The sequence below is a fragment of the Arthrobacter sp. UYEF3 genome (assembly GCF_040546245.1).
In the GTDB taxonomy this organism is placed as follows: domain Bacteria; phylum Actinomycetota; class Actinomycetes; order Actinomycetales; family Micrococcaceae; genus Arthrobacter.
The window spans coordinates 1-57,671 of sequence record NZ_JBEPNK010000006.1 but is presented as its reverse complement, the minus strand read 5'-3'; the positions used below and the strand labels follow the sequence as shown (position 1 = coordinate 57,671).

Below are 57,671 nucleotides of genomic sequence, written 5' to 3'. Positions count from 1 at the left end.
ATCGCATTGAGGGGACCGGGACGCCGGGCAACGTCGTGAGGCTTTCGGGCGACGCGACCGGTTCGGCCACTGTGGCGCCCGATGGTCGCTGGAATGTTTCTATCGGCAACCCGCCGGTGTACGGCAAGATCTCCGTTTCAGCTGTTCAGACGGCGCCCGGCCATGTGGACGGTCCGCCAGGCGCGGTGGAATTCAAGGTGGTACCCCCGGTGCCGGTCGAAACCAGCATCACCGACGGGCTGCAGCTGAGCCAGGACGCACTCCCGGCAACAATTTCTGGGTCCGGCGTGGACGGCGCCGAAGTCACCGTGCTGATCGATGAGCTGCCGGTTGGCGTCGCACGAGCGGGCGGCGGATCCGGAGTCGGGGCGAGAGCCGTGGTCCCGTCCTTGGTTCCGCACGTGCTGGTGGCGGGCGGCCGCTGGAGTGTCCCCTTCCCGGCCGGACTGACCGTCGGGACGCATACCTTGGCTGTCTCGCAGTCGGTGGATGGCATCGCGTCAGCACCGGTCATGGCAAGATTTTCCATCAGCGCCGCCGCTGCCGCCGCGGCCGCCCCTCCGGCGATCGAGCCGACCGTCCCGCCGGCGCCCGCGGTGGCCCTGAACCAGCCTGGCAGCCCTGCCGGGCTGGCCTACACCGGCGCCGGCGGTCTCCTCCCCGCAGCGGGACTCGGCGCCGGGGCTTTGCTGCTCGGTGCGGCCGTCATCGCGGTCGGACGCCGCCGGAAGGTGCGTTAAGGGCTGCTGTTTTAGCCCTTCCGGTCCAGCAGCAGGTTAGTGATCCGCAGCGTGCACAGTCGCTCGCCGGCCTCATTCGTGATCAGCACCTCGTGGGTGGTTACCGTTCCGCCGAGGTGGATCGGGGTAGCGGTGACGGTCACCAGCCCTTCGCGGGCGGACTTGTGGTGCGTGGCCGAGACGTCCACCCCCACCGCGGTCTTGCCCAGCGTGCTGGCATGGAGCACCGAAGCCCAGGAACCGACTGCCTCTCCCACGGCCAGGGAGGCACCGCCGTGCAGGAGGCCGAATGACTGCCGGTTGCCTTCCACCGGCATCGTCGCCACGACGCGTTCTACCGATTCCTCAACGATCTTCACTCCCATCTTCTCGTCCAGCTCGCCGAGGGTGATCTTCCACAGTTCGGTACCGCGGGGCTCGGGCGTCATAGCGTCTCCTCGTTGGGGGTCTGGCCCATCACGGACCGGTCGGTCCTGCTGCTACTAGTGTGCCCCAGAGCGCAGTCATGTACTGTAGATATATTACCGAACGGACGGTCAGTAATGCGCTGGCCGTGTTGATCTTGCCCCGCGTTGGAAGGACCCGTCAACGATGACCACCACTGCAACAGCTCCGGAACCCTCAGTCGACACCGTCGAGATCGTCCCCAGTTTCATCCGGAATTCCTGGTGGACGCCGGACGCCGCCTCCGCCTCCAGTGCGGCCTCAGTCCTGGATGCCAGCACCGGTGAACTCCTGGCCCGGGTGAGCACCGAGGGACTGGACCTCGCCGCCGTCGTCGATTACGGCCGCACCACCGGCCAGGCGGAACTGGGCAAGCTGACCTTCCACCAGCGCGCCCTCAAGCTGAAGGAGCTGGCGCAGTACCTCAACGGCCGCCGCGACGAGTTTTACGCTATCTCCGCGCAGACCGGGGCCACCAGGATCGACTCGATGGTCGACATCGACGGCGGCATCGGCGTGCTGTTCACTTTCGGCTCCAAGGGCCGGCGCGAGCTGCCCAATTCCCAGGTGGTGGTGGACGGCCCCATGGAGGTGCTGTCCAAAGACGGCTCCTTCGCAGGCGAGCATATCTACACCCGGATCCCCGGTGTCGCCGTGCAGATCAATGCGTTCAACTTCCCGGTCTGGGGAATGCTGGAGAAGCTCGCCCCTGCCTTCATCGCCGGCGTCCCGACCATCGTCAAGCCCGCCACCCCCACCGGCTACGTCGCTGCGGCAGTAGTGAAGGCGATCGACGAATCCGGCATCCTGCCCGAAGGGTCGCTGCAGCTCGTCTCCGGCTCTGCCCGGACGCTGCTGGACCACCTCGACTACCGCGACCTCGTCGCCTTTACCGGTTCCGCGTCCACCGCCAACACGCTCAAGTCCCACCCCAACGTGGTCCGGGGCGGCGTGCGCTTCACCTCCGAGACCGACTCCCTCAATGCCGCGATCCTGGGCCCAGACGCCGTCAAGGGCACCCCGGAATTTGATGCCTTCATCAAGTCCCTGGTCACCGAGATGACCTCGAAAGCCGGCCAGAAGTGCACCTCGATCCGCCGCGCGATCGTGCCGCAGGACCTGGTCTCCGACGTCGTCGCAGCCGTGGGTGAGCGGATCACCGAGCGCATTGTCGTCGGCGACCCCCGCGCCGAGGGCGTCAATATGGGCGCCCTCGCGTCGCTGGAGCAGCTTGCCGACGTGCGCGCTGCGGTCCAGTCCATGCTCGACGCCGGCGGCGAGCTCGCCTACGGCACCCTCGACTCGCCGAAGGTCACCAGCGCGAACGGGAGCATCGGCGTCGTCGACGGCGGCGCGTTCATGTCCCCGTTGCTGCTGAGCTGGGCCGACCCGGAGGCCGAGGAAGTCCACTCACTCGAAGCCTTCGGCCCGGTCTCCTCGGTGATCGGCTACACGGACCTGGCCGACGCCGTCCGTCTCGCCGCCCGCGGCGGCGGCTCGCTGGTTGCCTCGGTCTGCACCAACGACCCCGCGGTGGCGCGTGAGCTCGTCACCGGCATCGCAGCCCACCACGGCCGCGTCCTCATGCTCAACCGCGAGGACGCCCGCAGCTCCACCGGCCACGGCTCCCCGGTCCCGCACCTGGTCCACGGCGGCCCCGGCCGCGCCGGCGGCGGCGAGGAGCTCGGTGGCATCCGCTCGGTCATGCACCACATGCAGCGCACCGCCATCCAGGGTTCGCCCAACATGCTCACCGCGGTCACCGGCGTCTGGCACACCGGCGCGGACCGCAACTTCACCCTCGAGACCGAGGGCCAGCACCCGTTCCGGAAGCATCTGAGCGCCCTGCACATCGGCGACGCCATCCGCTCGGGGCTGCGTGAGGTCTCGCTGGAGGAGATCACCAAGTTCGCCAACTCCACCGGCGACACCTTCTACGCCCACACCAACCAGGAAGCCGCCGCGGCGAACCCGTTCTTTCCGGGAATCGTGGCCCACGGCTACCTGCTCCTCGCATGGGGCGCCGGGCTTTTCGTGGAGCCCGCGCCGGGCCCGGTCCTGGCGAACTACGGCCTGGAGAACCTGCGCTTCATCACGCCCGTGGCGGCCGGCGACTCAATCCGGGTCACCCTGACCGCCAAGAAGATCACCCCGCGCGAGACCGATGAGTACGGCGAGGTGGCTTGGGACGCCGTCCTGACCAACCAGGACGACGCCATCGTGGCCACCTACGACGTCCTGACCCTGGTGGAAAAGTAACCCCTCCCCGACCTTCCCTGAGGTGTGGCGGGATTCTTCCGGACGCTCCTTCACACCGTGAGGGAGCGTCCGTGATGTTGCTGCAATAGCCGAGGACCGTCACGTGTTTTGAGGGCGTATTCGGCTGGCTCTTTCCGCCCGCTTCCGGCGTAAAATTCTCCTTGTAGGAGGTGGCGAAATGACACTTGTCCTTAACAAAGCCACTACAGTCCTTCCAGTCGATGATGCGGCGCGTGCCCGGCATTTCTACGCGGACACGCTGGGTCTCCCGCACCGTGGCGTGGCAGAGGACGGAAGCGAAATGTTCGGCTCAGACGGTGGCCCCATGCTGCAGCTGATGCCAGTCAAGGATGGAATGCATTCAGAGCACACCACCCTGAGTTTCGAAGTCAGCGAGATTGAACGCACTGTCAAGGAGATGGAAGCCAAGGGCGTGACGTTCCAGGACTACGATCTCCCGGATCTCAAGACCGAGAACCACATTTGTGCAACGGATTCCGAAAAGTGTGCCTGGTTCATGGACACCGAGCATAATATTCTCTGCGTGCACGAGAACATCACCACGGCAGCCGACTACCAGCTCTAAGCGGCAGTCCGGGCATCATGCCGGAACAGCACCCCGGACAGCCGGGGTGCTGTTTTTTTGACTGGCCTCGGCCTCGGCCTCAGCGCTGCGACGCCGACGTCGGCCGTGCGGGGCGACATTGGCACGGACATGCCGGAAGCAGGCGTCGAACAGCACGCGGCGAGCGTCAAAGTGCCCCCGGATCCCTCAAATCGCTCGGACGGGACCACGGTGGGATGGGACAAGCCTGGAGCAAGCCTTTAGCAGTCAGGTCCGCCCGTTCGTTGAAGAAGCTGACCAGGCCGTGGATTTGGGCAGCATCCCGGAACCGTCGGGCGTAGCTCCACGCGAGATTTTGGCCGCTCGCCGCGCCGGGGTATGCCAGTAGCTAGCGGCGCCCATGTACGCGCACACGTTTCCGCTTGGGGCGGCGCTCCCCCCTCGGATCTTCGGGACATGCCCATTGCTGGCTCTGACGAGTGGACGTAGCACCATCATGCTCAGCGGTTGGTTCCAGCGGAGGGCATGTCCGTTGGGCAGTGGGGCGTCCGGACGGACATGCCCAATCCAGCCGCCGGGAACGGGACATGCTCACGGGACCCACGGGGCGCAGAAGTTTCCCTCGGACCAGCCGGGAGCGTGGCGCCCCCGGCCCGGACGAACTAACTAGCTGGGGACGTGCAGGCCGTTGAACGCCATGGTGATGACATCGTCGGCGAGCTTTTCGGGGGAGAGGGAGCCGCCGGGCCTGTACCACTCGACGATCGAGTTGATGGTACCGAAGAGCAGCCGGGTTACGGTGCGGGGATCGATGTCCTGGCGGAGCGAGCCTTCATCGCGGGCCGCGGAAATCAGGTCCGCCACCTTGTGGTCGAAGGTACGCCGACGCTCCAGGGCGTTCCGCTCGACCTCAGTGTTGCCGCGCAGCCGGAGCAGCAGCGTAACAAACGGTAGCCGCTCCACCAGCACCGCAATGGTCTCGCGGAGCACAAACTCCAGCCGGGCGTCCGCGGATCCGGACGCGGCCTGCGGCTGTTCCAGGATGGCTTCGAGCCCGCCGAGCGCGTGGTCGAGGGCGAGCTTCAGGAGATCGCCTTTGGAGGGCACATGGTGGTAAATCGCGGACTTGGAGATGCCCAGATTTTCGGCGAGGATGCCCATCGACGTGGCGTCGTAGCCGTGCCGGTTGAAGACGTCGACGGCGATCAGCAGGACCGACTGCTGGTCATAGCCGGGGCGGCCTCGCTTGGCGGTGGTTCCTGTACTGGGCATACTCGCTAGTTTCTCATGTACGGAGGCTAGGCCGGCGTTGCCCTTGAATTACGCCGGCCGGGCCCCAGGTCGGGTGCAAACGCAGGGGCGGGTCAGGCCTTGGGACGCAAGTCGTAGATCCGGCGCAGCTTGCCGTTGGAGCGTTCCAGCGACCCCGGTTCGACGACGTTGACGGCGCAGGAGGACCCGACGTGGATCTTGATCTGTTCCTTCAGGACCCTCGCAGCCGACGCGACGCCCTCGACCGTGACGGACTCGCGGCGCTCGATCTTCACGGTCAGCTGGTCCATCCGCTGGCCCTCGGGGCGGGTGAGCTCCAGCTGGAAGTGCGGGCTCAGCTCCGGGATCCGCAGCGCGATTTCTTCGATCTGCGAGGGGAACAGGTTCACACCTCGGAGGATGATCATGTCGTCGCTGCGGCCGGTGATGCGGCCCATGCGGCGGTGCGCGGGACGGGCGGTTCCGGGCAGCAGCCGGGTGAGGTCCTTCGTGCGGTACCGGATAATCGGCAGGGCTTCCTTGGTGAGCGAGGTGAACACCAGCTCGCCGGGCTCGCCGTCGCCGAGGACCACGGACGGGTCGAAGGCGTCGATGATCTCGGGGCGGAAGTGGTCCTCCCAGATGTGGCTGCCGTCCTGGGTTTCCACGGCCTCGCCGGCCACGCCGGGGCCCATGACCTCGGACAGGCCGTAGATGTCGCACGCCTTGATGTTCATGGTGACTTCGAGCTCGTGCCGCATTTCCTCGGTCCACGGCTCGGCGCCGAGCACCGCGTACTTCAGCGAGGTCGAGGCCGGGTCGATGCCCTGCTTCATCATGGCGTCCGCGATGGTCAGCAGGTAGGTCGGGGTGGCCAGGATGGCGTCCGGCTTGAAGTCCTGGATCAGGGTGATCTGGCGTTCGGTCTGACCGCCGGAGATCGGGATGACCGTGCAGCCCAGCGCTTCGGCGCCGGCGTGGGCGCCCATGCCCCCGGTGAACAGGCCGTAGCCGTAGGCGTTGTGGACCTTCATGCCGGGCCGGACGCCGGAGGCGCGGAGCGAGCGCGCCACGAGCTTGGCCCAGTCGGCGAGGTCCTTCTTGGTGTAGCCCACCACTGTGGCGCGGCCGGTGGTGCCGGAGCTGGCGTGGATCCTGGCCACCTCCTGCTGCGGGACCGCGAACATGCCGAAGGGATACTCGAGCCGGAGGTCCTCCTTGGTGGTGAACGGGAACTTGCCCAGGTCCGAGAGCTCCCGGAGGTCGGTGGGGTGCACGCCCGCCTCGTCGAATTTGCGCTTGTACAGTGGCACGCGGTCATAGGCGTACGCCAGGGTGTGCTGCAGGCGGCTGAGCTGCAGGGCCTCGAGCTCGTCGCGGGAAATGGTTTCTTCGCGGTCCAGGACGGCGCCACTGGTGGCGAGGGCAGATTCAGCGGTGGGGGTGGTCATCAGGGTCCTAAGTTTCTATTTCTTGGAGATGGTGCGGCTGCGGCCGCGGAACTCGGCGACGAGTTCGCCCGGAAGGACATCGGCGGGGAGACCGCCCGGGAGTGTGGCGGCCGTCAGCGCCCCGGCGGTGGAGGCCTCCGGGGTGGCGGCGTGGGGGGCCGCGGCGTAGATCTGGATGTCGTAGAGGCCGCTGCGGCCCGTGCTGGCGCGGCGGTTGGCGACGGCGGTCAAGATCTGGCCGCGGAAGGCTGGCTTGATGAAGTTGATGTCGACGCCGGAGGCGATGGTGATGTTGCCTTCCTCGCCTGGCCCCGGGCTGGCAGGGTTGCAGGCCAAGGCGAAGGCGGTGTCGCCGAAGGCGAAGATCATTCCCCCGTGGGCCATGCCGAAGCCGTTGAGCATTTCCTGACGGAGCGCCATCCGGATGGTGGCGTGACCGTCGTCGAGCGCCAGGACCTCAATGCCCATCCACTCGGAGGCATAGTCGTCTTTCAGGACCGGGTGGGTGTCACCGGAAATTGTCACTTCAGCCATGCGTCGTTGCCTCCAGCTTTATTTACCGAATGTTCATTAGGTAATCCCATTCGGGTGCCTGCTGTCAAGGGCTGTAAGTATGCTGGGACACATGGCCAAAGGAATATATGTCAGTGCGACGACGCCCGGCTCCGGTAAGTCGCTCATTGCGCTGGGCCTCGCGGACACGCTGCACCGGCACGCGGACCGGATTGGCTTTTTCAGGCCAGTGGTCCACGGCCGCGTCGGCGCGGACCCGATGGTGGCGCTGATAAAGTCCCGCTTTGACCTCGACGACGAACGCTGCCGCAGCGGGCTGACCTTCGCCGAGGTCCGCGGCCTGCTCGCCGAGGGGAAGCGAGAGGAGATCGACTCCCGGTGCGTCGAGATTTTCGCGGAGATGGCCCGGCACTGCGACGTGATCATCATCGAAGGCACCGACCTCACCGGCCAGGACGCTGCCGTCGAATTCGACCTCAACGCCCGGCTCGCCAACAACCTGGCGGCTCCGATGGTCGCCGTCGTCGGGGCCAAGGGCCGCACTGTGGCCGAGACCGCGGACGCCGTCGAGGTCGCCCGCAAGGAACTCCTCGCCGAGCGGTGCAGCCTGCTGGCGATCATGGTCAACCGCGCCGCTCCGGAGGACCTGGCGGCTATCGCCGCGGCGGTCCGTCCGGGCGCCTCGGGCCGGCCGGTGTACGTCTTCCCTGAACTGGAGGACATCGCGCGGCCCACCACCGGGGAAGTGGCCGCCGCCCTGGGACTCGGCCAGGTCGCCGGCACGCCGGACCTGGAACGCGACGTGCGCTCGGTCAAAGTGGCGGCCATGAACGTCGCCAACTTCCTGCACGTGCTCGACGACGGCGCACTGGTGATCGTGCCCGGCGACCGGGCGGACGTGCTGGTGGCCTGCCTGGCCTCATCCTTCTCGCCTGACTTCGCGGTGCCGTCGGCGCTCATCCTGACCGGCGGCCTGGCCCCGGACCCCACCGTCTACTCGTTGCTGGCGCAGGCCCCGTTCCCGATCTTCGCCGCCCCCGACGACACCTACGTGACCGCCAAACGGGTCTCCGAGGTGCGCAGCGAAATCTGGTCCGGCCACCGCCGCAAAGTGGCGTCCGCGCTGGGCCTGTGGGCCAAACGGGTGGACGAGGCGGAACTGCTCGAACGGCTGCACCTGCCGAGGCCGGAACGGATGACGCCGCTGCGCTTCCTGCACGACCTGATCGAACGGGCCCGCGCGCAGCGCCGCCACATTGTCCTGCCCGAGGGCACCGACGTCCGGATTCTGCGGGCCGCTGAGATCCTGCACCGCCGCGACGTCTGCGAGCTCACCGTGCTGGGCCGTGAGACCGACGTCCGCGAGCTTGCGGCCACGCAGGGAATCGACCTCAGCGGCATCAACGTTGTGGATCCTGTGACCTCCGAGCTGCGCCAGGGCTTTGCGCAGAAGTACGCGGAGCTGCGCGCTCACAAGGGTGTCGATCTTGCGAAGGCGCTCGAAGTGATGCAGGACGAAAGCTACTTCGGCACCATGATGGTTCAGCTCGGCGTGGTGGACGGCATGGTCTCCGGCGCAGCGCACACCACGGCGCACACCATCCGGCCGGCGCTTGAGTTTGTGAAGACCCGCGAGGGCGTCAAGATAGTTTCCTCGGTGTTCCTGATGCTGATGCCGGACCGGGTGCTGGTCTATGGAGACTGCGCGGTCAACCCGGAGCCCAACGTTGAACAGCTCGCGGACATCGCCCTGGCCTCGGCCGAAACGGCAGCCCAGTTCGGCGTCGAGCCCAGGGTCGCGATGCTGTCCTACTCCACCGGCGGCTCCGGGTCCGGCGAGGCCGTTGACGCGGTCCGGCAGGCCACCGAACTGGTCCGCCGTCGCCGCCCCGGCCTCGCGGTGGCGGGCCCCATCCAGTACGACGCCGCCGTCGACGCCGCCATCGGCGAGTCCAAGATGCCCGGCTCGATTGTGGCCGGCCAGGCGACGGTGTTCATCTTCCCGGACCTGAACACCGGCAACAACACCTATAAGGCGGTCCAGCAGTCCTCCGGCGCTGTCGCCGTCGGACCGGTGCTGCAGGGTCTCCGCAAACCGGTCAACGACCTGTCCCGCGGCTGCACGGTGGACGACATCCTGAACACCGTGGCCATCACCGCGATCCAGGCCCAGTCGGTTCAGAACGACCCGGTCCGCAGCGACCCGGTCCGGAGCGGGCCGGCCACCGCCGGGGCCATTGAACAGTCCGCGGTACAGTCCGCGGTACAGCCTGTCGAAGCCAAGGCTTAGGAGGCCGTCATGCTGGTGCTCGTGATCAACTCGGGCTCGTCCTCGCTGAAGTACCAGGTCCGCGACGTCGAAGCGGGCAGCGTTCTCACGGAGGGGCTGGTCGAGAAGATCGGGATGGGTAACGGCGGGGACGGCGACGGCCGGATCGAGGGCCCCCGCGACCACGCTGAGGCTCTGGAACAGGTGGCCGGTGCGATCCACGAGGCGCTGGGCGGCCGGACCCTCGACGCCGTCGGCCACCGTGTGGTGCACGGCGGCGAGCGGTTCGCCGAACCGGTGCTGGTCAACAACGAGATCACCCGTGCCATCGAGCGGCTGAACCCGCTGGCGCCGCTGCATAATCCCGCCAACGTGCTCGGGATCCGTGCGATCGCCGAGAAGTGGCCGGAGCTGCCGCAGGTGGCCGTCTTCGATACCGCTTTCCACCGCACCCTGCCCGAGCACGCCTGGCGTTATGCCGTGCCGGACGAGCTCTACACGAACCATGGCATCCGCCGCTACGGCTTCCACGGCACCTCGCATGAGTACGTGGCGCACCGGGCCGCGGCGCTTCTGGATGTGCCGGTGGAAGAGTTCGACGCCGTGATAGCCCACCTCGGCAACGGTGCCTCCGTCACAGCCATCCGCGGCGGCGAGTCGGTGGACACCTCGATGGGCTTCACCCCGCTCGAGGGCCTCGTGATGGGCACCCGCTCCGGTGACCTGGACCCCTCGATCCTGGTCTTCCTGGCCCGGGCCGGCTGGTCCGCGGAGGACCTCGATTCCATGCTCCACCGCCAGTCCGGGCTTAAGGGCCTCGCCGGCAACAACGACATGCGCTCCGTCGTCGAGGCGGCCGACGCCGGGGATACCAGGTCCGCCATGGCGCTGGCCGTGGCCTCCTACCGGCTGGCGAAATACATCGGCGCCTATCACGTGGCCGTCGGCGGGGCGAAGGCCCTTGTCTTCACGGCCGGCATCGGCGAAAACTCACACCAGTTCCGCAGCCTCGTCGCGGAACGGCTGGGGGCGCTCGGCGTGGAGCTCGACGCCGGACTGAACCGTGAACGGTCCAAGGAACCGCGGGTGATCTCGACGACGGGGTCTGCCCTGCCGGTGCTGGTGGTCCCAACCGACGAGGAGCGCGCCATCGCGGAGGCGACCGCCGCCGTCGTCGCCCGGTCATCGGTTGCCCCCTAGCCCCAAGTGACTCGCAGCAGGGGCCGTTTTGAGCGTCCAAAACGGCCTCAACTGCGAGTCAGTTGGGTGCGGGGTAGCGTTGGGGGCATGACGGAACCCACGCCCCTTCCTCCGCTGCCCCTCCGCACCCAGCGGTTGGTGCTGCGCCGCTTCGAAGCCGCCGACCTTGACGCCTTCCACGCCTACCACTCACTGCCCGAAACCGCCCGGTTCCTGCCCAGGGAGGCGAAGAACTACACCCAGTCCATGGAGTCCGTGGGAAAGTATGCGAACTTCGTATTCGAGAAGGAAGGCGACTGGGTGGCGCTGGCCATCGAGGCCGCGGACTCGCCCGGGCTGCTCGGCGAAGTGGTGCTCAAGTGGGCGCCCGGCCGGGGCCAGGCTGAAGTGGGCTGGAGCCTGGCCCCGGAAGCCCGCGGAAATGGGTACGCGGCGGAAGCTGCCCTCGAGATGCTGCGGCTCGGCTTCGAGGAGCTCGATTTCCACCGGATCGACGCCAAACTGGACGCGCTCAACACCGCCTCCGCGGCACTATGCGAGCGCCTCGGCATGCGGCTGGAATCGACCCAGGTGGACAAATGGCATTACAAGGGCCAGTGGGCCACCGAAGTGGTCTACGCGATCCTCGCCGAGGAATGGAAGGCCCGGTCGGAGGCCAAGGACCCGAAGGTTTGACGAAGCTGGCCGCTATGGCGGGTGCCGGAGACGCCATCTTCGACGAGCGGCGCGCCCGGGCGAACGGGCGTCGTGGCCTGATCGCACGTCCTCGATTCGCCAAAGCTGGCCGCTATGGAAAGTGGCATAGCGGCCATCTTTGGCGAACGGGCGTCCTCACGCCGTGCTCCACGGAGCGCACCGGCCCGACGACGGCCTACGGCGCCGCCGGGGCAGTGGCCGTAGGAGCAGCCGACGTCGGCCCAGGGACCGGCGTGGTGGCGGTTCCCGGGGAGACCGTCGGCTGCGATTCCGGCGGTGCGGTGCCGGTAGACGTTGGGGCCGGGGCAGCGGGGGCAGGACCCGGGGGAACGGTCGCAGCCGTCCGGCCAGGAGCTGGCTGCGGCGCAGAGTCCGTCGCACCGGGGGTTGCAGTTGGGCTCGCACCCGGTGACGCCGACGCCGGCGAGCTACCCGGAGTGGTGGGAGGCGTGCTGTGCCCCCTCGGCGAAGCGCTAGGATCCGTTCGGACAAGCTCCAGGATCTGTTCCTTGAAGCCCTCCAGTTTGCCCTGGATCTCCGCGAGCGGTACGTCCTGCAGGTTGCGGCCGTACTCCGAGATCTGCTGCCATAGTGCGTTGAGCCTGGACATGCCATCCGGGCTCAGCGGCCCGTCGAGCGTGAGGACCAACTGCCGGGCCAGGGCGTAGGTGAGGCAGCGGACGCAATTATAGTTCGCCGCGGCCGAGAGGTTTTCCGGAACGATCACATTCGCCTGCCCCACAATCAGGACCACCTGGAACCCCACCGCGACGGCCGCGCAGTCCTTGCAGCTGGCGAAGGCGTAGGCCTCGTTACGGTTGCGGACGTCCTGCCCGTCTTCGGCCCAAACCAGGGCAAAAGCGACGTCGTAGACCACGGAGCCGTCCGTAGTATTGACCGCGAGGGACTGGTTGCCGCCCTCTTGGGGCGGTGCCGGTTTGTCGAACGGGAACACCCAAGACGGTGCCGCCGTCGTGCTGCCGGGTCCCCCCGCCGTGGCCGACGCATCCCGGGGCATCAGCACCATGCTCAGCTGCGGGTTTTCGCGGTTGGGTTTCCGGGTGCCCTCGGGCCAGAGCGCCACCGTCCGGCCGGCCTGGCCCTGCTTCATCCCCTGGGCTGAGGCTGCGGGGAAGATTGCGGTGGTGGCATCTGCCAGGGTGCCGCGTTCGTAGGGCTGGACAGGGCGGTAGCTCTCGGCGCCCGGCCACCAGGCCCACGCGAGGCCCGCCGTGACGGCCGCTATGGCAGCCATGGCAACTCCGCGCTGCAATGCCTTGCCGCGGGTCCGCTGCCAAAGGCCAGTGACGATCTGCCGCCCGGAGCGCAACAGGATATAGAAGATCCCGAGAATCGGCAGTGCGATACAGACGATCGCGAGCACGCGCACGGCAGCGTCGGCAATGTCTCCCGTGGCCACGCTGTGCGAGAGCATGGCCTGCTGCTTCGAGCCGTTGTCCCAGGCGGTGCCGAGGACCCGCGGCAGGGTGAGCACCATCGTGGCCATGCTGAAGACGAGGAGGGGTACCGTGACGAGCACCCAAACGGTGACGACGGCCCGGGCCCAGGGCTTGAGGAGCCGGGCCTCTGGATCTGTTTTACGCCAGGGAACCAACGCCAGCAGGGTCGGCTTGATCCGTTGAAACAGGTCCGGGATGCCGGTGGCATCGGCCAGAATGTGATAGCCGTCGAAGCGGACCATGGGCATCAGTTGCCGGACCATCTGCAGGATTTGAGTGACCACCACCAACAGCAGCGCGTCAAAGCCGGTGGCCCACCAGAGACCCGTGATGGCGACAGCCACTATCGCATTGAAGTAGAGGCCGCCCAGGTCGGTACGAATCCGGCCGGCCCGGCCAAGACGATAGGAATCCGTGACATCGGTGTAGAACGCCGGCCACATCAGGTACAGGCCGGTTCCCATGGCGCCCGGCGTTGCGCCCCCGCGACGGGCAGCGGCGGCGTGCCCGAATTCGTGGAAGCCGGCGGACAGCACCGTGACCAGCAGGATCAGCAGCACCAGACCGGGGTTGGCGAAGGCTTCATGGGTGGCCGAGGCGAGGCCCTTGACCATCAGCACCCACCAACAGGTGGCGAGGAAGGCGGCCGTTACAGCCACGACGATCAGCGGGTTGAAAAGGGTGGCAAACGGGGCGGTCAGCATTCGCGTTCGTTCCGGATCCGTAACGGAGTAGCGGAACCGCATGCCCAGGAGCGGGTTGGACTTCTTGACCTCGGGCTGGGAGCCATCGGCTAGCCGCAGGAGGCCCAGCGGGAGAAGCTGGGTGTCGATCAGGGTCTGCACGTTCGCGGCACTGACGGGCTTGCCGGATCTGCTGCCGGCGTGCTCCGCGATTTCTTCCAAGCCGCGGCGGCCGTCCACAGCTTCCAGCACCTGGTAAAGCAGCCGAGTCAGCTGGATTGTCTGTCCGTCGGCGCGCCGGACCAGGGATGGGGCCTGCTTGTAGCCGGAACCCTTCGTCTCGCCGATCAGCTGGACGCCGTCGGCCAGGACCGGGGGCGGCAGGGTGCCAGTGGCAGAGCCCGACGGCGGTTGGCGCGCCGCGGCGCCCGGGGCGGCAGGGCGGACCGGAGGGCCGCCCTGTTCGGACGGCCCTCCGTGCACAGTGCTCATCTGGGTGCTACTGCTTCAGCGTGGACTGCTGGTCCGCCGAGGCCGTGGCATTGCCGTGGATGTCCTGGTTGATGATGGCATCCTGATGGGCGACGGCATACGCGTTGCTGTCGATGGAGCCAATGTTGGCACCGACGGCCGCGTCGATCGGCGCAGCGACGTTGGCGTTGGCAGCAACAGCACCGTTGATGGGCGCCGCGATCCCGGCATTGGCGTCCAGATTTACGTTCACGTTGAGCAGGTTGCCGTTCAGGGCCCCTGCGGCGCCAGCGGCGGTAGCGCCGAGATCCGGAGTGGTTCCGGCCGGCAGCACGCCCCCGGGGACAACTCCGCCGTCCGTCGCGCCCGCCGGGACGGACGCCGTCGGTACCGCGGCCGTTGGATCCGTCGTCGCCGGGCCGGCCGGGCCGGCCGGGCCGGCAGGGGCAGCGGCGGTGCCCTGGTCGATGGCGCTGTCCTGCACCGAATGGGCCGTGGCGTCGGCGGTGATGCCCTGGTTGATGAGGGTTCCCTGGTCGGCGAGAGCCTGCGATTCGGACCCGAAGGAGAGGACGTTCGCCGAGGCCGCGGCATCGATCGGTGCCGCGACGTTGGCGTTTGCTGCGACGCCGAGGTCGATCGGTGCCGCGGCGCTGATGCCGAGGTTCAGGTCCGCGTTCAGATCCAGGACCGATGCCACCTCCTTGTCAGGAAGTGCGGTGGCGCCTTCGGCCATCAGTTCCGCGTCGGACAACCCGTTCATTGCTCCGTCAGTACTCACAGTTGACTCCAGTTCCGGCACCGGTTCTGCTGCCCCCAGTGAGCAGTTTCAACGCGGATGTGCCTAGTGACGGTCAATAGTAAGCATGATGATCATTAATTGGCACTACCCGGCCCGTCGGTTGCTCCGTAAGCGCCCTTTTGGAGGTGCAAAAGGGCGGTTACGGAGCAACCGATCGAAGGCGGCGCGGGCTACTTAACCCCTGCGCCCGGCAGGAGCTCCGTGGCGCCGAGGGAGTCAGCGACGAAGGCATAGTCCCAGGCGCGTTCCTTCCACTGCACGTAGCGGCCCGAGGCGCCGCCGTGGCCGCCCTCCATTTCGATCTTCATGACGATCGGCTCGCTGCCGGTGTTCAGCTCCCGCAGCCGCTGCACCCACTTGGCGGGCTCGACATAGAGCACACGGGTGTCATTGAACGAGGTGACCGCCGCGATCCTGGGGTACGCCGCCGCCCGGACGTTCTCATACGGCGTGTACGACTTCATGTAGGCGTACACCTCCGGGTCTGTGATCGGGTTGCCCCACTCCTCCCATTCCAGGGCCGAGAGCGGCAGTTCCGGATCCAGGATGGTGGTCAGAGCGTCCACAAACGGGACAGCGGCGACGATCGCGGCGTACTTTTCCGGTGCAAGGTTAGCGACGGCGCCCATCAGCAGGCCACCGGCGGAGCCGCCCATGGCCGCGATCCGGGCCGGGTCCACCCAGCCGGATCCGGCGAGCCAGTCGGTCGCCGCGATGAAGTCCGTGAAGGTGTTCTTCTTGTGCAGTTTCTTGCCATCGTCGTACCAGTGCCGGCCCAGCTCGCCGCCGCCGCGGACGTGGGCGATCACGAACACGACGCCGCGGTCCAACAGGGACAGCCGGGGAATGCCGAAGCCCGGGTCCATGCTCATTTCGTACGAGCCGTAGCCGTAGACCATGCCGGCCGCCGTCGAATCCTGCCGCACCGATGCGTGCCGCAGCACCGAGAGCGGGACTCGGGTCCCGTCGGTGGCCACCGCCCATTCCCGGGTGGCGACGTAGTCGGACGGCGAGTAGCCGCCCAGTACGGGGCTTTCTTTGCGCAACAGCAGCTCGCCGGCGGGCAGCTCCGCAGTCGGCAGCACAAAGTCGTAGACCCGTGACGGCGTGAAGTAGGACGTGTAGCCCATCCGGATCACCGGGGCCCCGTAATCGGAACCGGCAACCCCGGCCGTGTATAGCTGCTCGTCGAACGCGGGTTCCACGGCGGCGCCTTGTTCGGGCGTGCCAAGGCCAGCCAGCGGCAGGACCTGCACGCGTTCGATCGTGTCCTTGCGGATGGACAGCACCAGGTGCGTGGCCGTGACGCCGGCGCCGTTGACGCGTACCTGCCCGGAATGCTCGACGACGGTCCGCCAGTGCTGCGCGGCGGCAGGTTTAGCCAGTTCGGCCGGGTCCACGAGCGAGACCATCGAGTTGATGGCGTCCTTGTTGTGGGTGAGCAGAATGGTTTCCTGCTGGGCACCCGACGCATCGGTCAGTAGGAACGGTTCGGCCTCGTAGAGGACGCGTTCGGAACGGGGTATCACGGTGGTGAGCCCGGCGTCGGGGGCGTCGAAGCGCAGCAGCCGGGTCTCGCTGAATTCGGAGCAGCCGATCCCCAGTACCAGGTGGCGGCGGTCCGCGGAGAGCTCGAACCCGAGCCACATTGCGACGTCGTCCTCCTGGTAGATCACCGCATCCTCGGTGACCGGCGTGCCGAGGACGTGGGCCTTTACCTGGTACGGGCGCCAGGACGCGTCCACCACGGTGTAGAAGATCCGGCTGCCGTCGGGGGAGAAGGAGATGCCGTAGAAGACGTTCTCGATCACATCCGGCAGCAGCTCACCGGTGCGGAGGTCCTTAATGTGCAGCGTGAACCGTTCGTCGCCGGCGTTATCCACGGCGTACGCATACAGGTTGCCGTCGATAGTCACCGCGGAGCCGCCGACGGCGAAGAAGGGCTTGCCTTCGGCTTCGAGGTTGCCGTCCAGGAGCACTTCCTCGCCGGGGAGTTCGACGTCGACGCCGACGGCCGGGGGAGTCCAGTCGGCTACGCGGTCCTCGCTGTCCCGGGCGCGGACCCGGCACTGGATCCCGTATTCCTTGCCTTCGACCGAGCGGGTGTAGTACCACCAGCCGTCCTTGCGGTGGGGCACGGAGAGGTCTGTTTCCTGGGTGCGGCCCTTGATTTCCTGGAAGATGGCCTCGCGCAGGGGTTCCTGGCGGGCCGTGACTGCTTCCTGGTAGGCGTTCTCGGCCGTCAGCAGTTCCACGACTTCGGCGGATTCCTTGTCCCGCAGCCACTCATAGTTGTCCTCGAAAACGTCGCCGTGGCGGGTCCGGACGGCGGGAACCTTTTTTGCGACGGGTGGCTGCGGGGAGGGCTGCGGGGAGGGCTGCACGGGGGTCTGCGTCATGCACCCAATCTACCGGGCAGTGCAGTCACCGTTCGCCGGAAGCGCTGACTAGCCGGCACCAGCGGCCATGAACGCGTGGGCCCCATGGATCGCGCCCATCACACCGGTGTAGGCGCCCCGAAGCCCTTCCGGCTCATTACACCCCAGTCCTTGCTGCCCCGCGCGTAACGCCATAGTCCGAGCAGCCGCCAGACGACGGTGAGCTGACGGTAGCCAACTCCCTCAACGACACTCCAAAACAGCAACAGCAGCAGGTCCGACCACCGCTGGTACCGTCGGTAAGTCAGTTCCTCGAGCACGATGACCGCCACGTTCAGCAGGACGCCCCAGCCATAGGCCACCGCAAGGAACAACAGGGCGAATGTCAGATCGACCGCTCCGAGCATCAAACCCAGCGGTACCGCGACCACCCCAAGCGCCTCAACTACGGGTCCCAGCAGTTCCACCACAACGAAGTAGGGATATACCACCAGGCCCAGAGCGCGGTACCGCGGATTGAGCAGTACTCCCCGGTGCCGGCGCAGCACGTCGGTCAGGCCTCGGTGCCAGCGGTCGCGCTGCCGTCCGAGAACACGCAAGGACTCCGGGACCTCAGTCCATGCCACCGGGTCGGGAACGAAGTCCACCCGGCTCGCGGTCCCGCGGTCTTGGCCGTGGCGGCGCAGGTCGGCAATGAGCTCCATGTCCTCACCGACCGTGTCATGGACGTACCCACCCACTTCCAGCACTGATGCCCGGCGGAACAGACCGAAGGCGCCGGAAATGATCAGGTTCCCGCCCAGATTGTTCCAGCCCAGCCTTCCGAACAGGAACGAGCGGAGGTATTCCACGGACTGGCAGCCTGCCAGCAGCCCCCGGGGAACCCGCGGGGCCAGTACGCGCCCGTTGGCCACCTTTGAACCATTGGCTACGCGGATGGTACCGCCGGCGGCCACTACATTCTCGTCGGTCAGGAACGGCCGGACGATCCGCAGCAACGCGTCCGGCTCGATGAGCGTGTCCGCGTCGATGGCGCAGACAAGCTCGCCGGTGGCGCAGTTGAGTCCGGCGTTGAGCGCGTCCGCCTTCCCGCCGTTCTCCTTGTCCACCACCAGGAGTTGAGGGTGGAGCTGTGAGCGGTAGAGGCCCCGGATAGGCTGCGACTGTACCTGGTTCCGGAAGATCGGGTGGATTGGGTGCAGCTCGAAGGTCCGGATCAGCACGTCCAGGGTCGAGTCTCCGGAACCGTCGTTGATGAGCACCACTTCCAGCGCCGGGTACTGAAGCATCAGCAACGCGTGAACACTTTCGGCGACGTTGGCTTCTTCGTTGTAGGCGGGCGCGAGGGCACTGATTGTGGGGGTCACCGCAGAGCCGAGCAGGCCGACGCGGTCTTCTTCCCACGTCTGCTGCCGGTGACGGCGCATGGCGGCTGTGGCGCTGACGACCAGGGCCGTTTGCCAACCGTTGACCACAATGAAATAGGCAAACACCGCCCAGGCGAAACCGGCCAGGATCATGGTTGCTACGTCGGGGATCATCCGCGTTCCTGCCCGTTCATTGCGAATTCTGGGGGTGCGGCCCGGGCCGCCGCGCCCAGGCCCGGCCTGGCCCGGTCCAGGACCTGCCGGGCCATGTCCTGCGCGAACCGGTCCGTGCTGTTGAGCGCCCGCTGAAGGTAAAGTTGACCCGGGCTGCCGAGCCGGTCGAGCGCTAAACCGGCCGCGCGGCGGACCTCCCAGGCCGGATCACCCAGCAGCTCGGCCAGCAGGGGCGCGCTGGGCCAGTCCCCAAGTCCGCCGAGCCCCGCCGCGGCCGTTGCCCGCACCTTAGCCGCGGGGTCAATAAGGAAAGATTTCAGCCCCTCGACGCCAGTGGTGCCGCCCCCGGAGGCTATTACCTGCGCGACGGCCGCCCGAACCTCCGGATCACCGTGGCTCCGGTGCACCAGCGCGGGTCCCGCCAACGCGGAGTCGTGGATGCGGGACGCGACGAGGAGCGCTGGGGCCAATGACGCCGGGGACGCCTCGGCCAGATGGCTGATGATTGCGGGTACGGCGTGGCGGCCCAGCCGGATCAGGGCGGCGTGGGCGGTCAGTCGGCAAGCGAGTGCCTCGTCGCTGAGCATCCGGACCAGCCTGGTGGCAATCTGTGGACTCGGGTGGTTCGCAGCCCAGGCAGCCGCGGCGCTGCGCACTTCAGCGCCGCGGTCCTCGAGCAACGGGGGGACGGCGCCTTCGCCGGCGCCCAGGATGACCAATAGCCGGATGCCCTTGAGCCGGCGGTGCCATCGCGCGCTGGTGCACCACCGCTCAGCGCGATCCTTAAGCACCGCATACACGGGGAGTTCCGCAAGCCGTGCCCGGCCCACATCGTCGACGCTGCGCGTTGCGTGGGCCACGGCTTCGATCGTCTTGTCCAGCGGAAGCCTCACAAGGGCCGGGCGGTCCGGGGCGCCTGCCAGGACCCGGGCCAAAATTTGCATGCTGACCCGCATCCCGGGCCGCAGTCGCGCGGACCTAGCCTGCCCGTAAGCCGCATGGCCGAGAATGAGACTCAACCCGGCACAGAGGATCCCGCCTTCGATGAGCAAAACAACAGTGAGCAGTTCGTAGAGCTGCACGTCAGTCTCCCAGGGCCCGGCGCACGCGCTGCATCAGCACGGGCACGCTGAAGGGTTTGGCGACGTGGCCAAATGCTCCCAGTTCCAGGGCATTGACAATGTCCTTCTCGCTGGAGTGGGCGGTCAGCATGATGACCCGGGTGGCCGTGAGGTTGTCCGTGGCCGCCATCTGCCGCAACAGGCCGAACCCGTTGAGGACGGGCAGATCGACGTCGAGCAGGACGACGCGCGATCGGAGCGCCGGCGGCCTGCCCGTGAGTTCGACCGCTGCGGCTTGCCCGTCGGTGAAGTGCCGGAACCCGTAGCCGCGCGTGGTCAAGGCATGTCCGAGGAGCTCTGCGAGCAGCGGATCGTCTTCAACGACCACCACATCCACATCGTATTCGGCGGCGACAGTTCCGGCCGCCGGCGTGGCGGTCCGGCCGGCAGCAAGCGCGTCCTCGTCCCAAGCACTGTTCACTTCGGCGCGGAGCACCCGCGCGCGTTCAATCCGGTTGCGGACGCGGCCCACCAAGTCGGTGCCGGTGAACGGCCTGGCTAGCACGTCGTCCGCGCCGGCTTCGTAGAGGGCAGCCACGGCGTCCGCATCGTTGTGTGCCGACAACAGGAGCACAGGCAGGCCCGCCCAGCTGGCGTCGCTGCGGAGCACGCGGCATAGTTCCGCCCCGCCAACTCCGGGCAAACCATTTTCCAGAATCACCAGGTCCGGTTGCGTGTTCGCCAGCACTTCCCAGAACTGCGCCGGGTCCGCCAGCCCCACCACGCCCAGCCCTGCGTTCATCAAGGCGGCGCGCATTGAGGACAGGCTCGCCGGCACGTTGTCGAGGACCAGCACTCGGCTTTCGGACGCATTGCCAGCTGCAAGCAGGCCCTGCGCGATGTTAAGGATGTCCTCGGGGGATGCCTCGGCGCTGAGGAAGCCGCGGGCGCCCGCGCGCGCAGCCGCGACCCGGTCGCAGGGTGCATTCGATGGTGTCAGGGCCAGCGCGGGCACGGGAGGATCGAGCGCGGCCAGACGGGCTATCAGATCAAGGCTGCCGCTGCCTGCGCAAAGTTCGATCAGCGCGGCGGCCGGCGGCGCTCCGTCCTGCGGTAGCCAGCCGTGGGCGCCGATTGCCAAGGTTTGGAAGCCGAGGTCGGTGGCGACAGCGGCTAACTGTTCCCGGCGTCCCCGGGCGGTCACCGCGATGGCGAGGAGTGGCCCGGCGGGTGATCCGTGTTTTGCGGCGCCGGCCGCGGAGGGGTCCACACGGCCTGCCGGCGCTTGCCTCGGGGAGCGGTCCACTGCAGGTTCCGGAGCGGGCGAAGGATCCCGGCCGAGGTCACCGCGGAGGGCCACCACTAGGTCGGCCGCGACGAGCGTCCGGTCAAGCGGAATACGGTACGTCCCCGCCAGGATCCCCTCCAGCTCGCGGGCCGCCTCGGAGGCGCGCCGGAAGCCGAAGGTGCCGGCGCTGCCGGCCAGTTTGTGGGCGTCACGTTCGGCGGCGCTGCGATCCGCCACGGACAGCCGGCCCTCAATTATGGCCGCCACCGCGTCCTCGAGCACGGTCACGCGATTCATGACTTCCTCGCGGTTGCTGTTCCAGATGGCCCGGATTGTGGCGGCCGGGTCATTCACGCCGGTCTTCGGCGCGCCGCCGCTCACGATTCCCAGCCTAGGATGCCCGCAATCTGGTCACAGAGTGCCATTGGATCGAAAGGCTTCGCCAGCATCCCGGCAACTCCAAGCGAGGCGAACCGGCTGCGGTCGGCTGCCTGTGTCTTGGCCGTCAGGAGAATGACCGGGACGCCGGACGTTTCCCGGTGCTGTTGCAGTAAAGCGAAGGTTTCGGGCCCGTCGAGCCCGGGCATCATGACGTCCAGCACGATCGCATCCGGCGGACTGGTGCGCGCCCTCTCGAGACCTTCCAGCCCGGAGGCTGCCGTTTCGACGTCGTAGCCGCCCACCATTTCGAGGACGGCACGGGCCACTTCCCGGATGCCCTGGTCGTCGTCAATTAACAAGATGCGGCGGGGGCTATCCAAGCGTGGGAACCTTTGCAGTTTGGGTCAAGTGGCCGAGCAGGTCCAGGACGTGTTGTTCAAACTCATCCGGCGTGACTCTTCCCTTGGTGAAGAAGCCGGTCTTGCCTAGACGCAGCCTTTTCCGGTCTGCCTCGTCGAGGTCTCGGGCGCTATACACGGCTAAGGGCACACTGCGCAGCCGCGCGTCCCGGCGGAATTGCGCCACGACGGCGAAACCGTCTTGGTCGGGCAGTTGAATGTCAAGCACCACCAGGTCCGGGATGATATGGGCGCACAACGCCAGTGCCTGACGGACAGTGGGCGCGGTATGGACCTCGATGCCGAGTTGGCGAAATCTCTCTGCCAGGACGGCAGCTAAGCCCTCGTCGTCCTCCACGAGCAGCAACGTCGGTCCAACATCCCGGTTGCTGATGACCTCCCCGACTGCCGCCAAGAGTCCACCCATGTCTAGCGGCTCGTCGGCGGAAGTGAGGCCATCAGATTCGGCAAAAATCTTGTCCCCGTCGAAGCTTAGGAAGACCACCGGAATATCGCGGGTCTCGGGGAGGTCTCGCAGGCGAGCGACGGCCTCCCAGCTGGCCATAATAGGGGTCCGTTGCTCGAACAGGATGACTGAGGGGCGGTGCTGGAGTGCCGCGTCGAGGAGCAGCGACCCGATGGTCACCTCGATGGGGTCGTATCCGCGTGGCAGCAGCATTTCCACGATGCGGGCACGTACAGAGGCATCCTCGCTGCATACCACGACCCTCGGACCGCCCAGCGCCTCGGCCCTCACCTCCGGGACCTCGGCTTGGGCGGCCGGGAGTGTCATGGTGAAAGTTGCCCCGCCCCCGGGGCTGCTCTCCGCCCAGATCCGGCCGCCGTGCTGTTCCGTGATGGTGCGGCAAATGGCCAGGCCCAGGCCCGTTCCGCCCTTGTCCCGGGCGTCGGAGCCATCCACCTGCTGGAAACGGTCGAAGATCCGTTCCAGGTCGTCGGCGGGGATGCCGCGGCCATCGTCCCGGACTTGAATGGTGAGCTGGCCCGCCTCTGAACGGACCGCCAGGCGGACCTCCGCACCGGCGGGGGAGAACTTGATGGCGTTGCTAAGCAGGTTGGTTATGGTCTGTTCGATCCGATCCGGGTCGACCACGTGCACGGCCGGCTGGGAGTCGAGTGTCAGGCGGACCCCGGCGCCGTCGGCCATGGACCGCATTACCTCCAGGGACCGCTCGGCCAGGACGGCGACGTCGCATTCCCGCAACTCTAGGGCCACCTTGCCGGAATTTAGCCGCTCAATATCCAGGATGTCGTTGATCAGCCGGACCAAGCGGTCCGTATTGTGCGCGGCGATGTCCACCATTTGTTGTCCTCTAGGATTCAATTCCCCGAGAAGACCGGCCCGCAGCAGGCCGAGGGCCCCATGGATGGAGGTGAGCGGAGTCCGCAGTTCGTGGCCTACGACCGAGACGAACTCGTTCTTGGCCCGCTCCGCGGCGTGGCGTTCGCTAACATCGCGGATTACACAGCTGAGGACACGCTTTGCGCCGTCGTCGGTGGACCAGGCGGTTACTTCAGCGCGAATTTCATGCCCCGCTCGGTGAAGCATCGGCTGTTCAAAATGTTCTGTTGGCTGCCAAGGGTCATCAGAGCCACCGTGCAGCCCCAGCAGCCGCTCAAGGGATTCCCGGTTCGCTGGCCGTGTGACCAGTGACACCAGCGGTTGTCCTATCGCCTCGGTCCGGGTGTGCCCGAATGTTTTTTCGGCCTGGACGTTCCATTCGGTGACCAGTCCCTCTGCGCTGAGCTGGACGTATGCGTCACCGGCAGACTCAAGGATTCGACGGGTCAATTCCTGGCTCCGCTGCACCGCCGCGAGCGCGGCGTGCTGCTCTGTAATGTCCAGCAAGGTGCCCACAACCACGCGCGGAGCGCCGGGTTCATCGACGATCCCGCCCCGACTGTGGACCACCATCAGAGTGCCGTCCGCGCGGCTGGAACGGCACACGAAATCGAGGGTGCCGGTCCCCGCGGCAACCCGTGCGCAGATCTCCCTGACGCGTTCCTGATCATCCGGATGCACCGTCATCAGCCAGGTATCCAGGGACTCCGCACCGCTGCCAGCCATGCCGTACAGCTGGTAGAGCCCTCGCGACCATTCGACGTTGTCCGTCTCAGGATTCCATTCCCAACTCCCCATCCGGGCGATCGTCTCGGCCGTGGAAAGGCGGTTCTCGCTGAGCCGCAGATTCCGTTCCTGCTCAATTTGCGGGCGGAGATCCCGCATGATTTCCGTGACGTAGTAGCCCTCGGGGAAATCGTCGTCGTGGTGCAGATGGGAGGCGACATCTACTGGAATTGATTCTCCGGCGCGGGTTAGCAAAGTGCGTTCCCCCTGCCATTGGCCGTTCTTGACCAGAGCCGGCATGTCCACCTCGTAAATCCGGTCCAGCTCTTCGGGCGAGAACATGTCCTGGATGGTGTAGGCGGTGATGTCCTCATGCGTGCCGATGCCAAGCATGCTGCGGCCGCTCGTGTTCACCCACTGCACCTGGCCATCGGACCTGCCCAGCACAATCAGGTTGGGGCTGGCCTCTACCACGGAAACCAGCCGGTCACGTTCCGCCTGTGCATGGCGGTTCTGAGCCTCCAGGGCGCGGCGTTCCCGCAAGTCGTGGATGGTGATCACGGCGCCGTGGCACCTCCCGTCCTCTCCGATGGGTTGGGAGATGAATTCAACAGGCTGCAACTGCTGGTCGGCGACCCGGAAGGACATGTCACAACGTGCCGGTTCCGCGTGGCCGACGGCGGCACAGAGCGCGCAATCGCCCAGGTCTTCCGGTTCGCGGTCCCCTGCGGGCGTCCCGCCAGCCACGTCATTTACCGTCGGACAGTGCCCCAGCGCATGGTGGTGGTCCTGACCCACCAGGGCCTCCAGATCCGCACCCACAAGTTCGCACAGCGGCTGGTTGACGAAAGTGATCCGGCCGGCGGCATCGACACAGTAGATGCCATCCCCGGCCGCGTCGAGCACTCGACGGACGTTCGCAAGTTCCGGTTCGGTACGCCGCCGCGAAGCGACGCTGACCATGCCTGCCAGGAGAATGAAGCCGCCTTGAACGAACGCCCACAAAACCGGCGCCCCGACATCGTGGCTGTAGCCCGCGCGAAGGAAAACTACTCCAATGACGCCGTGGTGGATCACTACGAAGGCCAGTGCGACAGCAAAGGGAAGCCATTCCTGGTAAAGGGCGATTAAAGCGATGACCGCAAAAAAGTGGAACTGGCTTTCAAGCGGCCCACCGCTGAAATGGATGAGTACGGCGGAACAGCTCATCAGTGTCAGCACAGCAGCCAGCATTCTGATTCGCCGGCTGAATCCGGGCATCGTTGCCAGTACCCCACCAAGAACGAGCGCGCCAGTTTCCAACGCCAGCTGAGAAGGCGAAATGCTATTCACGAACCCGATGACAGCCAGGAGTGGGACGTGAATCCAGATTGCCCCGAGTAAGGCGCAGTGGCGGAGGCGCCAGAGCGCGTCGGAGAGGTTTCCGCCGGTGGACAGCCAGCTGCGGATACGCGAAGAGGGGTTGAGGATACGGCTCACCAATTGATTATGTCGGACATCTTCTAAACGAAATCACGCTTGGCCATAAGCCACTCGAAAACCTTGTTCTTTTTGAGGTGCGCTTTCCGGGTAAGCCGAAATTTGCCGACGCCGAAGGAACCCAAATTACCTCTGGCGCTGCCGGACCCCAACCCGTGCCTGCCCGCGCGTCAGTTGCCGTTTTGGAAGTGGTTCTCACCGACGTAGGTGCCCAGAGAGTCAGCGGCCAGCGCGTCCGATATGTGTGTGATAGCTGCCGGGAGTGGCAACACAATCGACTGCCCGTCAGCTGACGTTCCTGTCCCGGCCGTAGGAAGCGTAAACATGACTGTGTTCGGCGCTCGGACGTCCCTCAACTCCAGGGCCAGCCCGGCCAGCGAGGCAGCGTCCAGGGACTCGTCGACGCTGACATAAGGGGAGAGAGCGCCCACGAGGTTGTTAATGGTCACAGGGTTGGACAACGTCTGGCCGTCGATTGTCTTTTTGATGACAGACTTCAGGTAGTCCTGCTGGTTGCGGACCCGCTGGTAGTCGCCGTCGGCGTAGGCGTAGCGTTCCCGCACAAGGGCCAGCGCCTCGTCACCGTTGAGGGTGTTCGGGCCGGCCTGGAAATAATGCCCCTTGAGATGGCTCGAATTGAAGGGCACCTTGATGTCCACGGTGACGCCGCCGAGTGCATCTGTAAGCCCCTTGAAGCCCTGGAAGTCGACCATCGCCACATGGTCAATTCGCTGCTTGAAAATGGATTCGATGGTTTGCACCATCAGGGGCGTCCCGCCCAGGGCAAGTGCCGCACTGATCTTGGCCTTCCCGTGGCCGGGGATATCCACCCAGAGGTCCCGCATGACGGACATGGTGTAGATGTTTTTCCGTTCGGCCAGGATGTGCAGGAGCATCAGCGTGTCTGCGCGCGGGTCAGTGGCGACTCCCTTTTCCGCATCCGCCTCAGTAGCGCCGCGGCTGTCGCTGCCCAGCAGCAAGATGTTCATGGGGGTCTTGCCGGCGCCCTGCGCAGGCGGCGGTTTCTCGGGCCGGGTGGATTCCGCCGGAAAGGCCTGCTCGATCTTGGTGCTATTGGTGTCGAACGTCCGGGCCAGGTTGAAGAGATAGCTGCCAGCGATCACCGCCGCCACGATCACAAAGATGCCGACGTCGAGCAGGAGTCTGCGGCCCCGGTGCATTTGGGCCGCTATCCCTGGTGGGGTTGCCTCGGCATCGGTGGGGTTGCCTCGGCATCGGCGGGTGCGGTGTTCAGGGGGTGAATCATTGATTCCTAGAATTAAGTGGGCAGTCAACGGACTCTACCCAGCGGACGGTGCTCGCCGCGCTATGCCGGCCAGGTGAGACGCGCGAAACGCAAGACGGCCAAGATAGCCGGGGCAAGCTGGTCTTCCATTTGGTCGTAGACGTCCTGCCCCCGCCGGTAGGGATCGACGACGTCGTTGTCCCCGGGCTCCGCAGCGAGCGCCAGATGTCGAACCGAGGCGGCGCGGGTAGGGAGGCTCCGCCAGCCCTCGACCCCTCCGGCGGAGGAAACGCTGTTGTCCGGCAGGCTTTCACGTAGCTCCAGTTGAGACAGCATCCGGGCGAATTCACGGATGGTGAAGGTCCGCTTCAGAAGTGAGGCGTCCAGCTGGAGGACCTCGCCGCGGTGCTTGGATGCCATGGTGAGGACCAGGTCCGACTCGCGGAGGATCTTGCTGGTGAGCTGTCGCGCGGCGAAACCGTGCGGAGTGCCGCCGTAGGTCTCAATGATGTCCGCCGACGGGGGCTGGATGGGATCGCCCACCATGGCGCGGGTGCCCGCACTCCGAACTACGAAGGCGCCGGGGTGGACTTGATCCAAGCCCGCCTGAAGCAAGCGCTCGGCCACCGGGGACCGGCAGATGTTTCCGGTACAGACGGTAAGGATGCGAACGGGGGAGTGCGTTTCCACAAACAACTCTTTCGGAGCTTGGTGCTGGACCGGCGTGATCCGCGCACCCAACTTAACACGGGTCTGTGGGCTCCCTGCCGAGGCGCCCCGCAGGCTTGGGCCGCCGTGGGGGCCGGGTGCTTGACTCCTTTCCGGCCTTCCGCATATCCTGAACGAACGGTCGGTAATTATTTATCGAAAATGCATAGGAGCAACCATGGCATCGCAGACCCTGCAGTCAGTGCCCGCCGAGCCATCGCCGGCCCGGCACGAAAGCCGCCACGAAATGAGCCCCGGGGACGCGGCCCGCCGTGACGCCGAGGGACAGGCCTACTTCGACAGGGTCATGGCGGAGGATTCCCGGATCGAGCCCCGCGACTGGATGCCGCCGGCCTATCGCAAGACCCTTATCCGCCAGGTCTCGCAGCACGCCCACTCGGAGATCATCGGCATGCAGCCGGAAGCCAACTGGATCTCGCGGGCTCCCAGCCTCAAGCGCAAGGCGATCCTGATGGCCAAGGTCCAGGACGAGGCCGGCCACGGCCTCTACCTGTACTCCGCCGCCGAGACGCTCGGCCAGCCGCGCGATCAGATGATGCAGGACCTGATGGACGGCAAGGCCAAGTACTCCTCCATCTTCAACTACCCGGCCCGGACCTGGGCGGACATGGGTGCCATCGGCTGGATGGTCGACGGCGCCGCGATCGCCAACCAGGTGCCGCTGTGCCGCGCCTCCTTTGGTCCCTATGGCCGTGCCATGGTCCGAGTCTGCAAGGAAGAATCCTTCCACCAGCGCCAGGGCTTCGAAATCCTGCTTGAACTCTCCCACGGCACGCCGGAGCAGAAGCAGATGGCCCAGGATGCCGTGAACCGCTGGTACGCCCCGGCCCTGATGATGTTCGGCCCGCCGGACGACGATTCGCCCAATTCCAAGCAGTCCATGGCCTGGAACATCAAGCGCTTCGGCAACGACGAACTCCGCAACCGTTTCGTCGGCATGATGATGGAGCAGGTTAAGGTCCTGGAGCTCACCCTGCCGGACAAGGACATCCGCTTCAACGAAGAGACCAAGAAGTGGGAGCACGGACCGCTGGACTGGGATGAATTCCACGAAGTTCTGGCCGGCCGCGGCCCCTGCAACGCCCAGCGCCTGGAACGGCGCCGCGAAGCCCATCAGGACGGCGCCTGGGTGCGCGAAGCGGCAGCGGCCTATGCGGAAAAGCAGGCCAAGAAGCAAGCAGAAAAGGAAGCCGCAGCATGACAACCGAACCGCACGCAGGTAACATCTGGCCCATCTGGGAAGTATTCGTACGCTCCAGCCGCGGCCTTTCCCACGTCCATGCCGGCTCCCTGCATGCTCCGGACGCCGCCATGGCCCTGCGCAACGCCCGGGACCTCTACACGCGCCGCAACGAGGGTGTCTCCATCTGGGTGGTCCCCGCGGAGGCGATCGCCGCCAGCGACCCGGATTCCAAGGGCGCCTTCTTCGAGTCGCCGCAGGGCAAGGATTACCGCCACGCGACCTACTACACCAAGAGCGAGGGCGTGAAGCACCTGTGACCACCCCCGAAGCAAGCACCGAAGCAGCCACCGAAGCAACAGCCCAAGACGGCGGCCACGGGGATATCTCCGTTGGCGTCGCCGGAGCCGGCAACACCGGCGAGGCCACGGCCAGCGCCACTCGCATCACCCCTGGCAACGCCCTGCGCCCGGAGGACATCGCCCTGTCCGTCAGCCGCGGCACCGCCAGACCCACTGAAGACGCCGCCGAGTTCGCCCTGCGGCTGGGCGATGACGCCCTGATCCTCGCGCAGCGCCTGGGCCACTGGATCTCCCGCGCGCCGGAGCTCGAAGAGGACGTCGCCCTGGGCAACATCGCGCTGGACCAGCTGGGCCATGCCCGGTCGTTCTTGAGCTATGCCGGCGGCCTGGACGGCCGCAGCGAAGACGATCTCGCCTACTTCCGCCGCGAACCGGAGTTCCGCTCCGTCCAGCTCTTCGAGCAGCCCAATGGAGACTTCGCGGTCACCATCGCGCGGCAGTTCGTGGTGAGCTACTACCAGTTCGAGCTGTACCGCCGGCTGGCCGCCTCCACCGACGCCACCCTTGCCGGCATCGCCGCCAAGGCCGTCAAGGAAGTGGACTACCACCGCGACCACAGCGCGCAGTGGGTGCTCCGCCTGGCGCTCGGTACGGACGAGTCCCGCGAGAGAATGATCCACGGCTTCAAGGTCATTTGGCCCTACGTTGACGAACTGTTCCGCGACGACGAGCTCACTGGCCGCCTCAGCGAGGCCGGCGCCGCCGTCGAACCCTCCAGCCTGCGGGCCGACTTCGACCGGCTCACCGGCGAAGTCCTGGCCGAAGCGGAACTGGACGTTCCCCAGGTTCAGCCGTCCCCGGGCGGAGGCCGCCGCGGACTCCACTCCGAGCACCTCGGCTATCTTCTCGCCGAGATGCAGGTCCTGGCCCGCGAATTCCCCGGCGCGAGCTGGTAACCATGGCTGAGACGAAGACGCCCGAACAGAAGGCCTGGGACATCGCCGCCACGGTCTGCGACCCGGAAATTCCCGTTTTGACGGTCGCGGACCTCGGCATCCTCCGCAACGTGGAACTGCTGACCGCGGCGACAGAGACAGCAGAAGCCGACGACGCCGGGACGGCACCTGCCGTCCGCGTCACCATCACGCCAACGTACTCGGGCTGCCCGGCCATGGACGCCATCCGCGACGACCTTAAGACGGCGTTCGCGGCGGAAGGCTATCCGAGCGTGGACGTGGACCTGGTCCTCTCCCCGGCGTGGACCACGGACTGGATGAGCGAGTCCGGCAAGGCCAAGCTGGAGGAGTACGGCATCGCCCCGCCGTCGGGCCGCGCGACCGCAGGTGGAAAAACAGTCGGCCACTCCGGGCCGGTCCGGCTGTCCCTTGCCGTCAAATGCCCGCAGTGTTCCTCGCTGAACACCAAGGAACTCACCCGATTCGGCTCCACCTCTTGCAAGGCGCTCTACGTCTGCCAGGACTGCAAGGAACCGTTCGACTATTTCAAAGTTTTGTAAGGAACAGGTGCTCCCATGACTGTTGTCCGCCAGACCGCCGCCGAGGCGGCTGCAGCGACCGGCCGCCGTCGTGCGTCCTTCCACCCACTGGCGGTGGACGAGGTCCGCCGCCTCACCGACGACGCGATCGAGGTCACCTTCGGCGTTCCCACCGCACTGGCGGGACAGTTCGACTACCTCCCGGGACAGTACGTCGCGTTACGCACCACCTTGCCGGACGAGGACGGCGAGCCGAAGGAAACCCGGCGCAGCTACTCCATCTGCGCCGAGCCGCGGAGCTTCGCCGACGGCAGCAGCGAAATCCGCATTGCGATCAAAAAGGACTTGGGCGGCCTGTTCTCCACCTGGGCCAACGCCGAGCTCAAGGCCGGCGACGTGCTGGACGTCATGAGCCCGATGGGCGCGTTCGTGTCCAAGCACGGTCGCGACGGCCAGACCGTTGAGCAGAACGTGATGACCTCCATGAATGACCCGGAAGCCCTGGCGGGCACGGCCGGCAACTTCGTCGCCATCGCGGCCGGGTCCGGCATCACCCCGGTAATCGCGATCGCCCGCACGCTGCTCGCGGCCCACCCCGAGACCCGCTTCGACCTGGTCTACGCCAACAAGGCTGCGATGGACGTGATGTTCCTCGAGGAACTCGCGGACCTCAAGGACAAGTACCCGTCCCGGCTCGCCCTGCACCACGTGCTCTCGCGCGAACAGCGGATCGCCCCGCTGCTGAGCGGCCGGATCGACGCGGAGAAGCTGCAGGCGCTGCTCGGCACGGCGGTCCACAGCGTCGACGTCGACGAATGGTTCCTCTGCGGGCCGTTCGAACTCGTCCAGCTGTGCCGGGACACCCTCGCGGCGCGCGGCGTCAAGGCGGAACACATCCGCTTCGAACTGTTCACCTCCGGCAAGCCCGACCGCCCCGAAGGCAACATCGGCCGCCCCGTCATCGCGGACGAATCCAAAGAGACGTACAAGATCACCTTCAAGCTCGACGGCCTGCAGGGCGAGGTCACCAGCCCCACGCATGCCCGCGAATCGATCCTCAACGCCGCCCTGCGGGTCCGCCCCGACGTTCCCTTCGCTTGCGCCGGCGGGGTCTGCGGTACCTGCCGCGCCAAAGTGGTCACCGGCTCGGTCACCATGGACGAGAACTACGCGCTGGAGCAGGACGAACTGGACAAGGGCTATGTCTTGACCTGCCAGTCGCATCCGACCACCCCCGAAGTGACCGTCGACTTCGACGTCTAAGTTTTTTCGACGCCCGCCCGCCCGAACCTAGGAGCCGCATGATTTCCCTGACCATCGCCGACGCCGTCGCCGAGATCGTCCTGGACGCACCGCAGAAGCTGAACTCGCTGGACGAGCAGGCGTTGCGGGATTTGGCACAGGCCTACGACGACGCCGCGGACGCCGCCTCGCGAGGCGAGGTGCGGGCGCTACTGCTCCGCGGCGAGGGCCGCGCGTTCTGCGCGGGCCGGGACATCGCCGGCGTGACCCCCGAGAGCGACGACGCCCAGGCCTATCTCGGCGGCCTGGTCCAGCCGCTGCTGCAGAAGATGAGCGCCTTCCCGGCGCCCACCTTCGCCGCCGCGCAGGGCGCCTGCCTGGGTGTGGGACTGGGGCTGCTGCTGGGCACGGACGTGGTGTACGTCGCGGACACTGCCAAGTTCGGTTCGCCGTTCGCCAAGCTGGGCGCCACGCTGGATTCCGGCGGCCACTGGTACTTCACCGAACGGCTCGGAATGCACCGCACCCTCGACCTGATTTACACGGCCGAACTGATGAGCGGCACGGAGGCCGTGGCGCAGGGGCTGTTCAGCCGTGCCATGCCCGCGACGGAACTGCTGGAGACCACCCGTGGCATCGTCACCAAGGTGGCCACCGGCGCCACCGGGGCGTTCAACGCGAGCAAGGAGCTGGTGGCGCACCTCCGCGACCAGCGGCTAGGCCTCTGGGAGTCGATGGAGCAGGAGAACGCCGAGCAGGCCCGACTCTGCAAGAGTGAGGACTACGCCGAGGGATTTCTGGCCTTTCAGGAGAAGCGCACCCCTGTCTTCAAGGGCTAGCTTCAGGGGCTACCGCCGCAGCTAACGCGTATCGAGGTCTTCGAAGACCAGGAACGTCTGGGTGTCCAAGACGCCCGGCATGGACTGCAGCTGGTCGAAAATAACCCGCCGCAGGTCGATGTTGTCCACCGCGCGGACCAGCAGAATGACGTCAAAGTCCCCGCCCACCAGGGCGATGTGGTGCACCTCGGGGATCGCGCGGAGCAGCTCCCGAAGTTCCCGCCAGGAATGTTGCCGCACCTTGAGGGTCACGTAGGCGGACGACTTCAGCCCGGCCTTGAACGGATCCACGAGCGCCGTGAACTTGGTCAGGACGCCCTCCCCGGTCAGCCGGGCAATCCGCGAGTAGGCGTGGGCGCGGGAAATGTGGACGTTTTCGGCCACCTGGGTCACGGACATGCGCCCGTCCCGGGTCAACTCAGCGATGATGTTCCGGTCCACGCCGTCCAGTGGTACCGGCTGCCCTGTCTCGGCCTCTGCCATTCGTCTACAACCCCCGCCGGTAATCCAGCTCACATTTACATTTCGTCTTCCAGATTAGGGCAATATTCGGGACTTCTCCACGATTACGGGCGGAGGTAGATACGAAACAACGCCCGGGACCATACTGGGAACGAATAGTGACTACAGAAAGACGGACCAATGACGATCTCCGCAGACCACACTGCGCAGCAGCCCGCCGCCGGAGAGGCGCTGCCCGCCACGGCGGAAAACACTGCCGCCGCCGGAAACGCCGCCGGTGATGCCGTGCGCAAGTTCGGCATCACGGTCGAGGACTACATGTTGCCGGCCCGGCACCCCATCCAGATTGTGGGCGCGGACGGTGCGTTGAATGCGCACACCGAGCAGGGCGCCCAGCCGGGCCACGAATACAGCCTCCCCGGCGACGCCGAACTGATGGCCGCTTACGAGCAACTCGTCGTCGGGCGCCGTGTCAACGACCAGAACTCCGCCCTGGTGCGGCAGGGCCGGATGGCCGTCTACCCCTCCAGCCACGGCCAGGAGGCGTGCCAGGTCGCGGCGGCGCTCTGCCTGTCCGACGGCGACTGGCTGTTCCCCACCTACCGTGATTCGGTGGCCGTGATGGCCCGCGGTGTGGACCCGGTCCAGACCATGACGCTGTTCCGCGGCGACTGGCACGGCGGTTACGACCCGGCCAGGCACAAGGTAGGCATCCAGTGCACGCCGCTAACCACCCAGCTGCTCCACGCCGTCGGCGTCGCCCACGCGGCCAAACTCCGCGGCGAAGACACAGTCGTCCTGGCCATGTGCGGGGACGGCGCGACCAGCGAAGGGGACTTCCACGAGGCGCTCAACTTCGCCGCGGTGTTCCACCTGCCCGTGGTCTTCTTCGTCCAGAACAACCAGTACGCCATTTCCGTACCGCTCGCGCACCAGTCCGTCGCGCCGTCTCTCGCGCACAAAGCCGTCGGCTACGGGATGGCCGGCGAGCGCGTCGACGGCAACGACATCGTCGCGCTGCTCGCCGTCCTCGGCCGGGCCGTCAAGCTCGCCCGCGAGGGCTCCGGCCCGCTGCTGGTGGAGGCCCACACCTACCGCATGCAGGCACACACCAACGCCGACGACGCCACCCGCTACCGCCAGGACAGCGAAGTCGCCGAATGGGTGGCCAAGGATCCGCTGAGCCGGATGAAGACCTACCTGACGGAACGCGGACTGCTCGACACCGACGCTGCCAACCGGATCGCCGGAACGGCGGAAACCGTGGCCACCCAGCTGCGCGAGGGCCTGGGCGAGGAAGTTCCCGTGGATCCACAGGACCTCTTCAAGTACGTCTTCTCCACCCCGACCCCGCAACTAAAAGAACAGTCCGCCATGCTGGCCGACGAGCTTTCCCGGGAAGAGGCCGCGAAATGAGCCCCACCGTCACCACGTCCTCCGAGACGAACGGCAACGTCAGCGCCGCCACCGCCCGCGCCGCCGCTAAGGCCGCCGTTGAGGCCGAAAATGCCGGCCCGCAGACCATCACCCTGGCCAAAGCGCTCAACTCCGCCCTGGCCGACGCCATGCACGCCGATGAGTCGGTCCTGGTCTTCGGCGAGGACGTGGGCATGCTGGGCGGTGTCTTCCGCATCACTGACGGGCTCACCAAGACCTTCGGGCAGAGCCGCTGCTTCGACACCCCGCTGGCCGAGTCCGGGATTGTGGGGATGGCCGTCGGTATGGCCATGAACGGCATGCGCCCGGTCATCGAGATGCAGTTCGATGCCTTCGCCTACCCGGCCTTCGAACAGATCGTCAGCCACGTCGCCAAGATGCACAACCGCACCAAAGGCACCGTGAAGCTTCCCATCGTCATCCGCGTCCCGTACGCCGGCGGCATCGGGGGAGTGGAGCACCACTGCGACTCATCCGAGGCCTACTACGCCCACACCGCGGGCCTCAAGGTCTTCACCCCGGCCACCGTGGCCGACGGGTACCGGATGCTCCGCGAGGCCATCGACTCGGATGACCCGGTGATGTTTATGGAGCCCAAAAAGCTCTACTGGTCCAAGGACAAGGTTGACCTGGACGTTCTCCGGACCGAACACGCGGCGAACGCCGAACGGGGCGTCTCCTCCGAAGGCCGCGCCGCCGTCGCCCGGCCCGGCAACGACGCCACCCTGATCGCCTACGGGCCCTCCGTTCCCACGGCGCTCGCCGCCGCAGCCGCCGCCGCCGAGGAAGGCCGCTCGCTTGAGGTGATCGACGTCCGCTCCATCGTGCCGTTCGACGACGACACGGTCTGCGCCTCGGTCCGCAAGACTGGCCGCGCCGTGGTCATCGCCGAGGCCCATGGCTTCGCCTCCGTGGCCTCCGAGATCGTCGCCAGGGTCCAGGAACGGTGCTTCCACCACCTGGCCGCCCCGATCCGCCGCGTCACCGGCTTCGACGTGCCGTACCCGGCACCGAAACTCGAGCACTACTACCTGCCCGGCGTGGACCGCATCCTCGACGCCGTTGACGACCTCCAGTGGGAAGACTGACCATGAGTGAACCGAAAGTATTCCGCCTGCCGGACCTAGGCGAAGGCCTGACCGAGGCCGAACTGGTCAACTGGCTCGTGTCCGTGGGGGATGAGATTCGTGTCGACCAGCCGATTGCCGAGGTGGAGACGGCCAAGTCCATGGTCGAAGTGCCTTCCCCGTACGCCGGTACCGTGGCCGTGCTGCACGGCGAGCCTGGGCAGACGCTCGACGTCGGGAAGCCGCTGATTTCTGTGATGCCTGTTGGGGCCGTTGGCGCCAACTCGACCGCAGCTGTTGACGAGTCGGCCGCCGCTGTTGCTGCCGAGGTTTACCGCGAGGAGGAGAAGGCCGGGTCGGGGAATGTGCTGATCGGGTATGGAACTCCGGGTGGGCATGGGGTTGCTCGGCGGAGCCGGGCTCCCAAGCGGCCGGTGGCGCAGGTGTCTGAGGCGGAGAAGGCTGCCGATGATTTGTTGCTGATGCGGACCCGGGTTCCGGGGAAGCTGGGGGCTGTGATTTCTCCGTTGGTCCGCCGGATGGCGCGGGACCATGGGGTGGATTTGGGGGAGCTGCAGGGCTCCGGTACTAGCGGACTGATTATGCGCCGCGACGTCGAGGCCGCCATTAAACCGGCTCGGGATACTGAGGAGCCGGAATGGCGGCTTGCCGAACCGCCGGGGCCGGCAAGCCCTGCCGCCGGCAACACCGATGCGCGGACCGGGCTTGGCATTTCCGCGCGAACCCCGGTCCGGGGTGTGCGGAAGGCCGTCGCCGCGAACATGAGCCGCAGCCGGTCGGAGATTCCCGAGGCCACCGTCTGGGTGGACGTGGACGCCACGGCCCTCGTGGAGTTGCGGGCCGCGCTCAAGAAGGCAGACCCGCACGACACCCCGGGCCTGCTGGCGTTCATCGCCCGGTTTGTCACTGCAGGGCTCAAGAAATTCCCTGAGCTGAACACCCGGATCGTCACCACCGAGGACACCACCGGCGGGGCCAGCCAGGAAATCGTGGCCTTCGACGGCGTCAACCTCGGCTTCGCGGCCCAGACGGACCGGGGACTCATGGTCCCGTCGGTCCGCAACGCGGACAAGCTCAGCGCCCGGGAACTGGACGCGGAGATCCGGCGGCTCACCGCCGTCGTCCGCGAGGGCAAGGCGACACCCGCGGAACTGGGCAGCGGCAGCTTCACACTGAACAACTACGGCGTCTTCGGGGTCGACGGCTCCGCGGCCATCATCAACCACCCCGAGGTGGGAATCCTCGGCGTGGGCCGCATCATCGACAAGCCGTGGGTGGTCGACGGAGAGCTCGCCGTCCGCAAAGTCACCGAGCTGACGCTCACCTTTGACCACCGCGTCTGCGACGGCGGAACCGCCGGCGGCTTCCTGCGCTTCGTGGCCGACGCGATCGAAAACCCGGGGTCGGTGCTGGCCGATCTCTAAGGCCCGGTGGGTAGAATCGAGGCCGGAACATCGCACCAAAGACGCCGGCGCCTTGCCGGACTAGGGAGATTTCATGTCACGATGGCTCGAGGTCGGCCAGGGCAACTACGTGCTGACCACCCAGGGATCCCTGCTCAACACGGGGCTGATTGTCGGCACCGAACGGGCTATGGTGATCGATACTGGCGGGGGCCCCCGGCAGGGCCGCGAGATCCTGGCCGCCGTGCGCGAAAAGACGCCGCTGCCGCTGGCGGTCGTCAACACTCACGCCCACTACGACCACTTCTTCGGTAACGCCGTTTTCGCCGACGACGGCGTGACAGAGTTCTGGGGCCACGAAAACTGCGCCGCGGACATCGAAGGCAACGGGGACGCCCAACGGCACCTCGTGGCGGCGGCGGAACCGGAAATGGCCGCCGGCGAAGGCGACGCCGTGGACCTCGTGGTGCCGAACGCGATCGTCAGGGAGCAGCCGGTCCTGGTGGATCTGGGCGGCCAGACCGCAACCCTGTTCTACCTGGGACGCGGACACACCGACGGTGACCTCCTGGTAGGCACCGGGACCACCCTGTTCGCTGGCGACTTAGTGGAGCAGGGAGCCCACCCATCATTCGAGGATTCCTTCCCGGAGGAATGGGCTGATGCCCTGCGGCATATTTCCGCGCTGCGGCACCGCTACGAATTCCTGATCCCCGGCCACGGCGAACCCGGCAGCGACGAGTTCGTCAAGACCATGGCCAACACCATGAGTACGGCGGTGCGACAGGCAACGCAGGCCACCCGGGAGACGCCGAATGACGCCACAAAGGCCATCCCGATCCTGCCGTACGGCCCGGAGCAGTCCCGGTGGTTCATCAAGCGCCTTCAGGAGACCGGTGCCCACCGCTGAACGGGCGCCCGCAACACGGGAAGATGAGGGTGCTCACCACTGCGCCTAGACTTGCTCCTTGAAAGAAGTCACGAAAAGCGCCGCAGCGTGCTCCGCTGTGAGTCCTGGGAGAAACCAAAAGATGCCCGAACCGGTGGAAGACAACTCAGCTGCCACTGCTGAAAAATCAGGACAGCCTGAACTTCGCCGCCGCCGCGATCTGCGTCGCGCCGACGGTCGAAATGCAGCTGCCCGGACAGGAACCATGCCGGTCGCTAACCCCCGCAGCGTCCCCGCGGAAAACACTGAATCCACTGCCCGCCCGGCCCCGCCGCGCAGCAGCTCCTGGGCCCAAGCCGCGGAGGCCGCCGATGAGCGCTTTGGAGGCCCGGCTACCGGAACCACCCCGGTAATCGACAAGGTCCCGGACGCACCGCAACAGGCGCCGACTGCACCGCAGCAGCCGTCGGCCCCGCCGACGTCGGCCCCCGCAGCGCCGGAGGAAGCCCCCGCAGCGCCGGAGGCTTCGGACCCCCACGACTCCACGCCCGCCGTCGTGCCCCCGCTGCCTACCCGCTCCGCGAGCCGGTCCGCAGTCCTGGCCAATTCCCCTGTCCCGGACTTCATCAGCTCGCCGGGCCTCTTTGTCCGGGAACTGAAGCCGCGGCCGGTCGGCGGGTTCCGCGGGGCGCTCTACAAAATGACGGGCGGTGGCCTGAACCTGGGACCGAGTGCCCGGCAGCGCGAAGAGGAGGAGCTGGCGCGCAGGATCTCCCGCCAGCTCCAGGGCAGCTACAACACGGCTGTGTTGAGCCTGAAGGGCGGCATTGGCAAGACGTCCACCACTGTCGGCGTCGGACTGACCCTGGCCGAATACCGTGGCGACCCGCCGTGCGCCATCGACGCCAACCCCGACTCGGGCGACCTGGTAGAACGCGCCCTCGGCGAGGGGATCTACCAGCAGCAGGCCCCGCGGACCATCAGCGACCTGCTGCGCAACGTCGACTCGGTCGATTCGCTGACCGCCCTGGCCCGGTACATGCACCACGCCGGGCGCCTGCACCTGATCGCCGGGGAACAGGATCCAGAGGTGTCCGATTCACTCACCGCGGCGGAGTACCTGCGCATCCGCAAGCTCGTCTCCGGCTACTATTCCGTGGCCCTGACCGACTGCGGGACCGGCGTCACGCACAACGCCATGAGCGGAATCCTGCAGTCTGCGGACAACCTCATCATCGCGGCAGGCTACGCCGTCAGCGGCGCCAAACGGGCCCGGAGCACCCTGCACTGGCTCGCCGACCACGGCTACGAGGACCTGGCACGCAACGCCGTCGTGGTCATCACGGACAAGGACGAGGTCTCCTCCCGGGTGGACAAAGATGCGATCGAGGACCACCTCTCCGGTATTTGCCGCCAACTGATCGCCGTCCCGCACGACCGCGGGGTGGCCGACGGCGATTTGGTCACCCTTGATGCGCTCCGGCCCGAGACCCGGCGGGCGTACCGGGAGATTGCCGCGGCCATCGTCGACGGCTATGTCTAGGCACTACATTTAGGCCATGAGCAAGTACGCCGGAGACGACGCCGCCGTCCAGTTGCAGGATCTGATTGCGGGCACCGAAAGCGTCGAGGACTTCCTGCAGCGCCTCGCGGAATTCTCCGCGGCGACGCTGAGCCATTCCGTCGGTGCGGACATCGAATGCGGCGTGACGCTCCAGCGCCGGAAGAAGACCATGACCGTGGCCGGCAGCAGCAACAACGCCGTCATACTGGACCGGATCGAGCAGAGCCTGGGCGAGGGCCCCTGCATCGAGGCACTGCGGACCCGTGGCATCGTGCTCCTCGCGAACGTGGACACCGATCCGCGCTGGCCCGAGTACCAGGAACAGCTCGCCGCCCACGGCTGCCGCAGCACCCTCGGCGTCCCGCTGGAAATCGGCGAGGACTCGGCGGCCGCGCTGAACTTCTTCGCCTCCTCGACCGGCGTCTTCACGGAGCCCATCGTGGCCGAGGCGGCCGGGTTCGCTGACCTGGCGGGCCGGGCGTTGCGCCTGGCTGTCCGGATCGGGACCGCTCAGGCCCGCGCTGAGGACCTGCAGGCAGCGATGGAACACCGCACCACCATTGACGTCGCCTGCGGTGTGGTGATGGCCCAAAACAGGTGCTCGCAGGACGAGGCGATGCGGATCCTCACCCGGGTCTCCAGCAACCGGAACCAGAAGCTCCGCGACGTCGCCGCGGGTGTGCTGAAGAACCTCACGGGTCAGGAAATCCGAACGCACTTTGACGGCTGACCCTCACGGAGGCATTTCGAGGGGCTGATCTCCGCGGCTGTCACGGTAGTCCGCCCGCCTGATTCGCCTGGCGGCTTACAATTTGGCGTGGCCGATGATATACCGATGGGTGCCGCACGGGGTGGGGGCCGACGGTGCGAGGAGGCCACCATGCGTCAATTCCGGCATTGCATTATTACCGTGTTTTCGCTGGTTGTGACGGCGTCCGCCGTGACCGCCGCCGGATGCAGCAGTAATAGTTACAAGGCGGCGCTGGACGAACTGGAGCGTGTCGTCGTCAGCTCCGCGTCCAAGGTGGGAAACCGCACGCAATGGCTGCAGACCGGCGAGAGCGCCGCCGCCCCCGCCGCCGACGATTTAAACCGTGCCCTGACTAAGGCTCGAGCCGCGTTAGGCAACGATGCAGCAAGCCAGCCCGACGCCGTAGCTGCACTACAACGAGGTGAGTCGCTACACCGTGCCATCCGGGATGCGATGAGCTCCGCTTCCACAGCAACGGGTACCCAGCTAAGCCTTGCCTCGGAGGCCCGGCAGGCCGTCCCAGCCCATGCGACGGTGCGAAGTGCCTCGGACGAGTCAACAGTGGCAAAACTGGGAGGGGAAACTCTCCATGACCTCGTATGTTCGGCGGCGATGGACTCCGTTGCGCCGGCGGACAAGAAAGACTTTGCGGATCGCCCCTTCACGTTCTCATATTTGCGGGACAAGACCCCTGAAGCTGCAGCCAAAGCCGTGGCAGGGTTGGCAGCGGGTCGTGTTGGAGCGGTATTTAGCAAGGGCTTCCAATGGGGTCGCTACGGCACGGAGTTGGCCAACGATGCCAACCGGCATGTGACGTTCATGAAGGACCGAATCGAGAGTCCGGACCTGACGGTCACCAGGAGCTATATCTATGTTGTGAGGTCCTGCCTAAAGCCGCCGCGCTAGAGACGGTTGGCGGCGCAATTCTTCATCACCCGCATTCGGCGTCGACTTCTGGTCCCGCGTAGTGGGCTCCGGCTGCCGCAGCACCGCGGCCTAGAATGAAGGGGATGACCAGCACAGACATCGCCCCGTTCAGCCTCCGCAGCATCGCCGTCCCTGCTTTCGGCCCGGCGCTGTTGTTCAGCATCGGCGAAGGCGCGATCCTGCCGGTGGTCGCCCTGTCCGCCCGCGACTTGGGTGCCTCGGTGGCCGTCGCGGCGCTGGTCGTGACACTGATCGGGCTCGGGTCATGGTTCTTCAACCTGCCGGCCTCTCTCATCACCCTGAAGTTCGGCGAGCGCTGGGCGATCGTGGGCGCCGCCGCCGCGAGCGCCGTCGCCCTCGCCGCCGCAGCACTGGCGCCGCTGGCAGCCGACGGAATCTGGCTGCTGGCTGCGTCGATGGTGGTGGTCGGCATGGCCGCCAGCGTATTCAGCCTGGCCCGGCAAAAGTACTTGACCGAGGCCGTCCCCGTCACCCTCCGGGCCCGGGCGCTGTCCACCCTGGGCGGGGTCAACCGGATCGGCATCTTTATCGGCCCCTTCATCGGGGCCGCGGTGATGCAGTTCGGCGGCATCACCGCGGCCTACTGGGCCGGCGTGGTGGGGATGGCGGCAGCCGCGGGGCTCTCCGTAACCATCCCGGATCTGGTGGCACCGCCGGCCCCATCGGACGGCACCCCCGTGCGGCAGCCCACGCTACGCAGCGTCGCGGCCTCGCACGCCGGCGTGTTCCTCAGCGTTGGCTTGGGCGTGCTGCTGCTCAGTGCCCTGCGCGCGTCCCGGCAGGTGGTGATCCCGCTCTGGGCCGATCACCTCGGCCTGGATGCCACCCACGCGTCCCTGATCTACGGCATTTCCGGTGGCATCGACATGCTGGTCTTCTACCCGGCCGGCAGGCTGATGGACCGCAAGGGCCGCCAGTGGGTGGCGGTGCCATCCACGCTCATCATGGGCACGGCGCTGCTGCTGATCCCGCTCAGCACCGGGTTCGTCGGCCTGATGCTGGCCGCGCTCCTGATCGGATTCGGCAACGGCATCAGCTCCGGGCTGAACATGACCCTCGGCGCCGACTTCTCGCCGGACAACGGCCGCGGCCAGTTCCTCGGAATCTGGCGGTTCATGGCCGACGCCGGGGCCACCGGCGGCCCGATGCTGCTCTCCGGCGTCACGGCCGCGGTTTCGCTGGGCGCCGGTGTGGGCGCCACCGGTCTGCTCGGGTTCGCCGCTGCTGCGGTCTTCGCGATCACTATTCCCCGGCTCAGGCACCGCCGCAACTACTGAGGGTTCCGAGGTTAAGGACCAAAGGGCCGCGCGTCAGGCGCTGGCGGCGAACCGGCGTCGTGCGGCCTGCCCAAACAACCACACGCCCGCAACGGTGGCGAGGTAGCCGGCGATGACGATCAACGAGGTGCCGGCCCAAAAATAGTTCGTGGTGCTGCCTTCCTGGGCCGGCCCCGGCGCGATCTTCAGCAGCGAATAGGCGGCCACCGCGGCGAAGGCAAGTCCTGCCAGTACCGGGAGGACCACCCACAGCCGGGCGGACGCCCAATGGCTGTCGTAGCCATCCCAGACATTCCACCGGCGCCCGGTGCGAGTCGCTAACCAGCCCGCTGGCAGGGTAAACGCACCCACCACCAGGAACGCTGCCACCACGTCTGCGGGCCGGTGCCACTGGTTGATGAGCGTGGACACTCCGGTGGCGACAGCGAAGCTGCCGCCCAGGAAGCCAGCCAGCGGCCGCCAGCGCGGCGAGACCACCAGGAACACCACGGCGGCGGCCGAGGCCGCCAGAGTGGTGTGGCCCGACGGGAGGGAATTGAGTTCCAGGGTTTCAATTCCGCGGAACGGCCGGACCGGTACCAGGTCCTTGAGGATCTGCGTGGCGATGTTTGCCGCTAAGGCGGCCGTGACGGCGATGCCGGCGGCGGCCCACCGGCGGCGCGCAATCGTTACGACGACGACCACCGCCCACGCGAGCACGACCGAGAGGGCAGGCAGCCAGTCCAGGAGCTTGGTGCTCGCCCTGCCGGCGGCCCCGTGGATCCCAACGGCCTCGACCAACGCAGATTCGTCGATGAACTGTCCGGTGGTGGTGCGCACGAAGAAGTAATAGGTGGCGGCGAGGACGGCTGGGCAGACGAGGGTGCCCAGCAGGAAGAAGAATCCGGCCGCCCGTCCAACGCCCCGCAGCTCCGGTGCAGGGCGCATTCCGGCACGGTCAAACAGGCCCAATCGCCGGGGTCCTTGCGACGCCGTCTGCACGTTGCTGCGGTGCTGCCGAAAACTCATCGTTATAGGGTCCCACAGAACGCTGCGGGTCATCCCATGTCCGCACCGCTGCCCGGGCGCTGCCAGCCAGCGCGCAGCACCAGGTCCAAGACGAGTAGCGGCTACTCGGGCCGGCCCCGAGCCGTATCCATAGACTTCCAGAACCCGCGTGGGTAGAACCCGGGGGCGCTCCTTGGGCGGGCCGATGCAGACGAGACTCCTAAAACTGGAGCTCACCCCCAGTCGAAGCCGGCCCGCCCAAGGCCTTGCGCCGCCGGCTTCGCCGCGCAGCCCGCAGTGAGCGGGCCCGCCGGTAGAGTACATACATGCCGAGCCCCGACGAGACCACACCCCCTTCCGGACTGAACCCCGGCGGCGTGGAAGAACTCCTGGACGTCGCCCGAGTGGTTAGCCTGCGGATGCGCGTGAAGTTCCGCGGCATCACGAAGCGCGAGGCCCTGCTGTTCCCCGGCCCGCTGGGTTGGGCGGAGTTCTGCCCCTTTCCCGAGTACGGCGACGCGGAGGCCTCACGCTGGCTTGCCGCTGCCGTCGAAGCCGGCTGGCAGGGCTTCCCGGAGCCTCTGCGGGACAGTATCCCGGTCAACGCCACCGTTCCGGCGATCGAGGCCGTGCAGGTGCCGGATATTCTCGCCCGCTTCGGCCGGGTGGACGCGGTCAAGGTCAAGGTCGCCGAGCCGGGCCAGACGCTCGACAAAGACGCCGCCCGGGTGGCTGCCGTCCGCGCAGTGCTGCCGGACGCTGCGATCCGGGTCGATGCCAACGGCGGCTGGGACGTCGCCGGGGCCGTCGAGGCACTGACCCGGCTGGCCGCCGTCGGGCTGGAGTACGCCGAACAGCCGGTCCCGGATATCGCCGGCCTTGCCGAAGTGCGCCGTCGCCTCCGGTCCTCGGGGGTCCCGGTGCTGATTGCCGCGGACGAGAGTGTGCGCAAGGAAGAGGACCCGCTCAAGGTGGCGCGCGCCGGTGCCGCGGACCTGATCGTGGTCAAGGTCGCACCCCTGGGCGGAGTGCGGCGCGCCCTCCGCATCGTGGCGCAGGCCGGCCTGCCCGCCGTGGTCAGTTCCGCCCTGGACACCTCGGTGGGTATCCGGGCCGGGCTGGCGCTCGCCGCGGCCCTGCCCGAACTGCCCTACGCCTGCGGGCTCGGGACCGTGTCGCTGCTCGCCGCCGACGTCACCCGGGACTCCCTGGTCCCCGACGACGGTTCCATCCGGCTTCGCGATGTGGCCGTCGACCCCGGGTTGCTGGACGAGTTCGCCGCGCCGCCGGCGCGCAGGGACTGGTGGCTGGACCGGCTCCGGCGAACCTACGCCGTGCTCGCAGCCGGCCCACCAGCAACATCCATGCCCTGAGTTAACAGGAACTTCACCGGCGGATCCGCTTCGCGTCGTTCGCCCCTGTGAGGTGTTCGGGACTCATCATCGGTGTCCCGCCGGCCCGCCCCTGGCCTCAGCGCCGCCGGTGCGCTCGCCGTCGTCGGCAGCGGTCTACACCCGCCTCGCTGCGGACAAAGTCGGCCCCACCAAGATGGACCGCTGTGAGGATGTCCAGCCGAGCCTATACGCGGGCAAGGTGTACGTGGTCTGCACCAACAACCCGTTCCGCGCGACGCCGAGACCCGCGGCCCGATCATCCACGACGAGCAGCGCACCGTTTTCGTGGCCGGTCAGCACCCTGGCGAGGAAGGCTCCTTCGCGGACCAGCGCTCCTACTTTCCGGATTACGTCAAAGCCGGTACGACCCCGCGTTGCCTGTACGGGAGCGTTCGGGCAGGGCGGGAACTGATAATTTGAACAGTGTGAATAATCCGGCCGAAATGGTGGTCCCCAGAGTCCAGGCAGCTATCGCCCACGCGTTCGGCGACGAGTTCCGTGACACGGATCCGGTGATCAGACCCTCGCAGTTCGCCGACATCCAGGTCAACGCGGCCATGGCGCTGGCTAGAAACGTCGGCCTGCCGCCCCGGGACGCGGCCGCCCGGATCGTGGAAGCCCTGGACCTCGACGGCATCTGCAGCCTCGTGGAGGTCTCCGGGCCCGGTTTCATCAACCTGACCCTCGACGGCAGCTGGATTCAGGAACTGGTCAACGCGGCGGAACCCGTTGGCGACGGCGCACGGCAGGCGCCACTGCACCGCGTCGTCGTCGACTACTCCTCCCCGAACGTGGCCAAGGAAATGCACGTCGGGCACCTGCGCACCACCGTGGTGGGAGACAGCATCGTCCGGGTGCTTGAGGCGCTGGGCCACACCGTGATCCGGCAGAACCACATCGGCGACTGGGGAACGCCGTTCGGCATGCTGATCGAGCACTGGCTTGAGGTGGGGGAGGACTCGCCCGACGCCGCCCTCCTAGTCGATGACCCGAGCGCCTTCTACCAGACCGCGCGGGCGAAGTTCGACGCCTCTGCTGCGGACCCGGCCGGTTTCGCCACCCGCGCCCGGCTGCGCGTCGTGGCGCTGCAGGCCGGGGACCCGGAAACGTTCGCTGTCTGGCAGCGGCTCGTTGCGCAGTCGAAGCGCTACTTCAACGCGATTTATACGATGCTCGGGATCAGCCTCACCGACGACCACATCGCTGGCGAAAGCTCCTACGATGCGCACCTGGCACAGCTGTGTCAGGAACTCCAGGAGCGCGGCATCGCCCGGATCAGCGAAGGCGCGCTCTGCACGTTCCCGGCCGGCTTCAGCGGGCGGGACGGCGAACCGCTGCCGCTCATCATCCGCAAGTCCGACGGCGGCTACGGTTACGGGACCACCGACCTTGCCACCATCCGGCACCGGGTCCGGGAACTCGAAGCGGACCGCGTGCTCTACGTGGTGGGCGCGCCGCAGAACGTGCACCTGCGGATGGTGATGGCCACGGCGCGCGACGCCGGCTGGCTGCCGGACACCGTGGAGGCCACCCACGTCCAGATCGGCAACGTGCTCGGGGAAGACGGCAAGATCCTGAAGTCCCGCGCCGGCAATCCGGTCAAGCTGATGGCGCTGCTGGAGGAGGCCGTGGACCGGGCCCGGACCGTCATCGACGCCAGCCGGCCCGAGCTCAGCGACGCCGAGCGGGCCGTCACGGCCCGGCAAGTCGGGATCGGAGCCGTCAAGTACGCCGACCTCTCCACCGGGCACGACACCGAATACGTCTTTGACTTCGACCGGATGCTCGCGCTCACCGGCAACACCGGCCCGTACGTCCAGTACGCGGCCGCCCGGATCCGCTCCATCCTGCGCAAGGCAGGGAACCTGGACCGGCACCTCGGCGCTGCCGCCGGCGCGGCACCCGGAACGACCATCGCCGTCGTCGAACCCGCCGAACGCGCACTGGCCCTGCACCTGCTCGAATACAATTCCACACTGCAGAAAGTCGGCGAACTGCTCGAACCCCACCGGCTGTGCGCCTACTTGTTCGAACTCGCCCAGCTGTTCACCGCCTTCTACGAGCAATGCCCCGTGCTCAAGGCGGAGGATACCGTCCGGGAATCACGGCTGGCCCTGTGCGGACTGGTCCTGCGGCGGCTCTCCGGCGGCCTGGACCTGCTGGGCATCGAGACACCGGAGAACATGTGAGCGTCGACAAGCGGCCGGCCCCGCCTGCTCCAAGCGGCGGCGGGCTGGGCGCGGTCGAGGCCGCACGGATGGCCGTCGCGGCCCTGATTGGCGCCGGGGTCCGCTACGTCGTGGTGGCCCCGGGGTCCCGTTCTGCGCCGATGGCCTACGCGCTGGCCGAGGCCGACGCCGCAGGCCGGGTCGAGCTGCTGGTCCGGATCGACGAACGCGACGCCGGCTTCACCGCGCTGGGCCTGGCGCTGACCACCGGTGCCCCCGCAGCAGTGCTCACCACCTCGGGGACCGCCGTCGGGAATCTGCTGCCGGCCGTGATGGAAGCCAACCACGCCGCAGTCCCCCTGGTGGTCCTCTCGGCCGACCGGCCGGAGGAACTCCGCGGCACCGGGGCCAACCAGACCACCGTGCAGCCGGACCTGTTCGGCGAGCACGTCCGCTTCGCCGTCGACGTACCGGCGGGGGATAACCCGCTGCGGGCCGTCGAGACCGCGCTCAGCGCCGCCACCGGGGCCTTCGAGGACATCCCGCCGGGGCCCGTGCAGCTGAACCTGGCGTTCCGCGACCCGCTCGTCCCGGCCGACGGCGACGGCCTGGGCGAAGCCTCTGGCCGTCGTGTCCACCATGCCCCGCGGCCCCCGCTGGCCCTGGATTTCCCGGCCGCGTCCCCGGCCCTGCCCGAGCGGCGCACCGTGGTCCTGGCCGGGCACGACGCAGGCCCCGTCGCCGAGGCGTTCGCGCGCGCCCACGGCCTGCCGCTGCTCGCCGAGCCCTCCTCCAACGCCCGCTTCGGCCCGAACGCCGTTGGCCCCTACCGGCTATTGCTGGAACACTTCGGGCCGGAATCCGGCCAGCCAATCGAGCGCGTCGTCCTGTTCGGCCGGCCGACCCTCTCCCGTCCGGTCTCCGTCCTGCTGGCCCGCGCCGACGTCCCGTCTGCGCTCTACCAGCCGGTTCCGGTGGCCTGGTACGAGCCCGGCCGCCGCACCGAACTGCCACTCGAGACCCTGGCGGACCTGGCTGACTTCGCCGGCCGGGGCACACCGGCCTGGCTCGATGCGTGGCTGCTGGCCGGCGCCGCCGCCCAGCACGCCGTGGACCTGGTGCTCTCCGGCGCCTCGGATGCGGCAGCCGTCGCTAGCCCCGCAGTCCCCAGCCCCCCAGTCTCGGGCCCCGTCGTCTCGGGCCCCGCAGTCTCGGGCCCCGCGGTGGGGGCCTTGGTCTGGGCGCATACCAGGGGGCAGCTCGTCCTGGGCTCCTCCAACGGGATCCGCGACGTCGACCTGGCGGGCGCCCCGCCGCAGGAACCGCAGGCCACCGTCTTCGCCAACCGGGGCCTTGCCGGGATCGACGGTACCCTCGCCACGGCCACCGGCATCGCCGTCGGCGGCCGGCAGGAAACCACCGTGCTGCTGGGCGACGTGACGTTCCTGCACGACGCCGGCGGCCTGCTGCTGGGCGCGGGCGAGGCCGTGCCCGCGCTGCGGATCGTTGTCCTCAACGACGCCGGCGGGGCCATCTTCGGGCTCCTGGAGCACGGCGCCATCGAGCGCTCCGGCCGCTACGGCACCGCCGTCGAACGCCTCTTCGGCACCCCGCACACGGTGGACCTCGCCGCGCTGGCCGCCGCTTACGGTGTGGCGCACCGCGCGGTCGGCACGACGGCGGAGCTCGCCGCGGCGCTGGCCGGGCCCATCGAGGGCCGCAGCATCATCGAAGTGCGGGCGGACCGGCACGGGCTCCGGGAGTTGCATGAGCGGATCCGCGCCGCCGTTACCGCCGCAGTGTCCGGGGTCCTCGGCGCGGACTAACGCACCGTCCGGCCGATGACACGCCGTTGCCCTGCGGCGCGAAAAAACCCGACGCTGACCCGGGCGGCGCATCATTCCCCGCGCTACGGAAACGCCCGGTCGTTGCTGGCATTCCAGCAACGACCGGGCATTTGTGCGTCGACAGGCTCCGTGCGCGTCGGCTACAGCACCCGGCTCAGGAATTCCTTGGTGCGGGCGTGCTGCGGGTTCGCAAGCACCTCACGCGGGTCGCCGGATTCCACGACGACGCCGCCGTCCATGAACGTCAGGCGGTCGCCCACCTCGCGGGCGAAGCCGATCTCGTGGGTCACCACGATCATGGTCATGCCGGACTTTGCGAGGTCCTTCATGACGTTCAGGACATCACCCACGAGCTCCGGGTCCAACGCGGACGTGGGCTCGTCAAAGAGCATCAGTTCCGGGTCCATGGCCAGGGCCCGGGCAATGGCCACCCGCTGCTGCTGCCCGCCGGATAGCTGCGCGGGGTAGTGGCCGGCCCGGTCCGCCAGGCCCACCCGGTCCAGCAGCTCCAGCGCACGCTTCCGGGCAGCGGCCCGCGGCTGGCCCTTGACCTGGACCGGGGCTTCCATGACGTTCTGCAGCGCCGTCTTGTGCGGGAACAGGTTGAAGCGCTGGAAGACCATGCCGATCTCGCGGCGCTGGGCGGCGATCTCCTTGGTCTTCAGATCGTGCAGCCGTCCGTTGATCTCGCGGTAGCCGATCAGCTGGTCACCGACCGAAATCCGCCCGGCGCTGATGGTTTCGAGCAGGTTCACGCAGCGCAGCATAGTGGACTTGCCGGAACCGGACGGCCCGATCACCACGGACACTTCACCCTGGTTGACGGTCAAGTCGATGCCGCGCAGCACGTGGTGCGGTCCGTAGAACTTGTGTAGGCCCTCGATTTTTACCAAGGGGTTCTCGATGGTGGCAGTCATTTCGTATCCTCCTCGGGGACATCCATCCTCAAGGCCGGCTCAGCGTCGGCGCTGGGCGCTACCGCCGCGGAGGCCTTGGCGGCTGCGGGGTTTACCGTCGCCGGAGCCAGATTGTCCACACCCCTGCCGTAGTACGCCTCGATGAAGTGCTGGCCAACCATGAGGATGCTCGTGATGACCAGGTACCAGATCGCCGCCACAATGAGCAGTGGCACCGGCAGGTAGGTCCGGTTAGCCAGCGTGTTCGTGGCGAAGGTCAGGTCCAAGGTGAACGGGACGGCCAGCACCAGCGAGGTGGTCTTAAGCATGCCGATCGTCTCGTTGCCCGTAGGGGGGACGATCACCCGCATGGCCTGCGGCAGGATGATCCGCCACATGATCTTGGTCTTGCCCATTCCCAGCGCTTCAGCCGCTTCCATCTGGCCGCGGTCCACGGACTTAAGGCCGGCCCGGAAAATCTCGGCCAGATACGCGGATTCGTTGAGGCCCAAGCCCAGGATGGCCGCGACGGTGGCGGTGACGATCGTACTGGTATCCATGCTGAAGAGCTCGGGTCCAAACGGGACGCCCGCGCTGATCTTCGGGTAAAGCACCGAGATCAGGCCCCAGAACACCAACTGCGTGTACACCGGGGTACCGCGGAAGAACCACACCCACACCCAGCTGGACCAGCGGAATACCGGGTTGTCGGACTGCCGCATGAAGGCCAGGAGGATGGCGAGAATAATGGCCAGCACCATGGCGGCAACTGTCAGGATCAGGGTCCAGCCCACGCCTTGGACCACCTTAACGTCCAGGATGTAGGTGCCGACGATGTCCCAGCGGAAGTTATGGTTGGTGACCAGCGACTGCAGGAATACGGCCAGGAAGCCGAGGATGATGACCGCGCTGATCCACCGGCCGGGGTGCCGCACAGGTACGGCTTTGTTCAGTACCGGCGCGTCGTTGCCGTGCTGCCGCTCCATCGATGCTGCCCCTGATGCGTGGTCGGTGGCGGGAAGACTCAAGGTGCAGCCGTCGGGTTGACCTCAGACTTGGTGATGGCGCCTTCGGCGTTGCCCCAGCCTTCCAGGATCTTCTTGTACGAGCCGTCCGCGATGAGCTTCGTCATGGTTTTCTGGATGAGGTCGGCAAGGGCGGTGTCCGACTTGGCGACGGCAATGCCCTGCGGGGCGGCGTCGTAGACATCCCCGAGCTTCTCGATCTGCCCGTTTGTCTGGGTGATCGCGTAGCCGATGATGGGGGAGTCCGCCGCCATGGCATCGATACTGCCGTTAACCAGCCGGGTGGTCACGTCCGTCTGGTTCTTGAGCGTGATGATGTCGATCGGCTTCTTGCCTTCGGCAGTGCATTTTTTGTTCCGGTCGGACAGGTCCGGGTCTTCCTGGACGGTGCCGGTCTGGACACCGATCGACTTGCCGCAGACGTCGTCGAGGGAGAACTTCTTCGGGTTGCCCTTCTGCACGGCCCAGGCGGTGCCGGCGTTGAAGTAGCTGACCATGTTTACGGCACCGAGGCGTTCCTTGTTAATGGTGAACGAGGAGATGCCGAGGTCGTACTTCGGGCCGAGCGCAGGAAGGATTCCAGTGAATTCGGCCGTCTGCACCTGGACCTTGAGTCCCAGGGTCGCGCCGATCGCCTTGGCGATGTCGACGTCGTAGCCCACCGGAGTCTGCCCGTCGGCGCCGAGGAATTCAGCGGGAGCGTAGCTGGTGTCCGCGCCCACGGTCAGCGTCCCCTTGGACTTGATGGCTTCGGGGACCATGCCAGCCAAGGAATCGTCCTTCTTCACCGTGGTGGGGTCGAAGCTTACCTTGGCGCTGCCGGATGGCGTCGCGGCGCCGCCACCCGTGCCCGACTCGGAGGCGTTGGTGCAGGCAGAGAGGGACAGGGCGCCGACCGCAAGCACGGCGGCGGCTTTAAGCGCGGAGTTACTCAGGAGCGAACGGGAGATCTGCATTTTTCTTACCTTTTGTTGCAGGAGGATGCGAAAACTAAGTCGGAATAGTATATCGCCGAAACAAGAGATGTACGTCACAGAAAACTTAGTTTTACTATTGGATAACTAATCCCGGGTGAAATGCAAGCGGTTCGCTGGGACGTTGTCTGTTATCCCGGATTCATCCCGGATTCGTCACGGCGCTCCGCGGCGGGCGGGCGGTGGTGGCGGCCGCCGTGCGTCAGTTGCTGATGCCCAGAGATTCCAGCATCGGGCGGAACTTCGCCCAGGTCTCCGCCAGTTCGGCTTCGGGCACCGACCCCTCCACGACGCCGCAACCGGCGTAAAGCCGGACCGTGTCCGGACCCTCGATCACCGCGCCGCGCAGCGCGATGCCCCACTCGCCGTTGCCGGCGGCGTCGAGCCAGCCGACCGGTCCGGCATACGGCCCACGGTCCAGGTGCTCCAGTTTGCGGATCAGCGCCCCGGCCACCGTGGTGGGGGTGCCGCAGACGGCAGCGGTGGGGTGCAGCGCATTGATCAGTGCCAGGCAGGTGGGCACGTGGCCTTCCACCTCGGCCAGTTCGGCCTTTACATCCGAGGCCAGGTGCCAGACGTTCGGCAACTCCAGGATGAATGGCTCACTGTGCGCGGTCATGGCCTCGGAGAACGGCGCCAGCTGCGTCGTTAGCGACGCGATGGCGATGTCGTGCTCGTGCCGCTGCTTCTCGGACCCTGCGAGCACACGCTCGGCAAATTCCAGCGGCGAACCGGCTATGCCCTCGGCGTCGCGGCGGTCCAGGGTGCCGGCCAGGACGCGTGCCTGCGCCGTGCGGCCTTCCACCTGGATCAGCATTTCGGGGGTGGAGCCCACCAGCCCGTCGACGCCGTAGGTCCAGCATTCGCGGTACCGCACGGCGAGCTGGCGCAGGATCTCGGCGGCGTTCACGCCGTCGGGCACGGTGGCGACGATGTCCCTGGCCAGCACCAGCTTCTCCAGCGCCCCGGTCCGGATTTCGGCGACACCATCGGCGACGGCGGCCATCCAGTCCGCTTCAGAGAGCGAGCCAGTGCTCAGCTTGGCTTCCCTCCCGGCGGCCGGTTGCTCCGACGAGGTTATCCCTGAGGCGGGTTCCGGCGCCTCAGACCCGGAGTCCGATGGGGCGTCCGAAGCCGGAAGGTGCTGCGCGGCGCCGGCTACGTCAAGCCAGCGCCGCAGGGCGGCGTGGGCAGCACCTTCGGTGAGTTCGCCGTCGTCGAAGCTGAGCTGGGTAAGCCAGGCAGTTCCGTCGCGCAGCCCGACTACGATTTCGGGGACGATCAGCCGGGAGGAGTGTGCGGAGACCTTGGAGAAGGCGAAGGAGCCAAAGGCCACCGGACCGGTGCCGGGGCAGTCGACGGCGTCGGTGACCTCCGCTTCGAGGACCAGGTGCCGCCACCAGATGTCCGCCTCCAGGAACCGTTCGGGACCGGTCGCGGTGAACCGGGCCACCTCGCCGAAGGCAACCAAGCCGGCTTCGCGGCGGGTCCAGCACAGCACATCGTCGCGGACCAGAAACGACGGCAGCCCCCCGGGGAACGAATCTGCATCGAGGGGGACTGTCAGTGTTCTGATAATTCTGGTAGGAAACGCGCTCGTCATGATGAGACAACACTACTCCCGACGTCCGACGCGCCCCGGATGCGCCCGCGGTTAGGGGGTGCGTGGAAGATTTGAGACAATAACGGGGTGAACCGAGCATCCTTGGATAAGCGTCCGGACGAAGTAGCCACCATGTTTGACGACGTCGCCCCGAAATACGACGTGGTCAACGACGTCCTGTCCATGGGACAGACGCGCCGCTGGCGCCGGATCGTCGTCGAAGCCATGGATATGAAGGCGGGCCAGCGCGTGCTCGACCTGGCCGCGGGAACCGGCACGTCCAGCGAGCCATATGCCGACGCGGGGATCAACGTGATTGCCTGCGACTTCTCCCTCGGCATGCTCAAGGTGGGCAAGCGCCGCCGCCCGGACATTGACTTCATCGCAGGAGACGCCACCCGGCTGCCGTTCGCGGACAACACCTTCGATGCCAGCACCATCTCCTTCGGCCTGCGCAACGTCAACGAGCCTAAGAAGGCCCTTGCCGAAATGCTCCGCGTCACCAAGCCCGGCGGCCGGCTGGTCATCGCGGAGTTCTCCCAGCCCGTGGTGCCGCTCTGGCGCACCATGTACACCGAATACCTGATGCGCGCACTGCCAGCCATCGCCGTCAAGGTCTCCTCCAACCCGGACGCCTACGTCTACCTCGCCGAATCCATCCGCGCGTGGCCGGACCAGGACCACCTCGCCGCATGGCTGCAGGAAGCCGGCTGGGAAAGCGTCAGCTACCGCAACCTCAGCGGCGGCATCGTCGCCGTGCACCGCGCCCAGAAACCCGCTGCCCCCGCCTCCGGCCGAGCTACTGATCCCGCCGCGGGCGCGGCCGCGCTGGCCAACCACACCGGTCCCGTGGCCAAGCTGCGCCGCAACATCACCCGGCCCGAGCGTTAGCTCACAGCTGCCGTGAAAGTACTGATCGTCGGGGCGGGACCGGCCGGGTCCACCGCCGCGTTCTACCTTGCCCAGGCCGGCATCGATGTCACAGTGCTGGAAAAGACGAGTTTTCCGCGCGAGAAGGTCTGCGGCGACGGGCTCACCCCGCGCGCGGTCCGGGAGATCCAGAAGCTCGGCCTGCCGCACCCCGAAGCAGAGGGCTGGCGGCGGAACAAGGGCCTGCGGCTCATCGCCGGCGGCCGCACCATCGAACTTCCCTGGCCCGAGGTCTCCGACTTCCCGCAGTACGGGCTGATCAGGACCCGGCTGGGCTTCGACGAGGAACTGGCCCGGCACGCCCAGTCCGCCGGCGCCGTCGTGCTCGAGCGCCACGGCGTTACCGGGGCGCTTCGCTCCGAGGACGGCCGCGTCACCGGCGTCCGCGCCGCGCTGTTCGATGACGCCGGACGCAGGACCGGGGAAACCCGGGACTTTAGCGCCGACGTCGTCCTCGCCGCCGACGGCAACTCCAGCCGCACCGCCGTCTCGCTCGGGATCCAAAAGCGCGATGACCGCCCGCTGGGCGTTGCCGTGCGCACCTACTTCACCAGCCCCCGGCACGACGACGACTGGATGGAAGGCTGGCTTGAGCTTCCCGGCCGGGACGGCAAGCTGCTGCCCGGCTACGGCTGGGTCTTCGGCGTGGGGGACGGCACCTCCAACGTGGGCCTGGGCATCCTGAACTCCTCCAAAGAATTCGGCAAGTTGGACTACAAGCAGGTCCTGCGTGAATGGACCGCCGGCATGCCGCCCGAGTGGGGTTACACGCCCGAAAACCAGATAGGGGAGATCCGCGGCGCGGCCCTGCCCATGGGCTTCAACCGCACCCCGCACTACTCGCCGGGGCTGCTGCTGCTTGGCGATGCCGGCGGCATGGTTTCCCCGTTCAACGGCGAGGGCATCTCCTACGCCATGGAGTCCGCCCGCTTTGCGGCCGAGTTCATCATCGACAGCGCAGCGCGGTCAGCCTCGGCCGGCTGGAGCGGGGCCGACGCCGATGCGCACCTCGCCGGCTACTCGGACTTTGTTCGCGGGCAGTGGGGCTCGCATTTCACTCTGGGCCGCGCCTTTGCCGCGGTGATCGGCAAGCCGGCCGTGATGAAACTGGCGCTCCGGACGGGCATGCCCATTCCCGTGCTGATGAAGTTCGTGGTCCGGTTGCTGGCCAACCTGACCGATCCCTCGGCCAGGGGCTTCGAGGACCGGATGATCCGGGTCCTGGAATCCCTGGTCCCGGCCACCTCCAATACCCGGCCCGTTCCAGTCCCAAATCCGCGGACTCCGCGACAAGTTAGGGTTAACCCGTGACCAACTCTGCAGACCAAAGCTGGACGCACGCCGGACACGGCCTGCCGGGCGCTGAACCCAGCCTCAACACCACCGCCATCGCGACCGGCCTTCAACTGCCGGCCGGCTTCGCAGCAATCGCCGGGGACCCGGAGCTCGGTCCGGCAATCACCACGAACCTGGCGCGCGTGGAGAAGAGGCTGCGCGAGGCCATCGCCAACTCGGACCCGCTGGCTGACGCCACGTCGCGTCACCTCGTCGAAGCCGGCGGCAAGCGTATCCGGCCGCTGCTGGCCCTGCTCTGCGCCCACCTCGGCGACGCCTCGCTGCCGGCGGTAGTGCAGGCCGCCGTCGTCGTCGAACTGACGCACCTGGCCACGCTGTACCACGACGACGTGATGGACTCTGCGCCGTTCCGCCGCGGCGCTCCGACTGCTCATGAAGTCTGGGGCAACTCCGTGGCTGTTTTGACCGGTGACCTCATCTTCGCCCGCGCCTCGATCCTGGTCTCAGAGCTCGGCGGCCGCGCGCTGGGCATCCAGGCTCGCACCTTCGAGCGGCTTTGCCTCGGCCAGCTGCACGAAACCGTGGGACCCCGGCCGGACGAGGATCCGGTGGAGCACTACCTCTCCGTGATCGCGGACAAGACCGGTTCGCTCGTGGCGGCCTCCGGCCAGCTCGGCGCGATCTTCTCCAACGCCGACCCGGCGTACGAGGCGCTGCTGGTTGAGTATGGCGAAAAGGTCGGCGTCGCTTTCCAGCTCGCCGACGACGTCATCGACGTCACCGGCGTCAAGGTCAAGTCCGGCAAGTCGCCGGGCACCGACCTCCGCGAAGGAGTGCCTACGCTGCCGGTTCTGCTGCTGCGCAAGGCCGCGGCCGCCGGCGACCGGTCCGCCGTCGAACTGCTGCAACTGATTGACGGCGACCTCAGCTCCGATGAGGCCCTCGCCGCCGCCGTCGCTGCGCTGCGCGAACACCCTGTCACCGCGGAGTCCTGGACGGTGGCGCGCGCTTGGGCGGATGAAGCCATCGCAGCCCTCGCCCCGCTGCCCGAGGGCGTCGTCAAGGATTCGCTGACCAGCTTCGCACGCGCCGTGGTGGACCGCAGCAGCTAGGGTCCCCGCCAGATGGCTGGCCCGCCCCCGTCGGATGTGTCGGCCTGAGATTAAACGGAATGGCCCCGGTTCCGCACAACGTACGAGTCGTCCGTTGTGCGGAACCGGGGCCATTTCTCCGTTCGCATCAGATTCACCGGAGGCATTTAGTGAACCTGTAATGAGCCTATGACGGTTGTGTCATATTGTCTAGGGGATTTGTAAATTTCGTGACACCGATTTTGGCGGGTGTTCCACGCGGCGGTGCGGGGGCACTTTGGGCACCGGACGGGTGCAATAGCCCTGGTTGGACGGCGTGTCCGCGCCAAAGTGCCCCTCGGCCGCCGCGGCGTTGTCCACATGGCGCAGTCGGAGTGGGCTCCGCTGACGTCCGGGGCGCACAGTGGCTGAATGAACGTCGTCGATTTCCTGGCATCACGGGGCGGAACGGCCGCTGCCGCGGACCTTGGGCGGGCCGGATTCAGCCGCCACCGGATCGCCAAGGCCGTGGGTGACGGCGCCCTGCTGAAGATCCGCCGCGGGCATTATGCGCTGCCGCAGGATTCCAGCACCTACCGGGCCGCGCGTGAGCTGAACGGGTTACTGACCTGCCTGTCGGCTGCGCCGGGCTATGGCTTGTGGACTTTGGCGCCGGCAAAGCGACTGCATCTATGCGTCGGCCATCGGTCCACGCCCCCCGGTTCCGTGGGGCACGGCCGCTGCCGGCATCCCCGCCATCCCTATCTCCCGGTGGCCGGGCTGGCCGACGTACTGATCCACGCCATGAACTGCCTGCCGCAATTGGAAGCACTGGTCATGGTCCAGTGTGCCGTGGGCCGCGGGGACATTGCTCTGGCGTTCCTCCGCGGAAAACTCGGCGGCAACCGAAACGCCCGCGCCAGATCGGTGCTGGATCTGGTGATTCCCCGTGCTGATTCTCTGCTGGAAGTCCTCGCTAACACGGCCTTCTCCCGGGCAGGGCTGCAGGTGCGCAGGCACGTCGAGATCCCCGGTGTGGGGGAGGTCGACTTCCTTGTGGAGGGCTCCATCGTGGTGGAGACCGACGGCGCGCCGCACTTGGAGCCGGGGCAGGTTAAGCCTTGATCCACCGATCCGCGGTTGGTCCTGACTGTTTGTCAGGGGCGGCCGCGGTTCTTGGTTTCGGGCATGGCGGATTCCCGGCCTCGCT

Annotated in this window: 48 protein-coding genes and 1 pseudogene (1 of these 49 running past the window's edge); 28 read left to right on the top strand and 21 right to left on the bottom strand. The window is 67.2% G+C overall.

The features are described from left to right. A protein-coding gene (locus ABIB14_RS06085; protein ID WP_354234890.1) for a S1 family peptidase crosses the window boundary here: on the top strand, positions 1-740 show its 3' portion. 1,645 nt of this gene lie to the left of the window's left edge; only the last 740 of its 2,385 coding nucleotides appear in the window; the start codon falls outside the window, past its left edge; its stop codon occupies positions 738-740. Between the two features lie 11 nt (positions 741-751). Here ABIB14_RS06085 and ABIB14_RS06080 read toward each other — a convergent pair whose 3' ends face one another. Beyond that, positions 752-1,168, bottom strand: coding sequence for a PaaI family thioesterase (locus tag ABIB14_RS06080; RefSeq protein ID WP_354234888.1), 417 nt, complete (start codon positions 1,166-1,168; stop codon positions 752-754). A gap of 163 nt (positions 1,169-1,331) precedes the next feature. On the opposite strand from ABIB14_RS06080, the gene paaZ reads away from it, so the two are divergent. Together paaZ and ABIB14_RS06070 are read left to right on the top strand one after the other, a co-directional pair. Then, complete coding sequence (paaZ, locus tag ABIB14_RS06075; protein WP_354234886.1) at positions 1,332-3,443, top strand: phenylacetic acid degradation bifunctional protein PaaZ; 2,112 nt, start codon at positions 1,332-1,334, stop codon at positions 3,441-3,443. 178 nt (positions 3,444-3,621) lie between these two features. After that, positions 3,622-4,029, top strand: a complete 408-nt coding sequence (locus ABIB14_RS06070) for a VOC family protein (RefSeq protein ID WP_354234884.1) — start codon at positions 3,622-3,624, stop codon at positions 4,027-4,029. Positions 4,030-4,195: 166 nt separating this feature from the next. Here ABIB14_RS06070 and ABIB14_RS18740 read toward each other — a convergent pair whose 3' ends face one another. The 4 genes from ABIB14_RS18740 to ABIB14_RS06055 form a co-directional block, all read right to left on the bottom strand. Continuing rightward, positions 4,196-4,393: a DUF427 domain-containing protein gene (locus tag ABIB14_RS18740; protein WP_502909622.1), complete on the bottom strand. Its 198-nt coding sequence runs from the start codon at positions 4,391-4,393 to the stop codon at positions 4,196-4,198. Between the two features lie 281 nt (positions 4,394-4,674). Further along, positions 4,675-5,280 carry a TetR/AcrR family transcriptional regulator gene (locus tag ABIB14_RS06065; RefSeq protein WP_354234882.1) on the bottom strand — a complete coding sequence of 202 codons (606 nt, stop codon included), beginning with the start codon at positions 5,278-5,280 and terminating at the stop codon, positions 4,675-4,677. A gap of 92 nt (positions 5,281-5,372) precedes the next feature. Beyond that, complete coding sequence (paaK, locus tag ABIB14_RS06060; RefSeq protein ID WP_354234880.1) at positions 5,373-6,710, bottom strand: phenylacetate--CoA ligase PaaK; 1,338 nt, start codon at positions 6,708-6,710, stop codon at positions 5,373-5,375. A gap of 15 nt (positions 6,711-6,725) precedes the next feature. Further along, positions 6,726-7,244 carry a hotdog fold thioesterase gene (locus tag ABIB14_RS06055; protein WP_354234879.1) on the bottom strand — a complete coding sequence of 173 codons (519 nt, stop codon included), beginning with the start codon at positions 7,242-7,244 and terminating at the stop codon, positions 6,726-6,728. A gap of 91 nt (positions 7,245-7,335) precedes the next feature. On the opposite strand from ABIB14_RS06055, the gene pta reads away from it, so the two are divergent. From pta to ABIB14_RS06040, 3 genes are all read left to right on the top strand, one after another. Continuing rightward, a complete protein-coding gene (pta, locus tag ABIB14_RS06050; RefSeq protein ID WP_354234877.1) occupies positions 7,336-9,513 on the top strand; it encodes a phosphate acetyltransferase in 2,178 nt (725 codons plus the stop codon). Positions 9,514-9,522: 9 nt separating this feature from the next. Continuing rightward, positions 9,523-10,692, top strand: a complete 1,170-nt coding sequence (locus tag ABIB14_RS06045) for an acetate kinase (RefSeq protein ID WP_354234875.1) — start codon at positions 9,523-9,525, stop codon at positions 10,690-10,692. An 87-nt stretch (positions 10,693-10,779) separates the two neighbouring features. Then, on the top strand, positions 10,780-11,367 hold the full coding sequence (locus ABIB14_RS06040; protein WP_354234873.1) for a GNAT family N-acetyltransferase: 588 nt from the start codon (positions 10,780-10,782) through the stop codon (positions 11,365-11,367). Positions 11,368-11,563: 196 nt separating this feature from the next. On the opposite strand, the gene ABIB14_RS06035 is transcribed toward ABIB14_RS06040, so the two are convergent. The 10 genes from ABIB14_RS06035 to ABIB14_RS05990 form a co-directional block, all read right to left on the bottom strand. After that, entirely contained in the window at positions 11,564-14,023 is a 2,460-nt protein-coding gene (locus tag ABIB14_RS06035; protein ID WP_354234871.1) for a hypothetical protein, read from the bottom strand. A gap of 7 nt (positions 14,024-14,030) precedes the next feature. Beyond that, on the bottom strand, positions 14,031-14,765 hold the full coding sequence (locus ABIB14_RS06030) for a peptidoglycan-binding protein (protein ID WP_502909621.1): 735 nt from the start codon (positions 14,763-14,765) through the stop codon (positions 14,031-14,033). Between the two features lie 209 nt (positions 14,766-14,974). Then, positions 14,975-17,203 carry a S9 family peptidase gene (locus tag ABIB14_RS06025; protein WP_354234867.1) on the bottom strand — a complete coding sequence of 743 codons (2,229 nt, stop codon included), beginning with the start codon at positions 17,201-17,203 and terminating at the stop codon, positions 14,975-14,977. A 98-nt stretch (positions 17,204-17,301) separates the two neighbouring features. Continuing rightward, positions 17,302-18,723: a glycosyltransferase family 2 protein gene (locus tag ABIB14_RS06020; protein WP_354234865.1), complete on the bottom strand. Its 1,422-nt coding sequence runs from the start codon at positions 18,721-18,723 to the stop codon at positions 17,302-17,304. Continuing rightward, the gene (locus tag ABIB14_RS06015) at positions 18,720-19,805 is read right to left on the bottom strand and encodes a HEAT repeat domain-containing protein (RefSeq protein WP_354234863.1); all 1,086 of its coding nucleotides are present in this window, start codon (positions 19,803-19,805) and stop codon (positions 18,720-18,722) included. Before ABIB14_RS06015 ends, ABIB14_RS06020 begins: the two co-directional genes overlap by 4 nt. 1 nt (position 19,806) lies before the next feature. Continuing rightward, positions 19,807-21,453: a response regulator gene (locus ABIB14_RS06010; RefSeq protein ID WP_354234862.1), complete on the bottom strand. Its 1,647-nt coding sequence runs from the start codon at positions 21,451-21,453 to the stop codon at positions 19,807-19,809. Continuing rightward, positions 21,450-21,833 carry a response regulator gene (locus tag ABIB14_RS06005; protein ID WP_354234860.1) on the bottom strand — a complete coding sequence of 128 codons (384 nt, stop codon included), beginning with the start codon at positions 21,831-21,833 and terminating at the stop codon, positions 21,450-21,452. The genes ABIB14_RS06010 and ABIB14_RS06005 overlap by 4 nt, the downstream gene beginning before the upstream one ends. After that, a complete protein-coding gene (locus ABIB14_RS06000; RefSeq protein ID WP_354234858.1) occupies positions 21,826-25,161 on the bottom strand; it encodes a PAS domain S-box protein in 3,336 nt (1,111 codons plus the stop codon). The genes ABIB14_RS06005 and ABIB14_RS06000 overlap by 8 nt, the downstream gene beginning before the upstream one ends. Before the next feature lie 428 nt (positions 25,162-25,589). Next, on the bottom strand, positions 25,590-26,600 hold the full coding sequence (locus ABIB14_RS05995; protein WP_354234856.1) for an LCP family protein: 1,011 nt from the start codon (positions 26,598-26,600) through the stop codon (positions 25,590-25,592). 146 nt (positions 26,601-26,746) lie between these two features. Then, positions 26,747-27,355, bottom strand: a complete 609-nt coding sequence (locus tag ABIB14_RS05990; RefSeq protein WP_354234854.1) for an arsenate reductase/protein-tyrosine-phosphatase family protein — start codon at positions 27,353-27,355, stop codon at positions 26,747-26,749. Between the two features lie 196 nt (positions 27,356-27,551). Here ABIB14_RS05990 and paaA point away from each other — a divergent pair, with 196 nt between their 5' ends. From paaA to ABIB14_RS05960, 6 genes are read left to right on the top strand one after another with little or no spacing between them, the layout of a single operon-like run. Beyond that, positions 27,552-28,595 (top strand): 1,2-phenylacetyl-CoA epoxidase subunit PaaA, encoded by a 1,044-nt coding sequence (gene paaA / locus ABIB14_RS05985; protein ID WP_354234852.1) that lies wholly within the window; start codon positions 27,552-27,554, stop codon positions 28,593-28,595. Continuing rightward, complete coding sequence (paaB, locus tag ABIB14_RS05980; RefSeq protein WP_354234851.1) at positions 28,592-28,894, top strand: 1,2-phenylacetyl-CoA epoxidase subunit PaaB; 303 nt, start codon at positions 28,592-28,594, stop codon at positions 28,892-28,894. The genes paaA and paaB overlap by 4 nt, the downstream gene beginning before the upstream one ends. Beyond that, positions 28,891-29,832: a 1,2-phenylacetyl-CoA epoxidase subunit PaaC gene (gene paaC / locus ABIB14_RS05975; protein ID WP_354234850.1), complete on the top strand. Its 942-nt coding sequence runs from the start codon at positions 28,891-28,893 to the stop codon at positions 29,830-29,832. Before paaB ends, paaC begins: the two co-directional genes overlap by 4 nt. A 2-nt stretch (positions 29,833-29,834) precedes the next feature. Further along, a complete protein-coding gene (paaD, locus tag ABIB14_RS05970; protein WP_354234848.1) occupies positions 29,835-30,392 on the top strand; it encodes a 1,2-phenylacetyl-CoA epoxidase subunit PaaD in 558 nt (185 codons plus the stop codon). A gap of 15 nt (positions 30,393-30,407) precedes the next feature. Further along, the gene (gene paaE, locus ABIB14_RS05965; protein ID WP_354234846.1) at positions 30,408-31,634 is read left to right on the top strand and encodes a 1,2-phenylacetyl-CoA epoxidase subunit PaaE; all 1,227 of its coding nucleotides are present in this window, start codon (positions 30,408-30,410) and stop codon (positions 31,632-31,634) included. Positions 31,635-31,672: 38 nt separating this feature from the next. Then, on the top strand, positions 31,673-32,452 hold the full coding sequence (locus ABIB14_RS05960; RefSeq protein ID WP_354234844.1) for an enoyl-CoA hydratase/isomerase family protein: 780 nt from the start codon (positions 31,673-31,675) through the stop codon (positions 32,450-32,452). 21 nt (positions 32,453-32,473) lie between these two features. Here the strand turns inward: ABIB14_RS05960 and ABIB14_RS05955 are convergent, their stop codons facing one another. After that, positions 32,474-32,935 (bottom strand): Lrp/AsnC family transcriptional regulator, encoded by a 462-nt coding sequence (locus tag ABIB14_RS05955; protein ID WP_354234843.1) that lies wholly within the window; start codon positions 32,933-32,935, stop codon positions 32,474-32,476. A 159-nt stretch (positions 32,936-33,094) separates the two neighbouring features. Between ABIB14_RS05955 and pdhA the strand changes: the two genes are divergently transcribed. From pdhA to ABIB14_RS05915, 8 genes are all read left to right on the top strand, one after another. After that, the gene (pdhA, locus tag ABIB14_RS05950) at positions 33,095-34,330 is read left to right on the top strand and encodes a pyruvate dehydrogenase (acetyl-transferring) E1 component subunit alpha (RefSeq protein ID WP_354234841.1); all 1,236 of its coding nucleotides are present in this window, start codon (positions 33,095-33,097) and stop codon (positions 34,328-34,330) included. Further along, entirely contained in the window at positions 34,327-35,439 is a 1,113-nt protein-coding gene (locus tag ABIB14_RS05945; RefSeq protein WP_354234839.1) for an alpha-ketoacid dehydrogenase subunit beta, read from the top strand. The genes pdhA and ABIB14_RS05945 overlap by 4 nt, the downstream gene beginning before the upstream one ends. A gap of 2 nt (positions 35,440-35,441) precedes the next feature. Continuing rightward, on the top strand, positions 35,442-36,863 hold the full coding sequence (locus ABIB14_RS05940; RefSeq protein WP_354234837.1) for a dihydrolipoamide acetyltransferase family protein: 1,422 nt from the start codon (positions 35,442-35,444) through the stop codon (positions 36,861-36,863). A gap of 73 nt (positions 36,864-36,936) precedes the next feature. Beyond that, positions 36,937-37,752, top strand: coding sequence for an MBL fold metallo-hydrolase (locus tag ABIB14_RS05935; RefSeq protein WP_354234836.1), 816 nt, complete (start codon positions 36,937-36,939; stop codon positions 37,750-37,752). 121 nt (positions 37,753-37,873) lie between these two features. Then, complete coding sequence (locus ABIB14_RS05930) at positions 37,874-39,274, top strand: MinD/ParA family ATP-binding protein (RefSeq protein ID WP_354234834.1); 1,401 nt, start codon at positions 37,874-37,876, stop codon at positions 39,272-39,274. Between the two features lie 16 nt (positions 39,275-39,290). After that, on the top strand, positions 39,291-40,025 hold the full coding sequence (locus tag ABIB14_RS05925; RefSeq protein ID WP_354234833.1) for a GAF and ANTAR domain-containing protein: 735 nt from the start codon (positions 39,291-39,293) through the stop codon (positions 40,023-40,025). 150 nt (positions 40,026-40,175) lie between these two features. Beyond that, a complete protein-coding gene (locus ABIB14_RS05920) occupies positions 40,176-40,952 on the top strand; it encodes a hypothetical protein (RefSeq protein ID WP_354234832.1) in 777 nt (258 codons plus the stop codon). A 104-nt stretch (positions 40,953-41,056) separates the two neighbouring features. After that, positions 41,057-42,271, top strand: coding sequence for an MFS transporter (locus tag ABIB14_RS05915; protein WP_354234830.1), 1,215 nt, complete (start codon positions 41,057-41,059; stop codon positions 42,269-42,271). 33 nt (positions 42,272-42,304) lie between these two features. Here ABIB14_RS05915 and ABIB14_RS05910 read toward each other — a convergent pair whose 3' ends face one another. Beyond that, positions 42,305-43,198 (bottom strand): phosphatase PAP2 family protein, encoded by an 894-nt coding sequence (locus ABIB14_RS05910; RefSeq protein WP_354234828.1) that lies wholly within the window; start codon positions 43,196-43,198, stop codon positions 42,305-42,307. A gap of 386 nt (positions 43,199-43,584) precedes the next feature. On the opposite strand from ABIB14_RS05910, the gene ABIB14_RS05905 reads away from it, so the two are divergent. From ABIB14_RS05905 to menD, 4 genes and pseudogenes are all read left to right on the top strand, one after another. After that, positions 43,585-44,631, top strand: coding sequence for an o-succinylbenzoate synthase (locus tag ABIB14_RS05905; protein WP_354234826.1), 1,047 nt, complete (start codon positions 43,585-43,587; stop codon positions 44,629-44,631). 97 nt (positions 44,632-44,728) lie between these two features. Continuing rightward, positions 44,729-45,072, top strand: a pseudogene (locus tag ABIB14_RS05900) (alkaline phosphatase PhoX); the annotation flags it as partial. A gap of 23 nt (positions 45,073-45,095) precedes the next feature. Continuing rightward, the gene (argS, locus tag ABIB14_RS05895; RefSeq protein WP_354235124.1) at positions 45,096-46,841 is read left to right on the top strand and encodes an arginine--tRNA ligase; all 1,746 of its coding nucleotides are present in this window, start codon (positions 45,096-45,098) and stop codon (positions 46,839-46,841) included. A gap of 68 nt (positions 46,842-46,909) precedes the next feature. Next, positions 46,910-48,646 carry a 2-succinyl-5-enolpyruvyl-6-hydroxy-3-cyclohexene-1-carboxylic-acid synthase gene (gene menD / locus ABIB14_RS05890; protein WP_354235123.1) on the top strand — a complete coding sequence of 579 codons (1,737 nt, stop codon included), beginning with the start codon at positions 46,910-46,912 and terminating at the stop codon, positions 48,644-48,646. Positions 48,647-48,807: 161 nt separating this feature from the next. On the opposite strand, the gene ABIB14_RS05885 is transcribed toward menD, so the two are convergent. The 4 genes from ABIB14_RS05885 to ABIB14_RS05870 form a co-directional block, all read right to left on the bottom strand. Continuing rightward, positions 48,808-49,584 (bottom strand): amino acid ABC transporter ATP-binding protein, encoded by a 777-nt coding sequence (locus tag ABIB14_RS05885; protein WP_354234824.1) that lies wholly within the window; start codon positions 49,582-49,584, stop codon positions 48,808-48,810. After that, positions 49,581-50,549 carry an amino acid ABC transporter permease gene (locus tag ABIB14_RS05880; protein ID WP_354235122.1) on the bottom strand — a complete coding sequence of 323 codons (969 nt, stop codon included), beginning with the start codon at positions 50,547-50,549 and terminating at the stop codon, positions 49,581-49,583. The genes ABIB14_RS05885 and ABIB14_RS05880 overlap by 4 nt, the downstream gene beginning before the upstream one ends. Positions 50,550-50,587: 38 nt before the next feature. Beyond that, complete coding sequence (locus tag ABIB14_RS05875) at positions 50,588-51,544, bottom strand: ABC transporter substrate-binding protein (protein WP_354234822.1); 957 nt, start codon at positions 51,542-51,544, stop codon at positions 50,588-50,590. Between the two features lie 220 nt (positions 51,545-51,764). Beyond that, entirely contained in the window at positions 51,765-53,165 is a 1,401-nt protein-coding gene (locus ABIB14_RS05870; protein WP_354234820.1) for an isochorismate synthase, read from the bottom strand. A gap of 87 nt (positions 53,166-53,252) precedes the next feature. Here ABIB14_RS05870 and ABIB14_RS05865 point away from each other — a divergent pair, with 87 nt between their 5' ends. From ABIB14_RS05865 to ABIB14_RS05850, 4 genes are all read left to right on the top strand, one after another. Continuing rightward, positions 53,253-54,056 carry a demethylmenaquinone methyltransferase gene (locus ABIB14_RS05865; RefSeq protein WP_354234818.1) on the top strand — a complete coding sequence of 268 codons (804 nt, stop codon included), beginning with the start codon at positions 53,253-53,255 and terminating at the stop codon, positions 54,054-54,056. Positions 54,057-54,068: 12 nt separating this feature from the next. Beyond that, the gene (locus ABIB14_RS05860; RefSeq protein WP_354234816.1) at positions 54,069-55,406 is read left to right on the top strand and encodes a geranylgeranyl reductase family protein; all 1,338 of its coding nucleotides are present in this window, start codon (positions 54,069-54,071) and stop codon (positions 55,404-55,406) included. Next, positions 55,403-56,503: a polyprenyl synthetase family protein gene (locus ABIB14_RS05855; RefSeq protein WP_354234814.1), complete on the top strand. Its 1,101-nt coding sequence runs from the start codon at positions 55,403-55,405 to the stop codon at positions 56,501-56,503. Before ABIB14_RS05860 ends, ABIB14_RS05855 begins: the two co-directional genes overlap by 4 nt. Before the next feature lie 390 nt (positions 56,504-56,893). Next, entirely contained in the window at positions 56,894-57,586 is a 693-nt protein-coding gene (locus ABIB14_RS05850) for a type IV toxin-antitoxin system AbiEi family antitoxin domain-containing protein (RefSeq protein ID WP_354234812.1), read from the top strand. Positions 57,587-57,671: the final 85 nt, after the last annotated feature.

Excerpts from the sequence above, each read along its gene's own strand:
- ABIB14_RS06080 (WP_354234888.1), bottom strand. The coding sequence starts at position 1,168 with ATGACGCCCGAGCCCCGCGGTACCGAACTGTGGAAGATCACCCTCGGC.
- paaZ (WP_354234886.1), top strand. The coding sequence starts at position 1,332 with ATGACCACCACTGCAACAGCTCCGGAACCCTCAGTCGACACCGTCGAG.
- ABIB14_RS06070 (WP_354234884.1), top strand. The coding sequence starts at position 3,622 with ATGACACTTGTCCTTAACAAAGCCACTACAGTCCTTCCAGTCGATGAT.
- ABIB14_RS06065 (WP_354234882.1), bottom strand. The coding sequence starts at position 5,280 with ATGCCCAGTACAGGAACCACCGCCAAGCGAGGCCGCCCCGGCTATGAC.
- paaK (WP_354234880.1), bottom strand. The coding sequence starts at position 6,710 with ATGACCACCCCCACCGCTGAATCTGCCCTCGCCACCAGTGGCGCCGTC.
- ABIB14_RS06055 (WP_354234879.1), bottom strand. The coding sequence starts at position 7,244 with ATGGCTGAAGTGACAATTTCCGGTGACACCCACCCGGTCCTGAAAGAC.
- pta (WP_354234877.1), top strand. The coding sequence starts at position 7,336 with ATGGCCAAAGGAATATATGTCAGTGCGACGACGCCCGGCTCCGGTAAG.
- ABIB14_RS06045 (WP_354234875.1), top strand. The coding sequence starts at position 9,523 with ATGCTGGTGCTCGTGATCAACTCGGGCTCGTCCTCGCTGAAGTACCAG.
- ABIB14_RS06040 (WP_354234873.1), top strand. The coding sequence starts at position 10,780 with ATGACGGAACCCACGCCCCTTCCTCCGCTGCCCCTCCGCACCCAGCGG.
- ABIB14_RS06035 (WP_354234871.1), bottom strand. The coding sequence starts at position 14,023 with ATGAGCACTGTGCACGGAGGGCCGTCCGAACAGGGCGGCCCTCCGGTC.
- ABIB14_RS06030 (WP_502909621.1), bottom strand. The coding sequence starts at position 14,765 with ATGAACGGGTTGTCCGACGCGGAACTGATGGCCGAAGGCGCCACCGCA.
- ABIB14_RS06025 (WP_354234867.1), bottom strand. The coding sequence starts at position 17,203 with ATGACGCAGACCCCCGTGCAGCCCTCCCCGCAGCCCTCCCCGCAGCCA.
- ABIB14_RS06020 (WP_354234865.1), bottom strand. The coding sequence starts at position 18,723 with ATGATCCCCGACGTAGCAACCATGATCCTGGCCGGTTTCGCCTGGGCG.
- ABIB14_RS05995 (WP_354234856.1), bottom strand. The coding sequence starts at position 26,600 with ATGCACCGGGGCCGCAGACTCCTGCTCGACGTCGGCATCTTTGTGATC.
- paaA (WP_354234852.1), top strand. The coding sequence starts at position 27,552 with ATGGCATCGCAGACCCTGCAGTCAGTGCCCGCCGAGCCATCGCCGGCC.
- paaB (WP_354234851.1), top strand. The coding sequence starts at position 28,592 with ATGACAACCGAACCGCACGCAGGTAACATCTGGCCCATCTGGGAAGTA.
- paaD (WP_354234848.1), top strand. The coding sequence starts at position 29,835 with ATGGCTGAGACGAAGACGCCCGAACAGAAGGCCTGGGACATCGCCGCC.
- paaE (WP_354234846.1), top strand. The coding sequence starts at position 30,408 with ATGACTGTTGTCCGCCAGACCGCCGCCGAGGCGGCTGCAGCGACCGGC.
- ABIB14_RS05960 (WP_354234844.1), top strand. The coding sequence starts at position 31,673 with ATGATTTCCCTGACCATCGCCGACGCCGTCGCCGAGATCGTCCTGGAC.
- ABIB14_RS05955 (WP_354234843.1), bottom strand. The coding sequence starts at position 32,935 with ATGGCAGAGGCCGAGACAGGGCAGCCGGTACCACTGGACGGCGTGGAC.
- pdhA (WP_354234841.1), top strand. The coding sequence starts at position 33,095 with ATGACGATCTCCGCAGACCACACTGCGCAGCAGCCCGCCGCCGGAGAG.
- ABIB14_RS05945 (WP_354234839.1), top strand. The coding sequence starts at position 34,327 with ATGAGCCCCACCGTCACCACGTCCTCCGAGACGAACGGCAACGTCAGC.
- ABIB14_RS05940 (WP_354234837.1), top strand. The coding sequence starts at position 35,442 with ATGAGTGAACCGAAAGTATTCCGCCTGCCGGACCTAGGCGAAGGCCTG.
- ABIB14_RS05935 (WP_354234836.1), top strand. The coding sequence starts at position 36,937 with ATGTCACGATGGCTCGAGGTCGGCCAGGGCAACTACGTGCTGACCACC.
- ABIB14_RS05930 (WP_354234834.1), top strand. The coding sequence starts at position 37,874 with ATGCCCGAACCGGTGGAAGACAACTCAGCTGCCACTGCTGAAAAATCA.
- ABIB14_RS05925 (WP_354234833.1), top strand. The coding sequence starts at position 39,291 with ATGAGCAAGTACGCCGGAGACGACGCCGCCGTCCAGTTGCAGGATCTG.
- ABIB14_RS05920 (WP_354234832.1), top strand. The coding sequence starts at position 40,176 with ATGCGTCAATTCCGGCATTGCATTATTACCGTGTTTTCGCTGGTTGTG.
- ABIB14_RS05915 (WP_354234830.1), top strand. The coding sequence starts at position 41,057 with ATGACCAGCACAGACATCGCCCCGTTCAGCCTCCGCAGCATCGCCGTC.
- ABIB14_RS05910 (WP_354234828.1), bottom strand. The coding sequence starts at position 43,198 with ATGCGCCCTGCACCGGAGCTGCGGGGCGTTGGACGGGCGGCCGGATTC.
- ABIB14_RS05905 (WP_354234826.1), top strand. The coding sequence starts at position 43,585 with ATGCCGAGCCCCGACGAGACCACACCCCCTTCCGGACTGAACCCCGGC.
- argS (WP_354235124.1), top strand. The coding sequence starts at position 45,096 with ATGGTGGTCCCCAGAGTCCAGGCAGCTATCGCCCACGCGTTCGGCGAC.
- menD (WP_354235123.1), top strand. The coding sequence starts at position 46,910 with ATGGCCGTCGCGGCCCTGATTGGCGCCGGGGTCCGCTACGTCGTGGTG.
- ABIB14_RS05885 (WP_354234824.1), bottom strand. The coding sequence starts at position 49,584 with ATGACTGCCACCATCGAGAACCCCTTGGTAAAAATCGAGGGCCTACAC.
- ABIB14_RS05880 (WP_354235122.1), bottom strand. The coding sequence starts at position 50,549 with ATGGAGCGGCAGCACGGCAACGACGCGCCGGTACTGAACAAAGCCGTA.
- ABIB14_RS05875 (WP_354234822.1), bottom strand. The coding sequence starts at position 51,544 with ATGCAGATCTCCCGTTCGCTCCTGAGTAACTCCGCGCTTAAAGCCGCC.
- ABIB14_RS05870 (WP_354234820.1), bottom strand. The coding sequence starts at position 53,165 with ATGACGAGCGCGTTTCCTACCAGAATTATCAGAACACTGACAGTCCCC.
- ABIB14_RS05850 (WP_354234812.1), top strand. The coding sequence starts at position 56,894 with ATGAACGTCGTCGATTTCCTGGCATCACGGGGCGGAACGGCCGCTGCC.